This window comes from Runella limosa DSM 17973 (assembly GCF_000482465.1).
GTDB classification, from domain to species: domain Bacteria; phylum Bacteroidota; class Bacteroidia; order Cytophagales; family Spirosomataceae; genus Runella; species Runella limosa.
Window position 1 is genome coordinate 229,472 of the sequence record NZ_KI519420.1, and the last position, 57,671, is coordinate 287,142.

At 45.3% G+C, this 57,671-nt stretch carries 51 protein-coding genes (2 of these 51 running past the window's edge); 31 read left to right on the forward strand and 20 right to left on the reverse strand.

Annotated elements, in window-relative coordinates:
* From K339_RS0110935 to K339_RS0110945, 3 genes are all read left to right on the forward strand, one after another.
* On the forward strand, positions 1-961 hold the 3' portion of the coding sequence (locus tag K339_RS0110935) for a carboxylesterase/lipase family protein (protein ID WP_028523611.1). The gene continues 695 nt to the left of window position 1, outside the view; 961 of the gene's 1,656 nt are visible here — the last part of the coding sequence; its start codon lies off the left edge, out of view; it ends in the stop codon at positions 959-961.
* 82 nt (positions 962-1,043) lie between these two features.
* Positions 1,044-1,964, forward strand: a complete 921-nt coding sequence (locus tag K339_RS0110940) for a bile acid:sodium symporter family protein (RefSeq protein ID WP_028523612.1) — start codon at positions 1,044-1,046, stop codon at positions 1,962-1,964.
* A 25-nt stretch (positions 1,965-1,989) separates the two neighbouring features.
* Positions 1,990-2,763 carry an SDR family NAD(P)-dependent oxidoreductase gene (locus K339_RS0110945; RefSeq protein ID WP_028523613.1) on the forward strand — a complete coding sequence of 258 codons (774 nt, stop codon included), beginning with the start codon at positions 1,990-1,992 and terminating at the stop codon, positions 2,761-2,763.
* Positions 2,764-2,837: 74 nt separating this feature from the next.
* Here the strand turns inward: K339_RS0110945 and K339_RS33370 are convergent, their stop codons facing one another.
* Positions 2,838-3,080 carry a type B 50S ribosomal protein L31 gene (locus tag K339_RS33370; protein WP_037300150.1) on the reverse strand — a complete coding sequence of 81 codons (243 nt, stop codon included), beginning with the start codon at positions 3,078-3,080 and terminating at the stop codon, positions 2,838-2,840.
* Positions 3,081-3,220: 140 nt separating this feature from the next.
* Here K339_RS33370 and K339_RS0110955 point away from each other — a divergent pair, with 140 nt between their 5' ends.
* The 5 genes from K339_RS0110955 (at position 3,221) to mobA (ending at position 13,883) form a co-directional block, all read left to right on the forward strand.
* Positions 3,221-5,329, forward strand: a complete 2,109-nt coding sequence (locus K339_RS0110955; protein ID WP_028523614.1) for a molybdopterin oxidoreductase family protein — start codon at positions 3,221-3,223, stop codon at positions 5,327-5,329.
* A gap of 45 nt (positions 5,330-5,374) precedes the next feature.
* Positions 5,375-9,409, forward strand: coding sequence for a S8 family serine peptidase (locus K339_RS33375; RefSeq protein ID WP_037300153.1), 4,035 nt, complete (start codon positions 5,375-5,377; stop codon positions 9,407-9,409).
* An 86-nt stretch (positions 9,410-9,495) separates the two neighbouring features.
* Positions 9,496-12,246 carry a S8 family serine peptidase gene (locus K339_RS33380; protein WP_051397944.1) on the forward strand — a complete coding sequence of 917 codons (2,751 nt, stop codon included), beginning with the start codon at positions 9,496-9,498 and terminating at the stop codon, positions 12,244-12,246.
* A gap of 60 nt (positions 12,247-12,306) precedes the next feature.
* On the forward strand, positions 12,307-13,296 hold the full coding sequence (locus K339_RS0110970; RefSeq protein WP_028523615.1) for a YheT family hydrolase: 990 nt from the start codon (positions 12,307-12,309) through the stop codon (positions 13,294-13,296).
* On the forward strand, positions 13,293-13,883 hold the full coding sequence (mobA, locus tag K339_RS33385) for a molybdenum cofactor guanylyltransferase (RefSeq protein ID WP_051397945.1): 591 nt from the start codon (positions 13,293-13,295) through the stop codon (positions 13,881-13,883). Before K339_RS0110970 ends, mobA begins: the two co-directional genes overlap by 4 nt.
* Here the strand turns inward: mobA and K339_RS0110980 are convergent.
* Positions 13,834-14,685, reverse strand: coding sequence for an alpha/beta hydrolase (locus K339_RS0110980; protein ID WP_028523616.1), 852 nt, complete (start codon positions 14,683-14,685; stop codon positions 13,834-13,836). The two genes, mobA and K339_RS0110980, sit on opposite strands and share 50 nt — an antisense overlap.
* A gap of 73 nt (positions 14,686-14,758) precedes the next feature.
* Between K339_RS0110980 and K339_RS0110985 the strand changes: the two genes are divergently transcribed.
* Together K339_RS0110985 and K339_RS37095 are read left to right on the forward strand one after the other, a co-directional pair.
* On the forward strand, positions 14,759-16,243 hold the full coding sequence (locus K339_RS0110985; RefSeq protein WP_028523617.1) for a xylulokinase: 1,485 nt from the start codon (positions 14,759-14,761) through the stop codon (positions 16,241-16,243).
* Positions 16,244-16,326: 83 nt separating this feature from the next.
* Complete coding sequence (locus K339_RS37095) at positions 16,327-16,500, forward strand: hypothetical protein (RefSeq protein WP_157607557.1); 174 nt, start codon at positions 16,327-16,329, stop codon at positions 16,498-16,500.
* Positions 16,501-16,570: 70 nt separating this feature from the next.
* On the opposite strand, the gene secDF is transcribed toward K339_RS37095, so the two are convergent.
* Together secDF and K339_RS0111000 are read right to left on the reverse strand one after the other, a co-directional pair.
* Complete coding sequence (gene secDF / locus K339_RS0110995; RefSeq protein WP_028523618.1) at positions 16,571-19,645, reverse strand: protein translocase subunit SecDF; 3,075 nt, start codon at positions 19,643-19,645, stop codon at positions 16,571-16,573.
* Between the two features lie 165 nt (positions 19,646-19,810).
* Positions 19,811-20,179: a hypothetical protein gene (locus K339_RS0111000; protein WP_028523619.1), complete on the reverse strand. Its 369-nt coding sequence runs from the start codon at positions 20,177-20,179 to the stop codon at positions 19,811-19,813.
* Positions 20,180-20,329: 150 nt separating this feature from the next.
* On the opposite strand from K339_RS0111000, the gene K339_RS33390 reads away from it, so the two are divergent.
* The 3 genes from K339_RS33390 to accC all read left to right on the forward strand — a co-directional run bounded on the left by K339_RS33390 (position 20,330) and on the right by accC (position 23,018).
* Positions 20,330-21,010: an acetoacetate decarboxylase family protein gene (locus K339_RS33390; RefSeq protein ID WP_051397946.1), complete on the forward strand. Its 681-nt coding sequence runs from the start codon at positions 20,330-20,332 to the stop codon at positions 21,008-21,010.
* Complete coding sequence (locus K339_RS33395; RefSeq protein WP_051397947.1) at positions 21,007-21,432, forward strand: heavy metal-binding domain-containing protein; 426 nt, start codon at positions 21,007-21,009, stop codon at positions 21,430-21,432. The genes K339_RS33390 and K339_RS33395 overlap by 4 nt, the downstream gene beginning before the upstream one ends.
* Positions 21,433-21,518: 86 nt before the next feature.
* A complete protein-coding gene (gene accC / locus K339_RS0111015) occupies positions 21,519-23,018 on the forward strand; it encodes an acetyl-CoA carboxylase biotin carboxylase subunit (RefSeq protein ID WP_028523620.1) in 1,500 nt (499 codons plus the stop codon).
* 104 nt (positions 23,019-23,122) lie between these two features.
* On the opposite strand, the gene K339_RS0111020 is transcribed toward accC, so the two are convergent.
* Positions 23,123-23,536, reverse strand: a complete 414-nt coding sequence (locus tag K339_RS0111020) for a hypothetical protein (protein WP_037300157.1) — start codon at positions 23,534-23,536, stop codon at positions 23,123-23,125.
* Positions 23,537-23,670: 134 nt separating this feature from the next.
* Here K339_RS0111020 and K339_RS0111025 point away from each other — a divergent pair, with 134 nt between their 5' ends.
* The 5 genes from K339_RS0111025 (at position 23,671) to K339_RS0111045 (ending at position 31,203) form a co-directional block, all read left to right on the forward strand.
* Complete coding sequence (locus tag K339_RS0111025; protein WP_028523622.1) at positions 23,671-24,117, forward strand: hypothetical protein; 447 nt, start codon at positions 23,671-23,673, stop codon at positions 24,115-24,117.
* Positions 24,118-24,200: 83 nt separating this feature from the next.
* Positions 24,201-25,394 (forward strand): TolC family protein, encoded by a 1,194-nt coding sequence (locus K339_RS0111030; RefSeq protein WP_028523623.1) that lies wholly within the window; start codon positions 24,201-24,203, stop codon positions 25,392-25,394.
* A complete protein-coding gene (locus K339_RS0111035) occupies positions 25,391-27,145 on the forward strand; it encodes an efflux RND transporter periplasmic adaptor subunit (protein WP_028523624.1) in 1,755 nt (584 codons plus the stop codon). Before K339_RS0111030 ends, K339_RS0111035 begins: the two co-directional genes overlap by 4 nt.
* 1 nt (position 27,146) lies before the next feature.
* Positions 27,147-30,296 carry an efflux RND transporter permease subunit gene (locus tag K339_RS0111040; protein WP_028523625.1) on the forward strand — a complete coding sequence of 1,050 codons (3,150 nt, stop codon included), beginning with the start codon at positions 27,147-27,149 and terminating at the stop codon, positions 30,294-30,296.
* Between the two features lie 109 nt (positions 30,297-30,405).
* Positions 30,406-31,203, forward strand: a complete 798-nt coding sequence (locus K339_RS0111045; protein ID WP_157607558.1) for a bestrophin-like domain — start codon at positions 30,406-30,408, stop codon at positions 31,201-31,203.
* Here the strand turns inward: K339_RS0111045 and K339_RS0111050 are convergent.
* Together K339_RS0111050 and K339_RS0111055 are read right to left on the reverse strand one after the other, a co-directional pair.
* Positions 31,200-31,871 carry a hypothetical protein gene (locus K339_RS0111050; protein ID WP_028523627.1) on the reverse strand — a complete coding sequence of 224 codons (672 nt, stop codon included), beginning with the start codon at positions 31,869-31,871 and terminating at the stop codon, positions 31,200-31,202. The two genes, K339_RS0111045 and K339_RS0111050, sit on opposite strands and share 4 nt — an antisense overlap.
* Positions 31,872-32,014: 143 nt before the next feature.
* Complete coding sequence (locus tag K339_RS0111055; RefSeq protein ID WP_028523628.1) at positions 32,015-32,410, reverse strand: helix-turn-helix domain-containing protein; 396 nt, start codon at positions 32,408-32,410, stop codon at positions 32,015-32,017.
* Between the two features lie 334 nt (positions 32,411-32,744).
* On the opposite strand from K339_RS0111055, the gene K339_RS35910 reads away from it, so the two are divergent.
* The 4 genes from K339_RS35910 (at position 32,745) to K339_RS0111075 (ending at position 37,326) form a co-directional block, all read left to right on the forward strand.
* Entirely contained in the window at positions 32,745-33,125 is a 381-nt protein-coding gene (locus K339_RS35910; RefSeq protein ID WP_051397948.1) for a DUF8478 family putative metalloprotein, read from the forward strand.
* Positions 33,126-33,432: 307 nt separating this feature from the next.
* Positions 33,433-35,727 (forward strand): TonB-dependent receptor, encoded by a 2,295-nt coding sequence (locus K339_RS0111065; protein ID WP_028523629.1) that lies wholly within the window; start codon positions 33,433-33,435, stop codon positions 35,725-35,727.
* Positions 35,724-36,224, forward strand: a complete 501-nt coding sequence (locus K339_RS33405) for a thioredoxin family protein (protein WP_051397949.1) — start codon at positions 35,724-35,726, stop codon at positions 36,222-36,224. The genes K339_RS0111065 and K339_RS33405 overlap by 4 nt, the downstream gene beginning before the upstream one ends.
* Positions 36,225-36,306: 82 nt before the next feature.
* The gene (locus K339_RS0111075) at positions 36,307-37,326 is read left to right on the forward strand and encodes a zinc-binding alcohol dehydrogenase family protein (RefSeq protein ID WP_028523630.1); all 1,020 of its coding nucleotides are present in this window, start codon (positions 36,307-36,309) and stop codon (positions 37,324-37,326) included.
* Positions 37,327-37,378: 52 nt separating this feature from the next.
* Here K339_RS0111075 and ygiD read toward each other — a convergent pair whose 3' ends face one another.
* On the reverse strand, positions 37,379-38,203 hold the full coding sequence (gene ygiD / locus K339_RS0111080; protein ID WP_028523631.1) for a 4,5-DOPA-extradiol-dioxygenase: 825 nt from the start codon (positions 38,201-38,203) through the stop codon (positions 37,379-37,381).
* A gap of 251 nt (positions 38,204-38,454) precedes the next feature.
* Between ygiD and K339_RS0111085 the strand changes: the two genes are divergently transcribed.
* From K339_RS0111085 to K339_RS33410, 4 genes are all read left to right on the forward strand, one after another.
* Positions 38,455-40,161, forward strand: coding sequence for a GMC oxidoreductase (locus K339_RS0111085; protein ID WP_028523632.1), 1,707 nt, complete (start codon positions 38,455-38,457; stop codon positions 40,159-40,161).
* 11 nt (positions 40,162-40,172) lie between these two features.
* The gene (locus K339_RS0111090; RefSeq protein ID WP_028523633.1) at positions 40,173-40,766 is read left to right on the forward strand and encodes a gluconate 2-dehydrogenase subunit 3 family protein; all 594 of its coding nucleotides are present in this window, start codon (positions 40,173-40,175) and stop codon (positions 40,764-40,766) included.
* Positions 40,767-40,851: 85 nt separating this feature from the next.
* Positions 40,852-41,838 carry an aldo/keto reductase gene (locus K339_RS0111095; protein WP_028523634.1) on the forward strand — a complete coding sequence of 329 codons (987 nt, stop codon included), beginning with the start codon at positions 40,852-40,854 and terminating at the stop codon, positions 41,836-41,838.
* A 240-nt stretch (positions 41,839-42,078) separates the two neighbouring features.
* Positions 42,079-42,777 carry an OmpA family protein gene (locus tag K339_RS33410; RefSeq protein ID WP_051397950.1) on the forward strand — a complete coding sequence of 233 codons (699 nt, stop codon included), beginning with the start codon at positions 42,079-42,081 and terminating at the stop codon, positions 42,775-42,777.
* 208 nt (positions 42,778-42,985) lie between these two features.
* On the opposite strand, the gene K339_RS0111105 is transcribed toward K339_RS33410, so the two are convergent.
* From K339_RS0111105 to K339_RS0111120, 4 genes are all read right to left on the reverse strand, one after another.
* Positions 42,986-43,909: a sugar phosphate isomerase/epimerase family protein gene (locus K339_RS0111105; RefSeq protein ID WP_028523635.1), complete on the reverse strand. Its 924-nt coding sequence runs from the start codon at positions 43,907-43,909 to the stop codon at positions 42,986-42,988.
* A 141-nt stretch (positions 43,910-44,050) separates the two neighbouring features.
* Positions 44,051-45,367, reverse strand: a complete 1,317-nt coding sequence (locus tag K339_RS33415) for a TolC family protein (protein WP_037300161.1) — start codon at positions 45,365-45,367, stop codon at positions 44,051-44,053.
* 15 nt (positions 45,368-45,382) lie between these two features.
* A complete protein-coding gene (locus tag K339_RS0111115) occupies positions 45,383-46,942 on the reverse strand; it encodes a DHA2 family efflux MFS transporter permease subunit (protein WP_028523636.1) in 1,560 nt (519 codons plus the stop codon).
* Positions 46,943-46,973: 31 nt separating this feature from the next.
* On the reverse strand, positions 46,974-48,020 hold the full coding sequence (locus tag K339_RS0111120; RefSeq protein ID WP_028523637.1) for an HlyD family secretion protein: 1,047 nt from the start codon (positions 48,018-48,020) through the stop codon (positions 46,974-46,976).
* A gap of 193 nt (positions 48,021-48,213) precedes the next feature.
* On the opposite strand from K339_RS0111120, the gene K339_RS0111125 reads away from it, so the two are divergent.
* Positions 48,214-48,699: a MarR family winged helix-turn-helix transcriptional regulator gene (locus tag K339_RS0111125; RefSeq protein WP_028523638.1), complete on the forward strand. Its 486-nt coding sequence runs from the start codon at positions 48,214-48,216 to the stop codon at positions 48,697-48,699.
* Here K339_RS0111125 and K339_RS0111130 read toward each other — a convergent pair whose 3' ends face one another.
* Positions 48,700-49,266, reverse strand: coding sequence for a hypothetical protein (locus K339_RS0111130; RefSeq protein WP_028523639.1), 567 nt, complete (start codon positions 49,264-49,266; stop codon positions 48,700-48,702).
* A 108-nt stretch (positions 49,267-49,374) separates the two neighbouring features.
* Here K339_RS0111130 and K339_RS0111135 point away from each other — a divergent pair, with 108 nt between their 5' ends.
* A complete protein-coding gene (locus K339_RS0111135; protein WP_028523640.1) occupies positions 49,375-50,595 on the forward strand; it encodes an NADH-quinone oxidoreductase subunit D in 1,221 nt (406 codons plus the stop codon).
* Positions 50,596-50,601: 6 nt separating this feature from the next.
* Here K339_RS0111135 and K339_RS0111140 read toward each other — a convergent pair whose 3' ends face one another.
* The 3 genes from K339_RS0111140 to rpmH all read right to left on the reverse strand — a co-directional run bounded on the left by K339_RS0111140 (position 50,602) and on the right by rpmH (position 52,025).
* Positions 50,602-51,303 carry a response regulator transcription factor gene (locus K339_RS0111140; RefSeq protein ID WP_028523641.1) on the reverse strand — a complete coding sequence of 234 codons (702 nt, stop codon included), beginning with the start codon at positions 51,301-51,303 and terminating at the stop codon, positions 50,602-50,604.
* A 99-nt stretch (positions 51,304-51,402) separates the two neighbouring features.
* Positions 51,403-51,792, reverse strand: coding sequence for a ribonuclease P protein component (locus tag K339_RS0111145; RefSeq protein ID WP_028523642.1), 390 nt, complete (start codon positions 51,790-51,792; stop codon positions 51,403-51,405).
* Between the two features lie 74 nt (positions 51,793-51,866).
* Complete coding sequence (rpmH, locus tag K339_RS0111150; RefSeq protein WP_028523643.1) at positions 51,867-52,025, reverse strand: 50S ribosomal protein L34; 159 nt, start codon at positions 52,023-52,025, stop codon at positions 51,867-51,869.
* Positions 52,026-52,162: 137 nt separating this feature from the next.
* Here rpmH and K339_RS33420 point away from each other — a divergent pair, with 137 nt between their 5' ends.
* Complete coding sequence (locus tag K339_RS33420) at positions 52,163-53,557, forward strand: MptA/MptB family glycosyltransferase (protein WP_051397951.1); 1,395 nt, start codon at positions 52,163-52,165, stop codon at positions 53,555-53,557.
* A gap of 34 nt (positions 53,558-53,591) precedes the next feature.
* Here the strand turns inward: K339_RS33420 and K339_RS0111165 are convergent, their stop codons facing one another.
* Complete coding sequence (locus K339_RS0111165) at positions 53,592-54,368, reverse strand: hypothetical protein (RefSeq protein ID WP_028523644.1); 777 nt, start codon at positions 54,366-54,368, stop codon at positions 53,592-53,594.
* Between the two features lie 78 nt (positions 54,369-54,446).
* Positions 54,447-55,025, reverse strand: a complete 579-nt coding sequence (locus K339_RS0111170; protein ID WP_028523645.1) for a Maf family protein — start codon at positions 55,023-55,025, stop codon at positions 54,447-54,449.
* Positions 55,026-55,107: 82 nt separating this feature from the next.
* On the opposite strand from K339_RS0111170, the gene K339_RS0111175 reads away from it, so the two are divergent.
* Entirely contained in the window at positions 55,108-55,923 is an 816-nt protein-coding gene (locus K339_RS0111175; protein WP_028523646.1) for a HipA family kinase, read from the forward strand.
* A complete protein-coding gene (locus K339_RS0111180; protein ID WP_028523647.1) occupies positions 55,920-56,765 on the forward strand; it encodes a DUF3037 domain-containing protein in 846 nt (281 codons plus the stop codon). The genes K339_RS0111175 and K339_RS0111180 overlap by 4 nt, the downstream gene beginning before the upstream one ends.
* A 34-nt stretch (positions 56,766-56,799) precedes the next feature.
* Here K339_RS0111180 and K339_RS0111185 read toward each other — a convergent pair whose 3' ends face one another.
* Entirely contained in the window at positions 56,800-57,207 is a 408-nt protein-coding gene (locus K339_RS0111185) for a MaoC family dehydratase (RefSeq protein ID WP_028523648.1), read from the reverse strand.
* 104 nt (positions 57,208-57,311) lie between these two features.
* On the reverse strand, positions 57,312-57,671 hold the 3' portion of the coding sequence (locus tag K339_RS0111190) for an SDR family oxidoreductase (RefSeq protein ID WP_028523649.1). 429 nt of this gene lie beyond the right edge of the window; the window shows 360 of its 789 coding nt (coding positions 430-789); its start codon lies beyond the right edge, outside the window — the gene reads right to left on this strand; it ends in the stop codon at positions 57,312-57,314.

Here is a 57,671-nt window from a genome sequence, read left to right on the forward strand (position 1 = left end):
TTTTGGAGGAGATGCCTCTAACGTTACTATCATTGGTCAATCGGGTGGTGGGGCAAAAGTTTGTACACTGATGGCAATGCCGTCGGCTAAAGGGCTGTTTCATAAAGCGGTAGCATTGAGTGGGTCATCATTAGGAGGTGTAAACAAAGAATACGCCGAAAAATTGGGAGCAATGGTACTCAAAGAAGCAGGGCTAGGCTCGAATGAAATTGATAAATTACAACAAATACCATGGCGGGAGTACATAGATATTGCCAATCGTGCCGTAGCCAAAATGGCAGACGAAGCAAAGCGATTGAACCTAACGCGAGGAGGGTTTAGTCCAGTAGCAGATGGGACGTTTTTGTCGGCGACGCCTTTTTATAGCGATTCGGCGCACTTTTCAGCCGATATTCCGATGATTATCTCCACAACTTTCAACGAGCAGTCGCCGAGTAGGGTTGATTCCGCACTCGAAAAAGTATCGATGAATGATGTCAAAGAAAAATTGAAAGTGCGTTTTGGCGAAAAATCTGGAGAAGTAGCAGATGCTTATTCAAAGACATTCCCTGATAAAAAGCCAGTCGAAATTTGGTCGATGATATTAAGTAATCGTAAGAATGCAATTGCGACTGCCGATGCCAAAGTAAAACAAAAAGCGCCTGTTTACGTAGCTTGGTTTGGGTGGCAACCACCTCTCTTTGATGGAAGAATGCGGGCTTTCCACTGCGACGATATTTGTTTTTGGTTTTATAATACTGATTTGATGCTCACGCACACGGGTGGGGGAGCGCGCCCGAGGCGACTTTCAGAGAAAATGGCCAAATCGTTTGTCAATTTTGCACGGACAGGAAACCCCAACGGAGGTGGGTTGCCCAATTGGCCACAATACACCACTGGAAAAGGGGAAACAATGATTCTTGATGATGCACCAGTGGTGAAAAATGACCCCGATCGTGACGCAAGAAAGTCGTTAGCATAACCTGCTATCGCAGGGTATTTTTGGCCGCACCTACGCTTTTGTGGGTGCGGCTTTTGCCTAATTTTATATTCCTTAACCTCACATGAAAAATTACCTTTATACCTTATCCATCATTGTTGCGGCAACACTTGCCCTATTTTTCCCTCAAACTTTTACCCAAATTGGGGATTTTCAATTAAAAACCCTCATTGTCCCGCTCTTGCAGATCATCATGTTTGGCATGGGAACGACGATGAGCCCAAAAGACTTTGAAGCGGTTGTAAAATCTCCCAAGAGTGTCATCATTGGCCTTGTTTGTCAATTCACCATTATGCCCTTGGTAGGTTATACTTTGGCCGTAAGCTTCGATTTCCCTGCTGAAATTGCAGCGGGAATAATTCTAATTGGTTGTTCTCCGAGCGGTTTAGCCTCCAACGTAATGGCGTACATCGCCAAGGCGAATGTGGCCTTATCGCTGACCATTACTTCTTGTGCAACCCTGATGGCTCCCGTACTGACACCTCTTTTAATGAAATTATTGGGCGGGTCATTTATAGAAATTGATTTTATGAAGATGATGATTGAAATCCTAAAAATTATCATCTTGCCCATTGGTGTTGGGTTGGCCGTGAATAAAATCTTTAGAAACCAAACCGCGTTTCTAAACAAATACATGCCTTTGGTTTCTATGGCAGGAATTGCCGTTATTATTTGTATCATTACGGCTGCGGGGCGGGATAGTTTGTTGAAGGTAGGTGGAATACTCATTGTGTGTACATTGATTCATAATTTGGCTGGCTATGTCTTGGGTTATTGGGGCGCGAGATTATTGAAACTTCCTGAACAAGATTGCCGAACAGTCGCCATTGAAGTGGGGTTGCAAAATGGAGGTTTGGCCTCAGGAATTGCCCTACAAATGGGGAAAGTAGCAACAGTAGGGTTGGCACCAGCATTGTTTGGCCCAATTATGAACATTACAGGGTCATTATTGGCGAGTTGGTGGAGTAAAAAGCCAACCGAATAAGTAGGTAGAACTAAGAAGCGAATACATGAAAGAAAAAGAATTTAGTGGCCAAGTGGCGATTGTAACGGGTGCTGGCCAAGGAATTGGCTTAGAAATAGCCCGTCAGTTGGCAGAACGGGGCGCAGCGGTTGTGCTAAACGACCTCGATAAAACATTGTCGGACGAAGGAGCGCTTTCCATTCAGCAGCAAGGAGGAAACTGTATCAGTTATCCAGGAAATGCCGCTGACGTTGACTTTGTCCAAGCAATGGTATCCGAGGCTGTGAAGGTTTTTGGTAAGCTGACGACAGTCGTGGCAAATGCAGGTATAACTACGTTTGGCGATTTTTTTGAGTATCGCCCAGAATCGCTTCAGCAGCTCTTGGATTTGAACATCAGGGGTAGTTTCTTCCTAACCCAAGCGGCGGCGCGCCAGATGCGCCTACAAGGGCAAGGAGGGCGGGTGTTGTTGATGTCGTCGGTAACAGGCCACCAAGCGCACCAATTTTTGGCCGCTTATGGCATGACCAAAGCAGCCCTCGAAATGCTGGCGAAGAGCTTGGTGGTGGAGCTTTCACCTTACGGAATTACCATTAATGCCGTAGCGCCAGGCGCTACAATGACGGAGCGCACTGCCGAAGATCCAGCATATAACCAAACTTGGAGTAAAATTACGCCCATGGGGCGTCCTGCAACCGTGCAAGATATTGCCAATGCGGCACTGTTTCTTGTCTCGCCAGGGGCAGGCCACGTGACTGGGCAGTCGTTGGTTGTAGATGGAGGCTGGACGTCGGTGAGCCCGTCGCCTTATCATTCGTAGCCTTCACGATGGACACAAAAAAAGGAGCTGTTTTCGCAGCTCCTTTTTTTGTGTGGTAAAAAAACGAAGAAGAATTATCTCTTTCCGTATTTTCTAAGGAATTTGTCAACACGACCAGCCGTGTCAATCAATGTATTTTTACCAGTGTAAAACGGGTGTGACTGAGAAGTTACCTCGGCCTTGAACACAGGGTAAGTTTTTCCTTCAAACTCGATAGTGTCTTTTGTTGGGGCGCAAGAACGTGTTACGAACTTGTCATCAGTTGCTAAATCCCAAAATACGATTTCTCTGTAATCTGGATGAATTCCTTTTTTCATTTCTGTATCAGCGCTTTATGATGTTACGATGCTTTGTTTCAAAACGGGACGCAAAGATAGTAACTTTTTGAAAATCAAAAAAGTATCCTCCCAAAGAAGTTTGGTAAAAATATTTATATTGCATCAAACGAATGTAAAGTATGACAAATTCGAGTGTACATTATCGTGCATGTAATCTTTGCGAGGCCATTTGCGGTCTTGAAATCCACTACACGGGTCATCAAGTGGTTTCGATAGCAGGAGATAAAAGCGATCCATTTAGCCGTGGACACGTTTGCCCCAAGGCCGTGGCATTGAAAGATATTTATGAAGATACCAATCGTTTAAAGAGACCCGTGCGCCGAACCGCTACTGGATGGGAGGAAATAACATGGGAGGAAGCTTTGGAGGAAGTCGCGGCCCGTTTGGGACAAATTCAGGCAAGTGATGGGCCTGATGCAGTGGCCATGTATGCGGGAAATCCATCGGTGCATAATTCTGGAACGTATTTGGCGGGAACGAACTTAATGAGGGCTCTGAAGACAAAAAATATCTTTTCTGCAACTTCAGCCGACCAATTGCCCCACCATTTTGCAGCTTGGCAGCAGTTTGGCCATCCTTTTTTATTACCCATTCCCGACATTGACCGTACTGATTTTTGGTTGATTTTGGGAGCCAATCCCCTTGCTTCCAATGGAAGCTTGATGACTGCGCCTGACGTGGAAAATCGTTTGAAAGCGGTTCAGCAACGGGGTGGAAAAGTGGTGGTCGTTGACCCGCGTTATACCGAAACTGCCGCCAAGGCCGACGCCCATTACTTCATCCGTCCTGCTACTGATGTATTTTTGTTGTTGGCCATCTTGCAGGTAATTTTTGAGGAACAACTCGAAACAGTACCAGTCTATGTCGATGGCTTAGACGAGTTGAAACAGATAGTGGCAGCATTCTCCCCAGAAGAGGTAACTGACCGTACGGGTATCGCAACAGCAGACATTCGACAGTTGGCTAGGGAGTTTGCCAATACCCCATCGGCGGTTGCGTATGGGAGAATTGGGTTGTCAACCCAAGCTTTTGGCGGCGCTTGTCAATGGTTGGTGAATGCCCTCAACTGTGTCACTGGAAACCTTGATAAAGCGGGTGGAGCCATGTTTACCCAGCCTGCCATGGATATTTTAGCGGCCTCCAAAGGTGAGTACAACAAATACAACCGTTACCAAAGTCGGGTACGTGGCTTGCCTGAGTTCATGGGTGAACTTCCCGTTTCGACCTTGGCAGAAGAAATTTTGACGGAAGGTGAGGGACAAATAAAAGCGCTGATTACGAGCTGCGGGAACCCAATTCTTTCGACGCCAAACGGGCAGCAGTTGGATCGGGCCTTTGAGACCTTGGAATTTATGGTTTCCATCGACATCTATATCAACGAAACAACCCGCCACGCCCACCTCATTTTGCCCCCTGCGACAGGCTTAGAAGTGGCTCATTATGACTTGACTTTTAATGCCTTGGCCATCCGAAATGTAGCACGATGGTCGGAGCCGTTATTTGCCAAAGAAACAGGTACGAAATATGATTGGGAGGTTTTTCAGGAACTGACAGCTCGTTTGACGGGTCATTATTCGTCCTCGTTTACTCCCGAAGACCCGCACACAAAAGTTGATTTAGCCCTGCGTTTTGGAAAATATAAATTGAGTTTAGATGCACTTCGGCAACACCCGCACGGTTTGGATTTGGGAGCTTTAGAATCCTGTTTACCCGCACGTTTGCAGACTTCAAATAAAAAAGTTTGGTTGGCGCCACCGTTATTGGTTAAAGACGTAGAAAGAATCAAAAAAGCGTTGGCACAACCTCCGTCTTCAGATTTTGATTTACTGCTTATCAATCGACGCCACGTTCGAGATAACAATTCGTGGATGCACAATTCGGAACGCTTGGTGAAGGGACGTAACCGTTGTACTCTATTGATGCACCCGCAGGATGCCCAACAACGAGGGATTAAAACGGGAAGCGAAGTCGAGGTGGTGTCACGCGTGGGTAAGGTTAAGGTAGAAGTCGAACTTACCGAAAAAATGATGCTGGGAGTGGTGAGTTTGCCGCACGGCTATGGGCATGGGCGCGACGGAGTTAGGCTGAATGTGGCGCAGTCCCACGCAGGAGTTAGTGTAAATGATTTGACAGATGACCAGGTACTAGATGACTTGACGGGGAATTCAGTATTTGGAGGCGTGCCAGTCCGTGTACAAAACTGCTATGATTTGCGGAGTTTTGTATAACTTCAAGCCCCATTTTCACGTTTTAAAAAGAAAAATCGCTTCATCATGCACTTCCGTTTTTACTTGATTTTCTGTGTATTGGCACTGATTGGGTCAACTATGTATGCCCAGCGCTTGCCACTTTACTCGACCGAACAGCAGCAAAAGATTAGGAATGTACGGCAATCAATTGATAATCAATACCGATTAGCGGCGGCTGAGTTGCAGCAACTAGCAAAGAAGAATAATTGGGTAGAACGACAGTCCTTTCCCGATGGGTCGGTGATGATTCTGGCAGGGGTAAGCGAAACGGGGCAACCTTTGTATGATATTACCACCACCAACGTTGGTGCTGCCCTGACAACCCGCACAAATACACTTTATAACGATGGCGGCCTTGGACTAAATTTGACAGGAGGAAGTGCTCCGATGAAAGACCGTTTGGCAATATGGGACGGTGGACAGGTACTGGGAACGCACACCGAACTGGCAGGGCGGGTGACGCAGGTAGATAATGTTACAACGGCGGATGCCCACGCTACGCACGTCAGTGGAACCATGATAGCAACGGGTGTAAATCCTCGGGCGAAGGGGATGTCGAACGCGGCGACGCTTCTAGCGCATGATTTTAGTAATGATACCCCAGAAATGATCAATTTAGCTCCTGAGCTCTTGATTTCTAACCATTCTTATGGAACAGTGGCAGGTTGGCGTTATAATTCAGCGCGCCCTGGAACCGATGTGAACCGTAAATGGGAATGGTACGGCGATTCAACGGTAAATGAGCAAAACGACTATAAAATGGGATTCTACGACACCCGCGCGCGTGAGTGGGATCGTGTTGCTTATAACGCGCCCTATTATTTAATTGTCAATGCCGCAGGAAATTCAAGGGGCTCGAATGGTCCTCCTGCTGGAACGCCGTATTTTTTGGGAGGCTCAACTCGGACAAGTACCATCCAACGCGCCAATCAGGATGGATACGATTTAATTTCGACCTACGGGAATGCTAAAAATATCCTGACAGTGGGTGCCGTGAGTGTATTAAGCAACGGATATAACCAACTTTCAGACCCTCGAATTTCAAGCTTTAGTAGTTGGGGGCCAACTGACGATGGGCGAATCAAACCCGATATTGTAGGTGTAGGAGTGAGTGTTTTCTCGACAACGTCCACGTCCAATAACGCTTATACAGTGCTCAGTGGAACCTCAATGGCATCGCCAAACGTATCAGGGTCGTTGTTTTTGTTACAGGAACTTTATCAGCAGCAAAACAAGAAATTTATGCGTTCGTCAACGCTGAAAGGCTTGGCAATTCATACCGCCGACGATGCGGGTAATCCTGGCCCTGACTATCAATACGGCTGGGGGCTTTTGAATATGAAGCAAGCTGCTGAAGTGATACTGAACCGTGATTTGAACCATTTATTAGCCGAACGTACATTGGCAATCAATGAAACTTATACCACGCAAGTAATTGCATCGGGACGTGGCTCATTGGTAGCTACCATTTGCTGGACGGATCCCGAATCCCTAGCGACCAGTGTATCGGCGGCGAATTTCAACAACCGAACGCCTAAATTGATCAATGACCTAGACATACGTGTGAGTGACGGAACGACGGAGTCGCTGCCGTGGATACTAGACCCTAATCAGCCGTCGGCGAATGCAACGCAGGGAGATAATATTCGGGATAACGTCGAGCAAATACGTATTGTCAATCCCGTTCCTGGGCGTACTTATACAATCACCGTAAAGCACAAAGGAGCCACGTTAACCAATACATCTCAGGCTTATGCCTTGATTGTAAGTGGAATTGGAGGGAAGGTATTTTGCGAATCGAAGGCAGGTTCAAACGCAGATACCAAAATTGCCCAAGTGACATTCGGAAATATGGTTCAAGCAGGAAAAGATGGCTGCCAAGAATACAGCGATTTTACAACGCAAGTGGTCGCTGTGGCGGCAGGACAAACGTTGCCATTGGAAGTGAAACTAACAACCTGTGGAGGCGATTTTGACAAAGTAGTAAAGGCATTTGTGGATTGGAATGGCGACGGTGATTTTGACGATCTCAATGAAAATGTAGCAACATCGGATGTACTAAAAGGCAATGCGACGTTCAAAGCGGATGTAAAAGTGCCTTCTGGGTTAGTTGTAGGGAATTTGGCACGTGTACGGATTGTATGCGTCGAAACCAATGTCCCTTCGTCGGTGGTGGCGTGCGGGGTTTATGCCAAGGGCGAAACGCAAGAATACCTAGTCCGTTATATTCGTCCAACTCGGGATGTATCCTTGGCGTCGTTGGTAACTCCAGAAAATAATTTTTGTGGTAACCAACTGAAAAATATCACCGTACAAGTGAGAAATGTAGGTACCGAAACGCAACAAAATATCCCCGTTTCGGTGCAAGTGCGGGATGCTTCTGGGGCATTGGTTGGAACAATAAACGGAGCTGTTAATCAAGCGGTTGCTCCTTTTTCAACGGCTACGATGACACTCTCCGATGCACTGTTAGGGAAATTGGTGTCTGGTCAAAATTACCAGTTTATTTGTCGTACTAACCTTGAAAATGACCAAGATACGGCCAATAACGTTCTTCGTGAGGTTCGGACTGTTGCCACCGTGCCAACGGTTACTTCGGCTACAGCGACTTACTGCGATGCGGATCCGTTATCCTTGATTTCGCGGGATTCGGGCACGGCTTTTTGGTACGATAGTCCCACGGAAGCAAAGCCATTTGCGATTGGAAATTTTGCGAGTAGTTCGTTGAAAGTCCCCAATGGAATATTTTATGTAGCGTTAAATGACTTCACTGGGAATGTAGGTCCTGCGTCTAAGTCGCTTCACGGAGGAGGGTCTTATGCGGGAAATTTTGGACCTGCGCCGTTGATTAAAACTGAAGTGCCCTTGATTCTTGAAAGTGCCCGATTATACACGGCTACGCCAGGGCGATTGACTTTTACCGTCATGGGGCTGGACGACCGATTTGTGTCGAGTACGACCATAGACGTGACGGCCAGCCGAAATCCCAATGTACCGAATACGGGCGCACCTGCGGGGCAATATGCGGATGACCCTTCGGACGAAGGAAAAGTGTACCCACTCAATCTGTCGATTCCGCAAGCGGGGAATTATAAAATCACCATTGAATACGAAAACGGCGCTACGATTTACCGTAGCAATGTTGGTGTCACGGGTTTTCCGTATAGTATTCCTGGGGTGATTGCGTTGCGCGGAGCGCTGTTTGCCCAAAACAATACCGTGGATACCCTTACCAATGCGTATTATTATTTGTACGATTTGAAAGTTAAATCATTTGGCTGTCCGAGTGAAAGAGTGGCAATTACCGCCAAAACCGCTACTAAGTCCACTCCAAGCATTAGTTTTGACGGGGCCGCGAGTATTTGTGAAGGTAGTTCGCTTACCCTGAAAGCACCAGTAAATGCGGGGATTTATCAGTGGTATTTCAACAGTCAGCCAGTGAGCGGAGCTGTAGGTAACAGTTTGGAAGCAATACAGGCGGGTAATTATGCGGTCAGCACTTCGGTAAATAATTGTTTACCAACGTTATCGACGCCCGTTGCCTTGACTACCCGTAAGCCCGAGAAGCCTACCATCACCGTTGTGGACGGAATTACGCTTCGTTCTAATGCGACGACAAGCAATCAATGGTTGATTAATGGCTTGCCAATCCCTGGAGCAACGTCGGCTACATTTACGGCGTTTCAAACGGGTAGTTATTCCGTAAGGGCTAATGTGAGCGGCTGTGGCGAAGTGGTATCGGATGAAGTTAGAATTACAATTACAGCTTTAGACGATAACGCTGCATCGACCGTTGCAGCCTCTAGGGTGTATCCCAATCCTGCGCACGCGTTTTTGGTATGTGAATACGCGCCGTCGACCAATACCAAACCGATGGCCATTCGAGCAACGCTCTACGACCTAAGCGGCCGAATGGTAGGGCAACAGCAAATGGAAAAATTTGAAAAAACATTTCGGACGCAGTTTAACGTAACTTCTTTGCAAAGCGGTACGTTTTTTGCTATATTCGAAGAGGAGGGTACACCAATGCGCGTTGTGCATACGATACAGAAGCTTTAGAGCGCGCGCTGTACTTGAAAGGAATGGCAATTATTTTACCCCTTACACTATTATTTTTTTTTACTCGGCTGATAAACAGGTGTTTTATGGTACTCTGTTTATCAGCCGCTACTTTCTTCGTTGGCGCCCAAGCGCCAGTTGTACCACTTTTGAAGAACGATTCTGTCTCCCATTTCTTCATCAACAGCCTTCAACAACGCTATACCCAAAATCGTCAATGGGCGCTCAAAAATGCAAAAAAGAAGGGTTGGTTTACTAGCAAAAAATATGCCAACGGACGAATTTTGACTTTACAAGGAGTGGACGCAGTCGGCGAACCTGTCTATTATACCAGCCATAATGTCGTCGCTTCGATGGGAACACATACCACGGGGCTTTACGTTGGTGGAGCGCTTGGTGTGGACTTAAAAGGTGATTTGCCTGAGCTCGACGGACGTCTTTGTATTTGGGATGGCGGCTTGCCGCGATTGTCTCACGTCGAATTTGGAGGTAGAGTTCGCCTGAAAGACCAAAGTACGGTCTTGAGTGATCATGCCACGCATTTGTCAGGAACGATGGCTGCCGCAGGGGTCAATCCGCAGGTGAAAGGAATGGCCTACGGGGCAAAGTTGGACGTTTGGGACTATAACAATGATTTGGTAGAAATGGCGCAAGAAGCGCCCCGAATGCTCATTTCAAATCATGCTTATGGCCCTGTGGTGGGTTGGGTTTTTAACGAAAATCGCCCAGGAACCAACCCCAACCTTAAATGGGAATGGTGGGGAAATACGTCAATTAGTGCAACAGAAGATTATCGTTTTGGGTTTTATGACGACAAAGCCCGCGATTTAGACCAACTGGCCGCAAACAGCCCCTATTATTTAATCGTAAAATCGGCCGATAACAAACATGCCGAAACGGGGCCACCTATTGGATCTCCCTATTTTTTGAGAAATACTAGCCAAACCAGTTTGCTAGAACGCAGCCGCAATGATGGCTATGACGCTATTCCGTCGGAAGCGAATGCTAAAAATATTTTAACGGTGGGTGGAGCAGCTATTCAACTGCAAGGAACGACTATCACTGATTTTAAAGTGGCTGATTTTAGTGGCTGGGGGCCTACGGACGACGGGCGTATTAAACCCGATTTGCTAGGGGTTGGGAGTAATATTATTTCTTCAATTGCCTCCTCAAATAATGCCTATGCGACCCTGTCGGGGACTTCTACCGCCAGCGCCAATGTATCAGGGTCATTGATTTTGTTACAAGAGCTGTTTTATCGTCGTCGAAATTATTTTATGCGTTCGGCTACGTTGAAAGGCTTGGTACTTCACACTGCAAGTACCCCAAAAGGGAAAGTGGGGCCAAGTTATGAGTACGGATGGGGCTTGCTGAACGCCGAAAAAGCCGCGCAGGTAGTGCTTAATACGGTGAATCGACACGTATTGTTGGAAAGTACGTTGAAACAAAATGAAACTTACCAACAAAAAGTCATCGCCGCAGGTACCGAACCGCTGGTAGTAACGCTTTCATGGACTGACCCTGAAGGAACTGCGACGGGTATTACCACCCAAAATGTCGATAGTCCTTCGTTGAAATTAATCAATGATTTGGACGTTCGGCTGACCGACGAAACAGGAACAACCTACTTCCCTTGGGTGCTCGATCCTACCAAGCCCACTCAGGCAGCCACGGGCGGAGACAACATTCGGGACAATGTGGAGCAGGTACTCATTCTGACTCCTCCGACGGGGAAGGTTTATACCGTGACCGTACGGCATAAACGTACCTTGAAAAATAACGGACAACCCTACACCCTGATTATGAGCGGGGTAAAGCCGCAAGACTGTGCGGCAGCAGTGCAAATGCTGAAAGGACAAGACACGACTATTTGTAGTAGCAATAAAGTACAGCTGCAAGTGCAGGGTGACAACGCCATCACTTATCAATGGCTGAAAGATGGAAATGTGATTGGCACCACCACCACGCCTTCGTACGAAATTACGCAAGCAGGAGTGTATAGTGTAAAAGCCATTGGGTACCAGTGTTCGGCACAATCGAAAACAATATCGGTCGCCGTCACCAATGTCAATGCCAAAATAACCCCAGAAGGTACCGCCACTATTTGCGCGGGTACGCCTATTTTACTGACTGCCAGTGCGGGTTCGGGGTATAGATATCAATGGCGTCGGGATGGAGAAAATATTGCTGGCGCAACCAGCTCGACCCTCAACCCTACCGAAGCAGGGAATTACAGTGTGGTGATTACGGCAGGGCGCTGTGTGGTCACAACCCCGTCCACCCAACTTGTTTCTTCGCTACAGCGTCCTGTAATTTCAACCAATAGCGGGACAATTATTCCGCCGAGTGGAAGTATTCGTCTTACAACGAGTACAGGAGAAGGAATGACGTATCGCTGGTTTTTGAATGGTACGGTGATTCCTACCGCAACAGGGCCACGATTGGTTGCAACCCTCGCAGGAAAATATAGCGTAGAAATTACCCAGCGAGGATGTTCGATTGCGTCAAAAATACTTGAACTCACCAACACCCAATACGCGCCCAATAGCCCGATTACGAACAGCCCACCCGAAATTTTAATCTTAAAAGAAAAGCTCTCGCTGTATCCAAATCCCGTGGTCGATGCGTTGACGGTGGCGTACGAATCGGACAATACGTACGATTTAACGGCCGAAATCATCACCAACGATGGCCGAACGCTCGCGCAAAAGCTTCTTTATGACAATGGAAGCGTTTTCTTGAACCAGTTTGATGTATCAGAATTGCCTACTGGGCAGTATTTTATTCGGGTAAGCGACGGGCGACGGGTGATTGCAAAGCCTTTTATTAAGCACTAACAACAACGCTGAACTTTGACAAAGAAAAGTTATGTTTGTCTTTGTAAAGTCGTTTTGTTTATGCCTCTTTTGCGTACGCACACCCACCAGCCTCCTCGGTGGCTTCCCAATGGCCACTATCAGAGCATATTTCCTGCCTTGTTTCGGAAAATTAAGCCGCCGTATCAGCGCGAACGTCTCACGACGCTCGATGATGATTTTCTGGATATTGATTGGAGTTTTGCCCCCGCAACTTCGGCTGACGTTGCTTCAAAGCCGCCCTTGGTGATTCTTTCGCACGGATTGGAGGGGAGCAGTACGCGTCAGTACATCACAGGAATGGTACGTTTATTGAACCATCATGGATACGATTGCTTGGCGTGGAACTACCGCAGTTGTAGCGGAGAAATCAATCGTCAGCTTCGGTTTTATCACAGTGGCGAAACATCGGATTTGGACTTTTTGGTGAAATACGCCATTGCCAAAGGCTATACTGAGATTTCGCTCATGGGCTTTAGTTTGGGAGGAAACGTAACGCTAAAGTACGCTGGCGAACGAGGAAAAACGTTGCCCAAGCAGATTCATAAAGTGGTGGTTTTTAGCGTGCCAATGGATTTGTTGGGCTGTAGCCGAAACATCGAAAAATCAGAAAACAAGGTTTATCTATGGCGTTTTTTGCAAACATTAAAGCCAAAAATTGAAGCCAAAGCTACCCAATATCCCGACCGTTTTGATGTTTCACAATGGGAGAAGGTAAAAACATTTTGGGATTTTGACCATATTTATACAGGGCCGCTTCATGGGTTTGCGGGAGCGGATGACTATTATCAGCGCTGTAGTTCTAAATATTTTGTCGATGGAATTGCGGTGCCAACCCTCATTGTAAATGCTGAAAATGATCCGTTGGTTCCTTACCAAAGTTTACCCATCAAGACGGTTTCGGATATGCCCAACGTATGGCTAGAGCTTACTGCACAAGGTGGGCATTGTGGGTTTCGACCCCGACGATTTGACCAAAAAGGGGCTTATTGGTCGGAAGTAAGGGCACTAGATTTTTTACAAAAACCATGAACGGGCTTATTCTGGTAGGAGGGCGTAGTACGCGCATGGGGGCTGACAAAAGCCAGCTTTCTTATCATGCGAAGCCTCAATGGAAATACCTGTTTGAACTAGTTTCTGATTTTGCCCCGACGTACCTATCATGTCGGAAAGAGCAACAACACTTGTTTGGAGATACACCACTTTTATTAGATTCATTCGAGGTCGGGCCAATGGGGGGGATCGCCAGTGCTTTTTTTGCGCAACCTGCAAATTCGTGGCTGGTGGTGGCCTGCGATATGCCTTTTGTCAACCAAAGAACATTGGAATACTTGGTGGCACATCGGGAGGCGCACTTGCCTGCCACTGTTTTTAGACATCCTTCCACGGGGTTTTTAGAACCTTTGGTGGGGATTTGGGAGCCAACGTCCGAAAAGTGGTTGAGAGAAACAATGGCTGAGGGAGAGTTTTCTCCTACCAAACTGTTGCGAAAGATGGACATCCAAGGGCTTGCTTGTCCCGACGAACGCTGGCTACAAAATATCAATACGCCCGATGATTGTGAGAAAGTCAAAACGGCTTTTCATATTTATCAAAAATCAAATCAAAACGGTCGTTGAGAATGTCATCTAAATGGCGATGATAATCTGGGAAATCAGGGAGATTGTTGTGACCTCCGCCGTAAATCGGAATAAGACGGGCCGATTGGGGAATGAGGTTCATCAGGCGCACGCTCGAACGAAAAGGAATGAGAAGATCTTTTGTACCGTGAATAATGTAAATGGGGCATTTGACGTAACGAATCCAGACATCGGTACGAATTGAAAATTTGAGAATATAAGAGACGGGTAAAAAAGGCAAAAAGCGGGTAGTGAGGCGCGTAAAACTGTAGTAAGGAGCGTCTAAAATAAGCATTTTCGGGTGATTGGCCGAGGCTAGTTTTGTGGCAAAACCCGACCCCAATGAGCGTCCATAAATGATGATTTTCTCTTCGGAATAACCGTATTTGGAGCGCATTTTATTGTAGATGTGCTGCGCATCGTTTTTGAGACCTTCTTCCGTTTGTTTTCCAGTACTTTTTCCAAAGCCACGGTAATCAATCATCAGTACGTCGTAGCCGTGTTGGGTAAAATCTTTGGCGTATTTTGACCAGCCTTTGATGCTTCGGGTATTGCCATGAAAATAGACTACGAGCCCTCGGGAAATGTCGTCTTGGTAAAAGCGAAGTGCGTTAATACGGACGTTGGGTTCAGGTTCAAAAAATAGTTCCTCAAACGAGTCTTCGTAATTATAAATAAAATCTTGCGGGAGTTTTTCGGGTTTAAAGATAAATTTGTGTTGAATAAAGTACGCCAATAAGCACAAAACGAGGTAAATGGCTCCAATCCAAATCAATCGTTCGGTAGTAAAAAAATCAAGCATTTGTTTTGGATAATTTTTTCTACGAAAATAACAACTTTTTCCTTTATCGTAAACATCAAAATCAAACATATCAGTGAAATATCTTTTAGGCTATGACGTAGGCAGCTCGTCGGTAAAAGTTGCTTTATTGGACATTGAAACGGGAAAAGCGGTAGCCACTGCCACGTCTCCTGACCAAGAAATGGGGATGATTGCCCACCGTGCGGGCTGGGCAGAGCAGCATCCCGATAGCTGGTGGCAAGAAGCCGTAAACGCCACGCACAAACTCAAAAACAAATACAGCTTTTCGGCCGATTTGGTCGCAGGAATTGGTATTTCGTACCAAATGCACGGTTTGGTGGTGGTCGATAAAGACCTGCGCCCGTTGCGTCCATCAATCATTTGGTGCGATAGCCGTGCCGTTGAAATTGGAAACAAAGCATTTGCTGATATGGGAAGCGATGCTTGTTTGGGGCATTTGCTAAACTCTCCAGGAAACTTCACGGCGTCGAAACTTAAATGGGTAAAAGACAACGAACCTGATATTTATGCACAAATTCGGCATTTTATGCTGCCAGGCGACTACCTAGCACTTCGGATGTCGGGTACGCCTCAAACGACCGTTTCGGGATTATCAGAAGGAATTTTTTGGGATTTTGCCGAGCAGAAAGTATCGCAAGCATTGCTGGATTATTACGGATTTGACAATTCATTTATTCCCGAAATCGTCGGGACGTTTGCTCCTCAAAGCCAACTTTCGGCATCGGCGGCGGCAGAATTAGGCTTAAAAGCAGGCATCCCGATTGCCTACCGCGCAGGGGATCAACCCAACAACGCTTTTTCACTTAATGTACTCAACCCAGGCGAAGTGGCCACTACGGCAGGAACGTCGGGGGTAGTGTATGGTATCAATGCCCAACCTACGGCTGATCCACTTTCGAGGGTAAATAGCTTTGCCCACGTCAACAGTACACCAGAAGCCCAACGCAACGGGGTATTGTTGTGCGTCAACGGAACGGGAATTTTGAACAGTTGGGTGCGCCGTTTTGCGGGAGGACTTGGGTATGATGAAATGAATCAGCTGGCAGCCCAAACACCTATCGGAGCCGAGGGACTGACGTTTTTGCCATTTGGAAACGGAGCAGAACGCGTGCTAGAAAACCGATTGGTAGGAGGTCATTTGCAAGGGCTAAACTTCAATACCCATTCGTCGGCGCACGTTTTCCGCGCCGCTCAAGAAGGAATCGTCTTTGCTCTTAATTACGGATTACAAGTAATGAGCCAAATGGGCGTAGAAACCCAGACAGTCCGGGCGGGTCATGCCAACTTGTTTTTGAGTCCACTTTTCCGCGAAGCCTTTGCCAATACAACAGGTGCTACCATCGAATTGTACGACACCGACGGAGCGCAAGGAGCGGCGCGTGCGGCAGGAATTGGTGTTGGAGTTTATGACGTAAAATCGGCTTTTGAAGGTTTAAATCAAATCGCAACTTTTGAGCCAAACGAGGCACTTCGCGCAGTCTATGCAGAAAATTATGTCCGTTGGGAGCAAGCGCTGAATAAAGCATTGGGAGAATAAATCGCAAAAGGAGAAGGGCGTCGAACGTTTTTTTGCCTAAATTGCGGCGATATTTTTCTTCAACCACTCAAACATTGATTTCAATGGAAGCACATAAGGAACAACAAGTTGGTCCAGGCGTATTGATTACATTCTATGTTTTGATTGTAGTATTGTTGTTTACTTTTGGTGACGTATTGACGGGTATTGTTGGTACACTCATCCAAAGTGCAGTTTTTGCAGGATACTATAATAGCCTTCACAAAAGCATTGAATAGCTAAAATCAACCAAACAAAAAACGGAAGGCATTTGCCTTCCGTTTTTTGTTTGGGGACGAATGATATCCCTTATTTTTTCAAAGAAGGCTTAATCAAAGGAGCCTTTTTCTCTTTTTTAGGTTTTTCTTGTTGCTCATCGTCTTGCGGAGCTTCCAATTCACCTACGCCATCTGGAAAATCAGAGATAAGGCGAGCTGGGGCTGCTTTTGTTGGATCAGCAGGAAGGCTATCTTCTTTTGCTTGCGCTTGTGTAAGCGAGTCAACCACGATAGGAGTTGCCACAAACAACGAAGAGTAGGTACCTACGATAACCCCAAGAAGCATCGCAAACGAGAATCCACGAATTACCTCACCCCCAAAGAAGAACAATACGATAAGTACAAACATCGTCGAAAGACCCGTTACGGCCGTACGGCTGAGGGTACTATTCAAGGCGTTGTTGATAATCGTCGGAATGCTTTCTTTCTTATTACGGTTGTCGCGGAGGTATTCACGAACGCGGTCAAAGACCACGACCGTATCGTTCATTGAATAACCCATAATCGTCAGTACGGCTCCCACAAACGCTTGGTCAACATCCAATGAGAATGGCAATAAGCCGTTAAACATAGAGAATACCGCCAAGATAATGAGTACGTCGTGGAACAAGGCGACTATCGCCCCCCAAACGAAGGCAATTCGGCGGAATCGTAAATAAATATAAGCCGACACCACCAAAACGGCTAGCAAGAGCGATTTTAACGAAGTCATAATCAGGTCAAACGCAATCGTCGGCCCTACTTTCTGTGAACTTTGAATGGTTGCTTTGTTGTCACCAAGTTTGCTTAATCCCTCGTTCAATTTTGCTTGAGCTTGCTTGTCCGAATCAGGTGTTGTTGCATCTGCCAAGAAGCTAGTCGTAATTTTTACTTGTTGGTTGGCACCGATACCCGCTCCCCCGAATGTTTTCACCTCTGGAGCCGCCTCGAATGGTGCTGTAAGTGCTTCACGAACTTCGGTAGTATTTACTTCTTTTTCAAAACGAACTACGTAGCTACGTCCACCTTTGAAGTCAACACCAAGACCGAAGCCCTTGAAAATTACTGAAATAATACCAAGACCAATGATTGTCGAAGAAATGATATAGTACATACGACGACGAGAAACGAAGTCGAAATCTGCATCTTTGAAAAGGTTTTGTGACCAGCTGGCGTAGAACTCAATCTTACGTCCTTTGGCTGTCCACCACTCCAATAGCAACCGAGATACAAACAAAGCTGCAAACAACGATGTAACGATACCGATAACGAGCGTAGTTGCAAAGCCAAGAATCAAACCAGTTCCTAAGAAGAACAAGATGATACCAGTCAACAAGGTAGTTACGTTTGAGTCAAGGATAGAAGAAAGAGAGTTTTTGAAACCGTCCGAAATGGCAAGTTTCAAATCTTTCCCTGCGGCTAATTCTTCCTTAATACGTTCAAAAACAAGTACGTTGGCATCCACCGCCATACCGATGGTCAATATGATACCCGCAATACCAGGCAAAGTCAATACTGCACCCAATGAAGCCATGATACCCATCAAGAAGAAAAGGTTGATAAACAAGGCTACGTCGGCAATCATACCTGCTTTGTTGTAGTAGATTACCATGAAGATAAGTACCACCAACAAACCAACCAATGAAGAAATAATACCTGCATTGATAGACTCAGAACCAAGGGTCGCACCCACGATAGCTTCTTCAACAATCGTCGTTGGAGCTGGCAATTTACCTGCTTTCAACACGTTGGACATATCCTTGGTTTCTTCTACCGTAAAGCTTCCTGTGATGCTTGAGTTTCCGTTCGGGATTTCGTTTTGTACGTTAGGGGCGGTATAAACAAAACCATCGAGGATGATTGCTACTTGGCGACCTACGTTTGCAGCAGTAAGGTTTTTCCATTTACGGGCACCTTCGGCATTCATACGCATCGTTACTTCTGGGCGGCCACGGTCATCGTAGTCATTTCCTGCGTCCACAATCACATCTCCTTCAAGTGGTGCTTTACCGCCTGATTTTTTGATGAAATAAACACCAATAATTTCGTTACGCTTATCAAGTGTTTCTACACCTTTACGGTTCCACATAACTATTAAGTCCGATGGGAACATGGCCTTTACTTCTGGGCGAGCCAAAATTTCGTTAGCACGAGCAGTATCTTTGGCATATACGCCTAGTTCGCCTTGTGAAATAGGCACAAACAAGCTCGCCAAACCAGTTTGGTTGGCCGTCGTATCTGTTTTGGTCGTATCCGTTTTGGCACCAGTGGCTAACTTAGAAGCAAGGTCAGATGCTTTGCTAGTGTCAGCAGCAGCAGAACCTTTGGTAGCAATCTTTTTCTCCAAATCCAACTGCGTCAAGTAAGCGCCGAGTGAATTAAGGGCAGGAGAAATTTCGTTAAGTGTATATACTTCGCAGAATTCCAATTTGGCAGAACCAGTCAAAAGGCGACGCACACGCTCAGGATCATCTACCCCAGGCAACTCAATCAAGATACGGCCTGTTCCTGGCAAACGCTGAATGTTCGGGTTAGCAACCCCAAATTTGTCCACCCGTTGTTGGATGATTTGGAACGCACGGCTAGTAGCACCATCCACTTCTGTTTTTAAGAAGGCGGTTACCTCTCTGTCAGAAGAAGTACTATTGATTTTACCACGGTTGGTACTGTTCGCAAAAATTTGTGCCAATGAAGTTGAAGGCGCCAAACGCTTAAATTCAGTTACAAACAAATCAACGAAGTTAGATTGGCTTGATTTCTGTGCTTCAACGGCTTTTTTCAAGGCTTCAGTTACTTGGCTGTTGCGGGCATTGCTGCCTGCCAAGCCTTTCATAATATCGGTAGGAGCTACTTCCAATACTACGTGCATACCGCCTTGAAGGTCAAGACCTAAGCCAAGTTCGCGTTGGGTTACATCTTGATACGTAGAACCCAAATAAACAGGTTCGCGGCGAAGAGAATCTAAATAGCGTTCTTTTTTCTTGGTGTCAACAACACCGTCCTTGCCTCTAGCAAACGCTTCTGCATCGCTACGGATGCTGCGCGCTACAAACGTAAATGACAAGTAGTAAATGCTCAAAAGCGCTACTACGACTGTCAAAATCCAAATACCAAGTCTGTTTTGCATTAGTTTATGATTGATAAAATTGGTTTACAATAATTGAATTTGTGTTTCCCGAAAGGATGCTTTCGAGAAGGTGAACAATAAAAAGGAATAAAATACGGAGATACAGTTTTGCCCTACCTGTCTAAATTGGACACCATAGGCACAAAACAGCAACGACAGCGCTCTTTAGGGGGCGTTGCTAGCAATAAAGTGGCCGAAGACGTTTCGGAAAAAGGAGAAAAAATAGTAGAAAACATCAAATCGCTTCGGAAGAAGACTGACCGAAGGAAGTTCGATGTACCAAATACTTGGAAGAAGGTAGAAGGTTTGCTCAAAATCAAACGAAATAGCAGGAGCAACTACGGCCTCCAACGACATTGCCTGAATGACAGGACGCTCGTCGTTGTTTTGTTGTTTTTTAGCAGTTTGTTCGGCAACGGGCTTTTTAGGGCTAACTTTACGAGACGACAACGCTTTTCCCGCTGTTGCCGTAAAAAGCAACAATAAGGCCAGCGCCGCAGAAAAAACACGTGTGTAAAGTTTCCGTTGTTTCATAAAAATAATTTGCTCAGAAAAGCGGTGACAAATTTCGTACCATTTTTTTTGTTAAACAAGTACCTCTATTTTTTATATTGCTTGTTTTGTCTATATCTTTCTTGAAAATGTTACAAAATGGGTATTTGACCCCCTTTTTTATTGAAAAATATGCTTTCTACCGAACACTTATTACCTCCTTCGTTAATCGCTCCTGCGCCTTGGTCGTTGACAGGAAATGGCTATATTTTCTTGTACCGTTTGCCTGAAAAATTTGTTAGAGAAAAGTGCTTTTTGTTTGATTATCAGAGAGATAGCTATAAGGGTTTACTGGCAAGTATGATGCTGGTCGATTACCATACCACACCTGTTGGTCCTTACCGCGAATTGTTGTTTATTCCAGGGGTATTTGAATTGTTGGGAAAAAACACATTTTCGATTTCAAAAATTTACGTTTCTGACGCAAATAGTGTCTGGAACGGCATTGAAAATTGGGGGATTCCCAAAGAATTGTGTGATTTTGACTTTCAAGCCCTTGATGAACGTACCGACAAGTTGGTGGCAAAACAGGGAAATTCCACCTTCTTTGAAGCGACAATACGCCGAGGGAGTTTTTCGTTTCCTTTAACAACGGCCTTTTTGCCATTGCGCATTACGCAGCAACTCCGCGATGAGTGGGTATTGACGCAGCCTAGTGCGAAAGGAAAGGCTTATTTTGGAAAACTGACCGACATCAACGTAAATGCGACCTTGTTTCCTGACATTGCTCCTTTCAAACCGTGGGGAGTGTTGGTGGTTAAAAACTTTACAATGACGTTTCCCGTAGCAACATTTACAAAAATTAAACCATGAGATTTTTTCGACAACTACTTCCTTTTACGTCTTTGGTAGTCATTGTGCTGGGTGCATTTTCGTGTGCGCGACCTGTAACAACTCCTGACGGCGGCCTAGGGATTCCGATTAAGTTGGCCGATGCCACTTATCCGATTGATGTATTTTACGAAAATCAGCCTACAACGCGGGTTTACACACCCATTGGCCCCGTGAAAGTAGAAAAGGAAGTGCCATTGAGCAACCAGCAAACCAAAGGCGGACGAATGCTATACCGTGGCAATGACGAAGAACAAAAAAAGGCTTTGCTTGATCAATTGATTATTCAGGCGACAAGCATGGGCGCTCATGCCATCGTCAACGTCAAATACCAATATTATACAGGAAAAGATTACCAAGGTTTTGTCATGGCAGGAACGGCGGTGAAGTACGGGAATCAGTAGCTATACTGTTTTACCAAGATAATTCTATGACACTAAACGATATGTTGTAACTTTCGGTGCCTTTATAGAAAAATACCTAGCTGTTCATGCGCAAAATCAACAAACTTCTGGTCGCCAACCGTGGAGAAATTGCTCTTCGGGTGATGCGGACTGCCCGCGAAATGGGCATTAAAACGGTAGCGGTTTACAGTGAAGCCGATCGTAACGCTTTGCACGTACGCTATGCCGACGAAGCAGTATGTATAGGACCTGCCGCCTCTTCGGAGTCGTACTTGCGGGGAGATAAAATTATTGACGTATGTAAAAAACTGGGCGTTGATGCCATTCACCCAGGATACGGCTTTTTGTCGGAGAATGCCAAATTCTCGCAGATGGTCAAGGACGCGGGGCTTATTTTTGTGGGACCTTCGGCCGAAAGTATCGAAATAATGGGCGATAAACTATCCGCAAAACGGGCGGCGGCCAAATACAACATCCCAATGGTGCCAGGCACACCCGATGCCGTAACTGACCGCGCGGAGGCAAAGGTCATTGCGGGACAAATCGGGTATCCTGTCTTGATTAAAGCAAGCGCTGGAGGGGGGGGGAAAGGAATGCGTATTGTCGAAAATGAAGTGGAGTTTGACGAACAAATGGAGCGCGCCGTCAGCGAAGCAATTTCGGCTTTTGGCGACGGAGCGGTGTTTGTCGAAAAATACGTTGCTTCACCACGACACATCGAAATTCAGGTGTTGGGCGACCAACACGGAAACACGATTTACCTCTTTGAACGGGAGTGTTCGGTGCAGCGTCGTCACCAAAAAGTAGTGGAAGAAGCGCCATCTTCGTGCCTTACCCCTGAAATTCGGGAAGCAATGGGGAAATGTGCCGTGGACGTAGCCCGTTCGTGCGGGTATTATGGCGCGGGGACGGTCGAGTTTATCGTCGATGATAAGCTGAATTTTTATTTCCTCGAAATGAATACGCGTCTCCAAGTAGAACACCCCGTGACGGAGATGATTACGGGCGTTGACTTGGTACGTCAGATGATTTATATTGCCGAAGGTCAAGAACTTCAACTCAAGCAAGAAGAGCTTGAAATCAACGGGCACGCGATGGAGATTCGGGTGTATGCCGAAGACCCAACGAATAACTTTTTGCCCGATGTTGGAAATCTAAAAACGTACGTGCGTCCGCAAGGAAATGGCGTTCGGGTGGACGACGGTTTTGAGCAAGGCATGGACATCCCGATTTATTATGACCCCATGATTGCTAAGTTGATTACTCATGCGGCTACTCGTCAGGAGTCGATTGATAAAATGGTAAGGGCCATTGACGAATACGAGATTTCGGGTGTACAAACGACCTTGGCATTTTGTCGGTTTGTGATGTTGCACGAAGCTTTTACTTCTGGCAATTTCGATACGCATTTTGTCAAACATTATTTCACCCCCGAAGTACTTAAAAAAGAAGCCGATAAAGATGAAACTGAAATCGCGGCGGCTTTGGTGGCGTACCTGATGGGACAAGCAAAACAACCTACCAGCGCTACTACAATGGCTTCCGTAGCGACAAAGAGCAAGTGGAAAGCCAATAGAGTTAAGTAGGGGAGTTTTGAATTACGAATGAGGAATTACGAGATTGTGTAATAGTGTAGAGGGTTGCTTACAACCCTCTTTTTTCGTGCTTAGGGTTGCTCACAACCCGATTCTTACAAAGTATATAAGACCAATCCTCCCGCCGCCATCAAAAAATAGGGTACAAGGGAAGCAGCCCCTGCGTAGTCTTGCGCTAGGCGTTGTCCAAAAAACAAACACACCAACGAAACTCCCCCCAAACACATGCCCGAAGCGGCTACTACATTGGCCAAGTCACTTCCAATGAGCAAAAGCACTACGCCAACCAAAGATACCAACCCCGCCGATGTCTCAAGCAAGGTAATGGTAGGCATCAGCGCGCCAACGCTGGAAGCCAACGGTGATTTTTTAAAATGGTCTTTAAAATAGTCAAGGTTGCCTTGGTAATGGAAAACCTTATCAAGACCCGATTGGGTAAACAAGATGCCGTTGAAAGCGGCAAACAGGATTTTTGCAAGTACCAATACAGGAAAGCCGAGAAGTGTCATGGTCGTTTAGGAGTTATCTTTTGGTGCAATTATACTAAAACCAAAGAGGTTTTGACAGACTTATTTTACGCTTTTTACTACCTGAAACCCTGTTGCACGCGGTTTTGATTTATTTTTGCTAAAAATCGGTTTTGATGAAAAAGCTTCTGAAACAGTTTTTGGCATTGACAATGGCGTTGTTGGCCCTTTGGGCGGGCAATGGCTATGGCGTGCTGGAACACTCGTGCCAGGAGCATGGAACGCATCGGCACATTCTTTCAAGCTGGGCGGAGACGTCGTGTGAGCACCAACAGCATGAAGACGAACATCATCACCATCATGAGGCCGCTTCGGGTTTTCAGACTCATGCAGAAGAAGGGCAAGTCAACTTTGTGGATTGTTATGCCGAAGTTACGACCAAAGCCTTAGCGTTTTCCTCTACGGTTTTTGTTCCTTTTATTCCCTCTTTTGCTACATTTTTCTACAAGACTCACCTTGTCCAAACGGGTGAGATACGTACTGCTTTTTTTGAACCACCCTACGTTTTTCGACGAACGTACGGGCGTTTTCTTCTCGCGCTGGTGCAGTGCTTTTTGATTTAGAAACAAAGAAAAATGTACAAATGGGCAATTTGCCCACTTGCCTCTTACTTTTTCTCAGTTTTTAAATCAAATCTTCATTTTTGATGAACACTTATTGGCAAAAGTCAACCTTGACGGTTGGGCTTGGGTGGTTGTTGAGTACTTGTGTGTGGTCGCAACGTACTCTGACGCCCGACGAAGCGGTGGAAGCAGCGCTCAAAAACAGCCATGCGTTGAAAGCTTCGAGTTTGGTGATAAAGCAAAACGAGCAACTCATCCGTTCTACCCGAGCGATTCCTAACCCTGAGCTGACGTTCGATAGTCCGACGGGGGTGTTTTATACGTTGGGCGTACAGCAAAGTTTTCGTTTACCTACAGTTTATCATCAGCAGGCACAATTGCAGCAAGCGTACGTAGGATTGGCCCAAAAAGACCAAAAAATTGCTGAAAACGAGTTGAAATTTCGGGTAAAATGGACGTATCTCAATGCGCAATTTGGGCAGTCGTACCTTCGACAACTTCAAAGCCAGGACAGCGCTTACGCCCAAATCGCCATTGCCGCAAAGAGAAGCTTTGAAGTAGGTACCATCGACAAGCTGGCTTTGGTATTTGCAGAAACGCAAGCAGCGGAACTCCGTAACCAAGTTGCGATGGCTATTCAAGAGGTAGTCTTGCAAAAAAATCAACTAGGGGTATTGATGGGGAATGCGCTCGCGCCAGAGGTAGCAGTACTTCCGCTGGATAAAATGCCGCTCCCTACGGATACCTTAGGCGATGTGGGTGCTGCTCCGCTTGTGGAAATGGCAAAGCAAATGGAAGTGATTGGTCAAAAGGTAGTTGGCGTAGAAAAAAGCAGCCGACTGCCCAGTTTTATGGTAGGTTATTACAATCAGGGGACGCCAGAAACTCGGATGGGGCTTCGTCTGCGGGCGGGGGTGAGTATCCCGCTTTGGTGGGGGCAGTACAAAAGCCGAATTGAGGCTGCTCAAACGGCGCAAGAAGTCGCCCATGAACGGACAGAATCGCAAAAACAGCTAGTATCGCTCGACTTGCAAATGGCTCAAAATGAGGCAGCGAAATTTAGAACGTCACTGATGTACTACCAAAGTGTGGCCTTACCACAAGCCAATACGATTATCGAAACAGCCCGTCGTTTTTTTGAAAACGGTCAAACTGACTACATTAACTTTCTGCGGACGACCAACGACGCTTACACCATCAAACTTCGCTACATCGAAACCCAACGTAGCTATTTTCAGTCGATTTTGACCATACAACATTTAACAGGAAATTTATGAAAAAGATAGATAGTCCCCTGACTCATTTAAATAAACGCATTGGTTTGTTGATATGCTTCCTTTGGGGGGTGGGGGGCTTTACTTACGCACAGCACATGCACGTCGATGGCACGCTGCACGATGACCATGACCACGGAGCTCATGAGCCAGCGGCTGAAACCATCAAAGTAAAAAAAGTGGAGGCGGTATCAGACCGCTATGAGTTGGTGCTAAAATACGAACACCTGCACGCCAATGAAGCGGGAAAACTGACGCTCTACGTTGCCGACCCCGCCACTAATCGACCTATTAGCAATGCCAAAATCGCACTTTCGGCCTCGTTAGATTCCAAAGCTACGTTTGATATAAAACCCAAAGAAGCAGGCATCTATGAGGTTACGTCGCGGTTTAGTCGGGAGCGTACCTTTTCCCTTACTGCTAAAATTGAAGGTATCAATGGCTCCGATTTGATGGTGCTGAAAGGGGTACTGGTAGGCCACGACGAGTCGGAACATGCCCACGAAGAAGCCAACGAACAAACGGGTGAATGGCAAATAGGGAATTGGCGAATGTGGGTGATGTTTGGCGGCGGTTTGGTAATTGGTTTAATCGCCATGTTTTTGGCCATGAGAAAAAACCGAACTCTTTTTTCAATTCTTCTCATCGGCGCTTGCCTTTTACCGACTTATCAGCCTAGTCAAGCCCAAGACGACGGACATAACCACGGAGGGAAGCAAAACACCAAAGTACAACAAGCCAATGGGGATGCGTTTGACGTGCCCAAAGAGACACAATTCTTGTTTGAAGTACTGACCAATCCTCTTGAAACGGGCAACTTCCGAGAAACGACCCAGTTGTATGGAACGGTAATCCCTGCCTCAACGGGGATGGCGGTGGTGCAAACGCCGCAAGTGGGGCGTATCGTGTCGCTTACCACCCGAGTTGGGCAGCGTGTAAACAAAGGGCAGACGCTGGCGGTTGTCGAACAGACCATCGACGCCAGCACGCAAGTGAGTTTGCAAGCCGAACGTAACAACTTAGAAGTCGAATTGGCGACGGCTCAAAAGGAGTACGACCGCTTGAAAAAAATCGAGGACATTGCTGCCAAACGTGACATGGTCGAAGCGGAAGCTCGCCTGCGCAAAGCGCAAGAAAACCTCAAAGTGTTTAACAACATTGCTAAAAACGGCAAGGGTAATAGCCGTTTGGTCGCGCTTACGGCACCGATTTCGGGCGTAGTGGCACCGTTTACGGTAGCAATTGGCTCGACAGTGGGAACGGGTGAAACGCTTTTTACGATTACTAATCTCAGTAAAGTGTATGTCGAAGCACAGGTATTTGAACAAGATGCCGACAAAGTCCGCTTAGGAATGGGCTTCGAGGTGGAATGCCAGCGAGATAGTGAAAAGCATAAAACCAACCGAGTGCGGTTATTGTCGGCGGCGCAAGTCGTAAATGCCAACCAATCGCAGAAAATGCTTTTTGAAGTTGAAAACCCCGACGGTGATTTTAAAATTGGCGAGTACGTGACCGTGCGGGCGCAAGCACGCGACGAAAATCGGACGTTGGCGTTGCCCAATAGCGCGTTAAGCCAGCTCAACGGTAAACCTTGTGTGTTTGTAAAAGAGTCGCCCGAGCGTTTCAGGGTGGAATATGTGGCGATTGGAAACAACAACGGAGTATCTACGACTATTTTGAAGGGGGGACATTCGGGAGAAAAAGTAGTGGTTACGTCTTCGTATCAATTGAAAATGATTTTCCTAAACCAGTAATATGCTAAATACGCTCATAAAATTTTCGCTAAACAATCGGATGATTGTATTAGCGTTTGCGGGGATATTGTTGGTAGCAGGAACCTATACGGCGGTTCGACTGCCCATTGATGTATTGCCCGATCTGAACCGTGCCCGCGTGACGATATTCTTAGAATCCAACGGTTTAGCGCCCGAAGAAATTGAAACCCAAGTGGTACTGCCCGTCGAAACAGCCCTCAATGGTGCGCCAGGCGTAGAGTCGGTGCGAAGTAGTTCGGCGATTGGCTTGGGGATGGTCTATGTGGAGTTTGACTGGGATACCGAAATCTACCGTGCGCGGCAGTTGGTGGCCGAAAAGCTCCAAACCGTGACTTTACCCAACGGAATAAAGCCCATTATGGGGCCTATTTCGTCGGTAATGGGGCAGTTTATGTACGTCGGAATGAGCGCAGACAGTACTTCGCCTGCCGAACTTCGAACCCTTGCTGACTTTACCGTTCGGCGTCGATTGCTGACCATCAAAGGAGTGGCACAAGTGATTCCGATTGGAGGCGACCGTTTGCAGTACCAAGTGCAGGTGTCGAGTACTAAGCTCAAACAATTTGGCGTAGGGCTCGACGAATTGGAAAAGGCATTGTCGCTTTCATCGCGCAATACCACGGGAAATTTTTACTACGAATACGGTTCGGAAGTCTTGATCCGAAACGTAGGGCGGGCGGAATCGCTGGGCGATTTGGCCAATACGGTCGTAACCAGCCGACATGGCCAACCTGTGTTACTCAAACAAGTAGCCGACGTAAAGTTTGGAGCGGCCTTTAAGCGAGGCGACGGGAGCATCAACGGAAAGCCTGCGGTGATTATGGCAGTAGAAAAACAACCAGGCGCCAATACCGTGGCTTTGACCGATGAGGTAGAAAAGGCTTGCCAAGAACTTCGGCCTGCGTTGCCGCGTGATGTGTCGTTGAACCCGAAAATTTTTCAGCAAAAATCATTCATCGAAAACTCCATCCACAACGTCACCGAGGCATTGCGGGATGGGTTTATATTGGTGGTGGTGATTTTATTCCTGTTTTTGATGAATCTTCGTACCACGGTTATTACGCTGACGGCCATTCCGCTGTCGTTGGTGATGACGGCCATTATTTTTCAATTGTTTGATATTTCCATCAATACCCTGACGTTGGGCGGGCTGGCCATTGCCATCGGTGAGTTGGTCGATGACGCCATTGTCGATGTTGAGAATGTCTTTCGGCGTTTAAAAGAAAACCAAGCCGCAGGTAATCCAAAATCAACGCTTCGGGTAGTATATGAGGCCAGTTCTGAAGTGCGCAATTCGATTGTCTATGCCACTATCATTGTCGTTCTCGTATTTGTGCCGTTGTTTTTTATGGAAGGCGTCGAAGGACGGATTTTTGCGCCGTTGGGTTTGGCTTACATCACTTCGATTATTGCTTCATTGCTGGTGTCGCTTACCGTTACGCCTGTGTTGTGTAGTGTACTTAGCCCCCTACCAAGCCCCCAAACCCCCAAAGGGGGCTTAAATAATAAAGCCCCCTTTGGGGGTTTGGGGGCCGACACTCCTCTCGTCCGCTGGCTCAAAAAACAAGACAATAAACTGTTGAGTTGGTCGCTCCAACGTCCTAAGGCTATTATTGGGGCGGCTGTTTTGCTGATTGTGGTTTCGGTTGGTACGCTTCCTTTTTTAGGAACGGAGTTTTTGCCACCTTTCAACGAAGGGTCGTTTACCATCAACCTTATTGCTCCTCCTGGAACTTCGTTGGAGGAATCGAATCGGTTGGGGACATTGGCCGAAAAACTCATGTTGGAAGTCCCCGAAGTAGAATATGCCAGTCGTCGCACGGGGCGAGCCGAACTCGACGAGCACGTTGAACCTGTCAGCCGCTCTGAAATTGAAGTAGAATTAAAATCTGATAACAACCGAAGTCGGGATGAAATTATCGCTGATATCCGCGAAAAACTGTCGGTGATGAAAGGCGTGACAATTGCAGTAGGACAGCCTATTTCGCACCGAATAGAGCACCTGCTTTCGGGAGTGCAGGCGCAAATAGCGCTTAAACTCTACGGAAACGATTTAGCCGAACTTCGTACCACCGCAGGACAAATCAAAAATTTGATGCAGGGGATTGAGGGAGTAGTGGACTTGAGTATCGAGCGTCAAGTGATGGTGCCTCAGTTGCAGATTCGTGTTAAACGCGATGCTCTCCAACGTTTTGGATTGCAGGCTGGAAAAGTGGTGGAAGAACTTGAGGTGTTTTACAACGGAAAAGTAACGGGACAAATGTATGACGGACAGAAAACGTTTGATATTCTCATTCGTGCCAACGAACACGAACGTTCTAACCTCGAAGCTATTCGCAGCACTCAAATCAGTACTCCAGACGGTACACTGGTGCCTTTGGAACAGATTGCGGACATTGAGCAAACCGTAACCGTGAACCAGGTCATGCACGAAAATACCCAGCGGCGCATGGTGATTTCGGCCAACGTGCAAGAGCGAGATTTGGGAAGTACCGTCGAAGAAATCAAACAAAAAGTCGGCAAGTTGCAACTGCCCCAAGGTACGTATGTGGTGTATTCGGGGCTGATTGAGAGTCAAGAGTCGGCTACGCAGCTCATAGGTTTGTTAAGCCTTCTTTCAATTGTAAGTATTTTCTTGGTGCTTTTCACCCATTTCAAATCAAGCCGCATTGTGTTGCAAATCATGCTCAATGTCCCGTTGGCGCTCGTGGGGAGTGTCGTGGCGGTGTTGCTTTCGGGGGGGGTATTTTCGGTAGCAACGTTGGTAGGTTTTATTACGCTGACAGGAATCGCAAGCCGCAACGGTATCATGATGATTTCGCATTACATCCACCTTGTCGAACATGAAGGAGAAACCTTTGGTAAAGAGATGATTATCCGTGGTTCGCTCGAACGCCTCGTGCCAGTACTGATGACGGCTCTAGTAGCTGCTTTGGCGCTTATCCCACTTACGCTTGATCCTCAAGCGGCGGGGAAAGAAATTCTTTACCCCGTGGCAACGGTCATTTTGGGAGGATTGATTTCCAGTACGTTACTCGATATGGTCGTCACGCCCGTTGTGTTTTATGTTTTTGGAGAAAAAGCCTTAGACGCCTATTTTAAAGAGAAAAATAAAGTCAAGGAGCTTTGATTTATGAAACACCAACATGGTTTATAGGAATTGATATTTTATATCTTTGCAACTTTTTAAATTTTTACTTAGGTAGCTACTACCTAATAAACACCAATTTTGAATTAAGATGAAGTTAATGTTGAAATGGAAAATCGCCTTCAAGATTTTGCCTATTGTAGTTTTTATTGTGATTTTAAAGTACCTAACTCACCGACTTGATGTTGATTTTATGGAGCTTAATGCCCTGTTTACCAGCTTGGTAGCGGGTACTATTTTTTTGATTGGTTTTCTAATTAGCGGTGTACTTTCTGATTATAAAGAAAGTGAGAAAATACCCAGCGAATTGGCTGCTTCGATGCGTACTTTACTCGACGATACCCTCACAATTTATAAAGGAAAGAACTCTCAGGCAGCCTTGGCATTTGTTGAGTTTCAGAAAAACCTTCCAATGATGCTCATTCAATGGGTGTACAAAAAAGAAAGCACCAAAGCGATGTTGGCTAAAATCAGCTCCATGAATGACTTCTTTGTGGAAATGGAAAACGAAGGCATTCAGGCCAATTACATCATTAAAATGAAAAATGAGCAGAACCAATTACGTAAAATCCTACTAAGAATTGATACCATTCGAGATACAGATTTTATCGGCTCGGCCTATGCCATTGTGGAAGCGATGGCATTTTTAACTGCTTTAGGGCTTATCATTATCAAAATAAACCCGTTTGTTGTGTCGGTATTTCTAACCTCGTTGGTCACATTTTTGGTAACCTATATGCTCTTCCTAATCAAAGACTTAGACAATCCTTTCGATTATTCCGAAAAAGGAGAAACGGGCACCGAAATATCGTTAAAACCGATTCATGATTTTGTATCGGATGTTAATGAATTAAACTACGATGAAAGCTATAAAGTGATGTTGGGTTAATTGAGGTTCAAACCCAACATCAAGCCATACCAAGGTTTATTTTGGTATTGCCAAATCGTCCGATTTTTATCCAACAAATGGTCAGTACCGATACTTAGCCCAATTGTAAGTTTATTGATAGCAAAAATACCCGAAATACCCTTCTGCAAAACGATACCGTCATAATCATACGCAAGTCCATTGGCAGTAGAAGCGTTCATAGCGGTGTTTCCCACACCTAAAAATACCCCCCCGCTAAACCCAATGTGGTTTACCTGTCTTTGAAAGTCAAAAACTGGATTTTCGACGTATTTGATATGGTAAATGTCTTTTCGGTACCCCAAATACAGATTCCCGTTCAAATTGCTATTCATTTGTGTGGGTAAATCGGTGGTTTTGGGGCGAATTTTAAAGACAGATGTCATCACGTCAATATCCAACGAATATTTTATAAGTTGTTGGTTATTAATGAGTTTTGTTGTAGATAATGGAGGAAGAGGGTTTGATATTTTGGTATGTGGCTGATACAACACAATGCTATCGTTTGTGTTTCGGATATAGGCATCAAAACGCTGCCCATTCACTTTTATCTTATACATCCCATCTGCCAGTTCGTATTTGGAGTGATTTTGTAAAGTGGCACAACCACTCAGTCCAATGAGTATTGCCCCTAAAACCAATCGAAGCATATTTAAATAATCTTTTTTCGTTTGAGCCAAAAGCAGATAACTGTATTGCTTTGTTCCTAAAATTATGTCATCCCGACGGGACTAAATTTTGCCTAAATCGTAGTTTCGTATTATTTCAAGGAGAAAAACAAGGCGAAGTAGTTTTAGGCATGTTCTAAAATAAACGCAGGGTCGATAGCTAATTTTTGATAAAGTCGTTTAGCTAAATCCATGTTGACTTTACGCTTGCCCGTCATCACTTCTGAGAGTCGGGTAGGCGTGATGTCAAGTAGTGCTGCTAGGTCTTTTTGTTTCAATTTTAACTGAAACATTTTTAAACTCAGCATGTCAGAAAGCGTTTGGGGTGTCGGGATTTGCAAAGGCATGATTGGGATAGCGTCTTCGTAAGCTTCTGCTTGTAAAGATAAATTTCGGAGACGTTCTGTTTCTTCGGGAGAAAGGCTTGTAAAACCTCCATTATGAGTAGCTTTCTGTAAAAACGTCTCAATTTCAGCCATTACTTGCTTATACTCAGCTTCAGTTTTTAGTAGGGGAGTCATTGTTTAAATAGTGGTTGAGTCAATTTTGTCGTATTCTGCGTGAGTTCCTATAAAACGAATAAATGATGACCAATTGCGTTTTTGCTTTGTGTTATAAAAATACAAAAATCAAAATTAAATAAACAAAATCAAAATTCTCCTTTTTGTCAAAACGTCCCCACACCCCGACTTCAATGTTTATCTGTCCCCCCCCCCTCAGAAACTTGTTTTATAGAACGTTTACAAGAGAATATTGGGGAAAAGTAGAAAAAACCAGAGAAACCGCTAATTATTTGCGAGAGATAAACTTTTTCTCGTAGATACTGGTTAGATTTACGAAATATTCATCCACTTCATGCTTTTTCATCAACGCATACGACAAACTATTGCTCAGGGCTTCTTGGTGTTATTCACCTTGATGCTTCTCAATGGTATTGTGTTTCGTCATGCGCACAAGCTGTCGAGTGGAAAGGTGATTACCCACGCTCACCCTTACAAAGCTTCCAATCCTAATTCGCCTTTTCAGCCCAACGACCACACCAAAAACGAATTGTTTTTGTTGGATTCGTTGACCAACGCCACCTACGCCGCACTTACGCTATCGGTGGCATTGGCAGTCTTGAAGCGATTGGTTACCAATTATTCTCCTCGTACCTCATTTTACTTATTAGCAGCCTATCGAACTCCTTTTTTTGGAGATTTCTCCCTTCGAGGGCCGCCAACTTCTCAAAGCTAATCTTCGTTTGATGGTGGTGCGGTAGAGGTGTGTCTGTAAACGACGGTCATGCGCCTTTTTGTGTCATTATTCAGTAGCATAAACAGATGCTCCTAGCCGCCTTGTATTGGTTTAAGCACCTACACTACTCATACGAAGATAGTTCCTCCTTGATTTCTTATGCGCATTTCGCACGTCTCTACGTGGCGTTGGTGCGTATCCATTCATCTATTTTTTACGCTTGCATCGCCGAATAAGTGGCTTATTTCTGTTGGACAGAAATGCAACTTCGGTCGGTGGAGCATTGATACCTAACGGCATTCTCACAATGAAGCATTTTTTCTTATTACTAGCGTTGTTGCTAGTCTCAACCATTATTTTCGCCCAAACAGGAAGTATTCGAGGAACGGTAACTGTCAAAGGTAAACCCCTAGAATTTGGAACGGCAGCCTTGAAAAATACTCAATACGGTACTACTACCGACGAAAAAGGGGTATTTGAAATCAAAAACGTCAAGTACGGTTCGTATCAGTTGGTGATTTCAGCGATAGGTTACCGTACCATTACCAAAGCAGTAACCATTTCAGAAGCTAAGTTTTTCCAAGAACTGACCTTGCAAACAGACGAACTAGAAAATTCCCTTACCGAAGTGGTGGTAACAGGAACGATGAAAGAAGTCTCGAAATTAGACAGTCCCGTTCCAGTCGAAATTTATACGCCCGTATTTTTTAAGCGAAATCCTGTCCCCAATTTGTTTGAATCCCTGCAAAATATCAACGGGATTCGTCCGCAGCTAAATTGTAATGTTTGTAATACAGGCGACATCCACATCAACGGCTTGGAAGGCCCTTACACCATGATTATGATTGACGGAATGCCTATTGTATCGGGACTTTCGACGGTGTATGGCTTGAGCGGGATTCCAAGTGCCTTAATCGAACGCGTAGAAGTAGTAAAAGGCCCTGCCTCCACCTTGTATGGGTCGGAAGCAGTGGGAGGTTTGATCAATGTCATTACCAAAAAACCGTCGTCAGCTCCCTTGGTATCTGCCGATGTAATGGGGACGTCGTGGGCTGAGTTCAATACCGACTTGGGGTTGAAATATAAACTAGGCGAAAAAATCCAGTCGTTGTTTGGGCTCAACTATTTTAACTTTCAACGCCCTACCGATAAAAACGGCGACGGTTTTACCGATATTACCCTACAAAACCGAATTTCCCTTTTCAACAAGTTTAGCATCGACCGCAAAGACAACCGTGTTTTTACGCTCGGCGGACGGTATGTGTATGAAGACCGTTGGGGAGGACAAACCCAGTGGACGCCCAAATACCGTGGTAGCAACGAAATTTATGCCGAAAGTATCAATACCAAACGTTGGGAGGTAATTGGGGCGTATCAATTGCCTTTGAAAGAAAAGATAACCTTTCAGTTTTCGGCCAATGGACACTTGCAAGACTCGTACTACGGAACAACCCCGTACCAAGCACAGCAATACATTGGTTTTGGACAGTTTACGTGGGATAAAAAACTCAAAGAGCGCCACGATTTGTTGGTTGGAACGGCTTTGCGCTACACCTTTTACGACGATAATACCCCTGCTACCTATGCCGATAGTGAAAATGCACCCTCGAAAGTATTGCTACCAGGGTTGTTTGTTCAAGATGAAATCACGCTTACGGCCAATCATAAGTTGTTGTTAGGAGCACGTTATGATTATAACTCTATCCACGGAAGCATCTTTACACCTCGTTTTAATTACAAATGGACTTCCACCGATAAGAAAAATGTACTTCGTGCAAGTGTCGGTAACGGCTATCGGGTGGCCAATGTATTCACCGAAGACCACGCTGCTTTGACGGGAGCTCGTAAAGTAGAGTTTACCGAAGAATTGAAACCTGAACGCTCTTGGAACGGGAACGTGAATTACGTACGGAAGTTTTTCTTAGGCAACGGTGGATACGTAGGGTTAGACGCGACGGCGTTTTATACGTTTTTCAACAACCGAATTATCCCTGATTATTTAACTGACCCCAACAAAATCATTTACAGTAACCTGAGCGGAAACGCCGTTTCGCGTGGATTATCATTGAATATTGATCTTTCACTTGCCAATGGCCTCAAAATTATGACTGGTGGGACACTCATGGATGTATTCCAACGAGAAGACAACGGTAGTGGGACATTGGTGAAACAAACCCAACTTTTGACCGAAAAATTTACGGGCGTATGGTCTGTCTCATATACCTTCCCGCAAATTGGTCTTTCGGTTGATTACACAGGAAACTTGTACGGCCCGATGAAATTGCCTGTGTTGGGGCCACTTGACCCGCGTCCAGAATATTCGCCTTGGTGGAGTCTCCAAAATATTCAATTGGGTAAGAAGTTTAACAACGGGTTGGAAATTTATGGAGGAGTAAAAAATCTCCTCAATTTTACCCCAACGCCTGATGCCATTGCGCGGGCGTTTGATCCGTTTGATAAACAAGTAACGTTTGATGCAACGGGGCAAGTAGTGCCGACTCCCAATAACCCGTACGCGCTTACGTTTGACCCGTCGTATGTCTATGCGCCCAACCAAGGGATTCGCTTTTTTGCAGGCGTTAGATACAATTTATTCAAATGAAAAAGCGCATTACGATTGCATTGATGGGTTTGTTTGGGCTTTTGGGGGTAGAAATCCAAGCCCAAACAAACCTTTGGACATCGTTTGAAGACTTAACGGACAGCCTCCGCAAAGAACGCCGACCCGTGTTGGTGTTTATTCATACCGATTGGTGTACGTATTGTAAAATGATGGAGTTACGCACGTTTTCAGATGCTACTGTTGCAAGTAAACTCCAAGAAAAATTTTATTGTGTTCGGCTGAATGCCGAGGAAACTCAGTCGATTACGTTTCTACAACGTACGTACAAATTTAAACCGACTGGAGTCAAAACGGGAGTACACGAGTTGGCACAAGTACTAGGTACTGAAAAGGGGAAATTGAGCTATCCAACGACTGTTTTTTTTGACCAAAATCTTCAGTTGCAAGCGCGAATGGTAGGAGCGCTGGAGGCAAAGCGACTTGATAAAGCGCTTGACCTTCTTACGGAGAATGCAATGGAGATTGGGAACAAATGAAAAGCGAAAAGTTTCAGTACGGCACAGTAAAGTTGTATCACAAAGATTCTTTAGGTTTGTGACCCCCTAAATAATACATCTTGTGAAAACCCTCATTTTAAATTCCCCAGGTCAATTTCAACAGTCTGACACAGACGTTGATTCCCAACTTCAAGACAGCGAAGTTCTTTTAAAAATTCATCGCATTGGCATTTGTGGAACCGACTACCATGCTTTCCGTGGGAAGCAACCGTTTTTTTCGTACCCTCGTATCCTTGGCCACGAGCTCGGAGCGGAGGTAGTGGCGATAGGTACAGGTGTTGACAACGTGACGGTAGGCGATAAAGTATCGGTAGAGCCATACATCAATTGCGGCAAATGCCAAGCTTGCCGCAATGGTAAAACCAACTGCTGTGAAAAACTTCAGGTATTGGGGGTACACTCCGACGGAGGAATGCGTGAATACCTGAAAGTCCCCGCCAATAAAGTATATGCGTCAAAAAGCCTAAGTTATGAGCAACTAGCGTTGGTTGAAACGTTGGGTATTGGCTCGCACGCGGTCAATCGAGCACAAGTACAGGCGAATGATTTGGTGTTGGTAATTGGAGCGGGGCCAATTGGTCTGTCCGTGATTCAATTTGCCAAACTCAAAGGTGCCAAAGTAGCCGTGATGGATATGAACGAAGGGCGTTTGGCTTTTTGCAAACAACAACTCAAGGTGGACGAAACCATACTATTGAAAGATACTGACCCAGTTGAGGCTATTCGTGGCGTGTTGGATGGCGATTTGCCAACTGCAGTTTTTGACGCCACAGGAAATCCAGCGTCGATGATGCAAGCCTTCAAATACGTAGCTCACGGCGGTCGATTGACTTTCGTGGGACTTTTTCAGGGTGAAGTGACTTTCAATGACCCTGAGTTTCACCGAAAAGAAGTTACCCTCTTAGCCAGCCGCAATGCGCTTCCTGAGGACTTTCACAGTATCATTGCCGCCATGGAAGATGGCACTCTCGATACGCACCCATGGGTTTCTCATCGCGTGTCGTTTGATTCCCTCATCGACTCATTTGAGACCCTTCTTCTGCCTGAAAGCCGAGTCATCAAAGCAGTAATTGAATTGTAAGTGAAGCTGGTTGTGAGCAATCCGTGAGTGCGGTTGCTCACAACCGCACCCCCTATCCAACCTTCACCGAAGTCATTGAAATAGAGCCTAAAACAGTTTTGTCGTTGAAGAAGCTGGTAGGCTCTTTTTCTTCTTTTAAGCCCAAAATATATAACAAGGGTAAGTAGTGATCAGGGGATGGAACCGACAACAAAGCGGCTTTACCCAATTTCTCGTAATTAATCAGCGGAGCATGGTCATTTTCGACGATTAACTTTTTGAATTTGGTATTCATTTCAATCGCCCAATCGTAACCACGTTCGGTGTATTGCCAGTTGAGAATCCCAAGGTTATGAACCATGTTTCCACTTCCAATAATTAGCACCCCTTTTTTGCGCAAAGCCGCTAATTCTTTCGCCAGTTCATAATGATAACGCGGTGGTTGGGTATAGTCAATACTCAGCTGCAATACTGGAATGTTGGCTTTAGGGTACATGTGACGCACTACGGTCCACGTTCCGTGGTCGAGTCCCCATTCATGGTCAAGTCCGACTTGGGCTTTTTTGACGAAAGAGGCTGCTTCCTTGGCCAAAGTAGGACTTCCTGGGGCAGGGTACTGAACCTCAAAAAGTGCGCGTGGAAAGCCCCCAAAATCGTGAATGGTACGCGGGGCGTTCATGGCCGTTATTTTGGTGCCGCGCGTGTACCAGTGCGCCGATACGACCAAAACGGCCGTTGGGACGGGTATTTCTTTTCCTAAACGTTTCCAGCCGTCGCTAAATTCATTTTCTTCAATACCATTCATTGGCGAACCGTGACCAACGAAGAGCATCGGCATAAGCGCGTCTTTGGTGGCCAACTGTTCGTTCCATTTATACAAATCTTTTAATGAGTCCATGGTTATTGCTCCTCCAATAATGCTTTTGATAAATTCGTTTCTCTTCATGAGTTTATTTCATAAAATGCTGCTAAACAAGATGTTTGTTGTCGTAGAGCGTAGTATGATGTAAATATATGTATATACATACAATTTTTTCAAAAAGTTCTGCTTTAATTTTTCTAGGGTATTAAATTATCTTAATTGTCAGGCCGACAATTAAATAGTTATATTCGCAAACATATTTCACTATTCTAATATCTAATTAACCTATGCCAAGTTTTAATATAAAAGTAAACAAAACCCATACCTACGATGCCATTGTGATTGGGTCAGGAATTAGTGGCGGATGGGCTGCTAAAGAACTGTGTGAGAAAGGGTTGCAGACGCTTGTCTTGGAAAGAGGACGGATGGTACGTCACGTGGAAGACTACCCTACGATGAATAAAGACCACTGGGATTTTGAACACCGTGGTAAGCTGACCGATGAAGATAAAAAGAAATACCATATTCAGGTTCGGAGTGGCTTTATTGATGAATCTAACAAGCATTTTTATAACAACGACCTCGATAGCCCTTACACCGAAGTAAAACGCTTTGACTGGATTCGTGGAAATCAGGTAGGAGGGCGTTCGTTGCTTTGGGGGAAGCAGTGCTACCGTTGGAGCGACCTTGATTTTGAGGCCAATGTAAAACAAAGCATTGGTGTAGATTGGCCTCTTCGCTATAAAGACCTTGAAAGTTGGTACACCTACGTTGAAAAATACGTGGGCATTAGCGGAGAAAAATTAGGGCTATCACACTTACCCGACGGGCATTTTTTGCCTCCCATGGAGCTAAATTGCCTCGAAAAACACGTCAAAGGAAGCATTGAAAAAACGTACAAAGGCCGCCATTTGACGATTGGACGCGTAGCGCACTTGACCGAGCCTATCAACGGGCGTGGCCAATGCCAAAACCGTAACCGTTGCTCAAGAGGGTGTCCTTTTGGAGCGTATTTTAGTAGCAATGCCGTGACACTCCCTGCCGCCGATGCTACAGGCAAGTTAACCTTGCGTCCCAATTCGCAAGTTGCTTCTATTATTTATGATGAGAAATTGGGAAAAGCGAAAGGCGTAAAAGTGATTGACTCCGAAACCAAAGAAGAAATAGAGTTTTACGCGCGCATTATTTTCCTAAATGCTTCTACCCTTGGAACTACGCAAATTTTGCTAAACTCTACGTCAAGTCGCTTCCCCAACGGCCTCGGAAATGACAGTGGCGAATTGGGACATAACCTAATGGACCACCACTATCGAGTGGGGGCAATGGGTAGTTATGATGGGTTTGAAGACCAATACTACAAAGGCCGCCGCCCCAATGGGATTTTTATTCCACGCTACCGCAACCTCGACGAAGCTTCCAAAATGAAAGATTTTATTCGAGGCTATGATTACCAAGGCGCGGGAGGCCGTGGTAATTGGGGCGGTGGAATCAGCGGCGGCGGGGTAGGTGCCGAGTTTAAAGATGGCTTGTTTGCGCCAAGTAGTTGGGGGATGTCGTTGGTAGGTTTTGGAGAATGTTTACCCTACCACGAAAACAAAGTAACCCTCAACCATGACGCAAAAGACAAATGGGGCTTGCCAACGTTGAGCATCGACGCTGAGTTTAAGGCAAACGAAATGGCGATGCGTAAGCAGATGAAAGAAGATGCCGTAGAAATGCTTGAAAATGCAGGTTTGAAAAATGTAACCCCGTTTGACTATTCGGGTGGAATTGGCGTAGGCGTTCACGAAATGGGGACGGCGCGGATGGGCCGCGACCCAAAAACGTCGGTGGTCAATGCGAATAGCCAACTTCATGCGGTTCCAAATGTTTTTGTGACCGATGGTGCTTGCATGACTTCTTCGAGCTGTGTCAACCCATCAATTACGTACATGGCGCTTACGGCGCGTGCCGCCGATTTTGCCGTCAAAGAATTAAATCGTAAAAATCTCTAACTCCCAATCGCATGAACCGCAGAGATATTATAAAATCATCAGCCCTGTTTTTGGGCTATGCTGTTTCCACGGCTACGTTGAGTGAGGTGTTTATGGCCTGCTCCCAAGAGGCAAAACTAGACTGGAAACCCACTTTTTTGACCAATAATCAAGCGGCAAGTATTGCCGAAATTGCAGAAACAATTCTCCCGAAAACCAAAACGCTAGGAGCCAAAGAGCTAGGGGTTCCGCAGTTTATTGACAAAATGTTGAAAGATTTGCTTTCGGAAGAAGAACAAAAGGATTTTGTGGGTGGTTTAGAAAAATTGGAAGAAGATTGTGAAAAAGCCTACGGGAAGTCGTTTGTGGAATGTACGCCTGAACAACGAAAAGAGTTTTTGACCAAACTAGATGCGGAAGCGGAGAAGTTACCGTCATCGGTATGGGGTATTCGTTTGGCACCACCTTCGCCCACGCCGTTTTTTAGAAGAGTGAAAGAATTAACCCTTCTTGGGTATTTTACCTCTCAAAAAATCGGGAAAGAAGTGCTTGGCTATGATCCAATTCCAGGGAAATATATCGCGTGTATGCCGCTTACCCCTGGCATGAATGCGTGGAATGAATGAGGTCAGACGACAGTCAGACCGTAGCTATTTGGTAGTGCAGTCTGACTATCGTCTGACTGCGAGTAACCCAAAAACAAAATTGACAATGAATTACAGAAAATTAGGAAAAACTGGATTTGAGATTTCGGAAATCAGCTTAGGAACGTGGCAGGTAGGCGGAAAATGGGGGGATGATTTTAGCCACGAAAATGCGGAGAAAATTCTCCATGCGGCCGTCGATTCGGGCATCAATTTTATTGATACGGCCGATGTATATGGTGCGGGTGAAAGTGAAAAAGCCGTGGGTAAATTTGTAAAAAGCCGCTCCGAACGTATTTATGTTGCCACCAAATGCGGCCGCCAACTGAGCCCGCACGTAAGTGAAGCCTACCAGCCTGCGGTATTGCGCAAGTTTGTGGAAGATAGTCTCCAAAATATGGGGTTAGAAACACTAGATTTGATTCAACTCCATTGTCCGCCCACGGAGGTGTATTATCGTCCCGAAATTTTTGAGTTGTTTGACCGTCTCAAAGAAGAAGGAAAAATCTTGAACTTGGGGATCAGCGTTGAAAAAGTAGAAGAGGCACTCAAAGGCATTGAGTACGACAACGTGACTACGGTTCAAATTATCTTCAATATGTTTCGCCAGCGTCCGTCGGAATTGTTTTTTGAGCAAGCCCAAAAGAAAAACATCGGGGTCATTGTGCGTGTGCCTTTGGCCAGTGGGTTATTGACGGGTAAATTTTCGAAGTTGTCGAGCTTCACGGCAGGAGACCACCGCTTTTTTAACCGCAACGGAGAACACTTTGACAAAGGGGAAACGTTTTCGGGTATTGATTATGAAACAGGATTAGCTGCGGTAGAAGAACTCAAAGCGGTATTCCCTTCGCACGAAAACCTTGCTCCTGTGGCTTTGCGCTGGATTTTGGGGTATTCGGCAGTGAGCACTATTATCCCAGGAGCTTCTAATCCTACGCAAGCAACTGCCAATTTGGAAGCGCTCACGATTCCTGATTTGACCCAAGCACAATTGCAATCAGTGAATGAAATTTACGCTAAATACATAAAACCACAGGTGCATCATTTGTGGTAAAAGCCAAATTTCGTTTGATATCCTCCCCACTTACCAACTAAGTGGGGATTTTTTTGCTCAAAAATTCCCCAAATTCCCCATATCTCCCTAGTGAAGTTCTAAAACTACCGTGGCATAAGTATTTTACAACTAAGGTCAGATTAACAGCAATGACAATAACACGGAGTTGAGCAATGAGGCTCTTTTGAGCATTGAAAACTCAAAAGCTCCTTTTTCACTAACCAAGTTTTTTTGTCAGCCATGAATACAACAAAAAAAACGGTTAAAAGTCTCTTGTTTGTATCGGTGAGTTTTTCATTGATCATAGGGCTTTCCGACTGTACGTCCACATCCTTTCTATCAAGAACTAAGGGAAAAACGGTTTCACCTGCCAAACATGGGCAAAGTAAATCGAAAGATCCTGCCAATTACGCGATAAGCGCTTCAGTAGTGGGTGGTTTGCCGGGTACTCGTATTGAACAATACATGGAACAGCAAACCATCCAGCTACGCCAACAGCTAGGAAGTATCGCCCAAATTGAACGCTTGGGAGAAGGCATTAAAATCACGTTTCAATCCGCTATTTTATATCCTGAAGGCTCGTATGTGTTATGGAACGACCCACAACCGTTTGTAAAAAAACTTGCGCAGGTATTACAAGATTTCAAAGACACTGAAATATTGGTAGCAGGACACACTGATTCTCAAGGAAGTTTGAAAGTAAACCAAGCGCTTTCTGAGAAACGGGCGGAAGCTTTAGCCGATTTTTTGCAAGCACATGGAGTTCCCCAATTGCGAATCGTAACAGAGGGCTTTGGAGAAACGACGCCTAAAGTGTCAAACAAAACGCTGGATGGGCGTCGCCAAAATCAGCGAGTTGAAGTAGTTGTTGTGGCTAACCAACGATTGAAAGAGGAGGTTCGGAAAGCCGTAGAATCAGGTAGTGTCGTTCAGAACTAATGAGCTGAATGTACTCAAAGTTTTTAATGGCTATAGCCAAAAATCAGAAAATAGCCTGAACCAAACTATTATTTGGTTCACAAATGACAAAGCGTCTCCGACGCAAAGAGTAAATAGTCAAGGAAAAAAGAGTAATTGTTTTTTCATAAGGTAAAGGGTTTAGGAATAGACGGAGAGCCAGAGAAGATATCTTCTCTGGCTCTTTTGTTTATACCCACCCCTTAAAAACTTTTTGAGCGTAAGCAAGGTCTTGTTGATGGGCTTGAATGGCGTTGAGCGTGTTGGGAGATTGGGCTTCTAAACATTGTTCCAAGACGAGTAAAGGCTTGACGTTCATGGTTTTCAATTCACGGACAAGTCGTGGGTAATCAATGTCGCCTTCGCCGAACGTTTCCCCCCAAATTTGCCCCACCGACTGCCGTATGTGAAGTTCCACTACGCGTTTTCCGTACATTTTTACAATATCGAATAGCGCAACTTGGGAGTTGCCAGCCCCGCGGTATATCCAATGTGCGTCCAAGCACAGGCTGACATTTTCTGGATGCGTATTTTGTAGCATGTGATGAAACTCCCGCGCGCCTGCCTTAAACTCCGCGTCGTGGGTATGATAGGCGAGGGTAATGCCTTGTTTTTTTAACTCAGAACCTAGCAAGTCTAGGTTTTTGGCTTGTTTGATTAGCTGCGCGTCACTTTTGATTTCGGCCCCTCCCCAACGGATGGGGTTGGGGCTAGTGACCAAAATCGACAAACCCAACGGCTTGGCTTCTTTGGCAATGGCAATAGCCGTTTCGATGGTTTTTTGGCTTTCGGCGTCTTCGTGTAAAATACTCCCAATGTAAGCCGAGGGAAGAGCCAATTGGTATTTTTTTAAAAGAGGTGCCAGCGTTTTGACGTCGTTGGTGGAATAAAAACTGGGTTCAAAGGCTTTTAAACCTGACTTGACGTATTCGGAAAGTGAAGTGTCGAGGTTTTCGCCCCAACTGCGTTTTTCGCGTTCATAAAAGGTGAACCACGAATATTGATTACACGAAATTAAGGATGCAGCTGAGGTTTTGGCCCAAGAAGATTTGGAAGCTACAACAGCGCTGGTAGCAGCAAGCGTTTGGATGAATCGACGACGAGAGGTAGCCATAAGTGTGTCATTTTCAGTAAAAAGGCACAAACCGCCCTAAAAATACTTTTCAGCATTTTAGGAATGAACGACACAAAAAAGCCCTTCTAGGTGAATTTCCTAAAAGGGCGAAAGGAAGCGCTAATGGTTAGTTGCCTACAATCAATTTTTCGAAAATTCGTCTCCCGTCAAACGTTTTAATTCCAGTTGATTAATGAACCATTGAAACTGATAGGTAAGTTCTGCCAAACGAGCTTCTTCAATGGAAGTTTGGGCATTGTCTAACTCTACGGCTGTAATCGTGCCATTTTGTAAACGATTTTGAGCCAATGCAAGGGCGCGCTCGGCTTGAGTGACCTGAATTCTCACGTTTTCGAGGCGCTGTTCGTTGCTTTTTAGGTCAGTAAGTACCATTTCAACGTCTTTTTGAAGGGTCGCATTCACGGCTTCAAGGTTATATTTCGTCGCTTCCAAATTCACTAAAGCCGCTTTGCGCTGGATGTCATAGCGCTTCCCTACGTACAAGGGTACCGTGACGCTCAAGCCAGCTGCAATATTGAACCGCAGCTGATTAACGTTAGGCATGTAACCGTTTTTTTCGCCTGCACTTCCTGTGAGCATCAACGTTGGTAAGTGGGCTTTGGCCGCAATCGCCACTTCTGTTTCTGCACTTTGAATGCGGTCTTTCGCTAATTGAACGTCTTTATTGTTGGCATTAAATAGCTGCGTCAATGCTTCTTTGGTCGGAAGATGCAGGTCAAGTGTTAATGCTAAGTCGGCAGAAGCAATTTCGCTGACTGGTAAGCCCGTAAGGTAGCTCAACGTGATTTTCTGCTTGTCAATCTGATTTTGGAAATCAACTTTACGGTTTTGAGCGAGTTTCAACTTTACTTGTTGAGAAACGATGTCAAACTCTAACGCATCGCCATTTTGCACCCGTTGACTGATTTGTTTCAGTACGCTTTCGCTGGTTTGGATGACGTCTTGCTGCACCTGCTTACTTTTTTCCAAAAAGGCGATGGTGTAATACAACTGGGCAATTTGATAGGCCAAGTTGTGACGGTTTAACTCTAGCGTATGGCGAGCGCTCAACACATTTTCTTGGGCTTGGCGAATGGTCAAATCAGTTTTCCCAAAGTCATACAAACCATACCCTGCACTGACGCCCACGTTGACGTTGTGGTTGGGCATAAACTGAATCTCACGCGTGCCTTCAGGTAGGGGTAAGGTCGCTTTCATTGTAGGGGCCACGTAACTGTAAGAAGCATTGGCATTGACGTAAGGCAAAAGGGCTGTTTTTGCGACATCAACCCGCAGTTCACCCGCTTTGATGAGTTGCTCGGCCTCCTTGAGTTTGGGAAAATGCTGAAAAGACTGCTGAACCAAGGTGGTCAAAGAGGTGGGAGTTTGTGCGATGCTTGCGTTCTTTAACGCTAGTACAAGTACGCCCACTACGAAGGTTTTAAAATAAGTTTTCATTGGATGTATCGTCAATTAGTGAGAAGCATCAGCCGCAGCTTTGGCGGTTTGAGGCGTCATTTTTTTCTTTTCTAGGAGAAATAATAAAGGAAATGTGACAATAAAAAACATCGTAGCTACCTGAAACACATCCAAATAAGAGAGCATCAAGGCTTGTTTTTGGACGGCCAAATTGAGGTTGCCGTACGAAAGTTGAAGCGCATCTAGCGGATTGATACCCCGAGCCACGAGTGATTGTGACATCGTGGTAAGGCGTTCTTGGGTAAGCATATCGCCAGGCTGTAGGTGCGCCGAAAGGTTCATGGCATTGAGCGGAAGGCGTTGGGCAATATAGGTATTGACAAGTGCCACCCCGACAGCGCCCCCAATCTGCCGAATCATGTTGGTGATGGCGATCCCCATTGGCATTTCTTGGGGCGTCAAGGTCGAAATCGATTGGTTGATGAGCGGAACGTTAGAAAGGGCAAGCCCTACGCCACGAATCATCAAGGCCCCCATCAAAATCGCAGGGGATGCGTTGAGGTCGATGATAGACATTTGGTAACAAAAAAGTGCAAATGCAAGGTAACCCACCGTTGCAATGGAGCGTGGCGGAACTCCTTTGGAAATTAATCGTCCCACAATTGGGAAAATAAAAAGCGTAATTCCTGCGCCAGGGATAAGCAAAAGCCCCGTTTGGGTGGCAGTATAGCCAATAATCCGTTGTACAAACAAAGGGTACATAAATACCGACGTAAAAAGTCCGATACCAATCACAAAGACAAGAATAGAGCCCAGCAAAAGGTTGCGGTTTTTCAGCACCCGCAGGTTTACTACAGGATTGGTGATTTTTAATTCCCACCAAATAAAGGTCGCCAGGGAAACCACCAAAGCAAGGGTACAAATGACAATCGCTGGGTCTTCAAACCAGTCGTTGGCTTCGCCGCGTTCGAGTACGTACTGCAAACATCCGATGCCAATAGAAAGCAAAACAATTCCCAAATAATCAATCTTTATTTTGCTACGGTCGATGTGATGCTCTTCGGGTTTTTTGTCGATGTAGATATAGCTTAATAAGAAGGCAACAATCCCAATCGGAACGTTGATAAAAAACATCCAACTCCAGTGGTAGTTGTCGATAATAAACCCGCCGAGGGTAGGCCCAAAGGTAGGCCCAAGCACAATACCCATCCCAAATACTGCCGAAGCAATGGCGCGTTGGTGAATCGGAAATGAATCATACAGTAACCCTTGCGACACCGAGAGCAATGCTCCTCCGCCTACCCCTTGCAAAAACCGAGCTAAGACCAACAAAGGCAACGTATCAGCAATCCCACACAAGTAGGAGGCGAACGTAAAGAGGGCAATGGAGGCTACAAAGTAGTTTTTACGTCCAAAGTAGTTCTGCAAAAAACCTGTTAGCGGAATAATAATAACGTTGGCGATGGCATACGACGTAATGACCCACGAAATATCTTCAATGGTCACGCCTAAGTTGCCCGCCATCTGATAAATACCTACGTTGACAATCGAGGTGTCTATCAGTTCCATAACGGCCGCTGTGATGACCGTGATGACAACAATCCATCTTTTCATAGTGTGTGTTTTCTAACCTAAACCCTCAAGACTACTTAACCTTTACGGCTACTTCGACGCTCAAACCCGCGCGAAGAAGTTCTTTGAATTGTTCAGGGTGTTGAATCTCAATTTTCACGGGAACGCGTTGCGTAAGTTTTACGAAGTTACCCGAAGCGTTGTCGGGAGGAAGAAGTGAGAATTTTGCGCCTGTAGCGTCAGAAATAGTTTGGATTTTACCACTGATTTTTAACGTTGGATACGCATCAATTTTGAGCTCAACGGCTTGGCCTACGCGCATTTTTTCGAGTTGGGTTTCTTTAAAATTGGCCGTTACCCAGTACGTTGACTCGTTGACAATCGTAAATAAGTTTTGCCCAGGCTGCACATACTGCCCCTTGGCAACGTTGATTTTGCCCGTTTTACCCGATACAGGTGCGTCGATGTGGGTATATGACAAACGTAATTTGGCTTGGTCGAGCACGGTTTGCTTTACTTTGACCACCGACTCCATTTTTCTGATGGCAGCCAAAGCAGCCCCTTCTGCTACTTTCGACTGATTTACTTGGGCTAAAGCGGCATCATACTGGCGAGCTTGCACTTCTAAGTTTGCCTGACTATCGTCTAGTATTTTTTTGGTAGTAGAGCCACCTTCGTACAAGTTTTTGTCGCGCGTCACGTCGGCAGTGGCTTTCGTTTTGCGGCTAGCTTGCACATCGGCGTTGGCTTTGGCTACTTTAGAAGCCTCTTGGGCATTGCGAAGCGTTGCTTTGGCGGTTTCGATGTCGGCTACTGCTTGTTGTAAGTCGGCATCGGCTTGGGCTACGGCCATTTGGTATTCTTGCGGATCAATCTCAATGAGGCGGTCGTTGGCACGTACACTTTTGTAGTCTTCCACGTTCGATTCGAGTACATATCCTGCCACGCGAGCAAGCACAGGAGAGTTTTTAGTCTCTATTTGGGCGTTGTCAGTGGTTTCGTAGGTTTGATTGTAACGATACGATTGAAAACCGTAAAAACTTCCTACGCCCAGCACTGCAATGACGATACCAAGGGGAAGCAATTTTTTGAAGGGACTTTTGGGTGAAGTGTTATCCATGGCGTTTAGTTTTTTATCGAAAGTGAACAATAAGTTGTTTGGCCAAAAAGTTAATATAAGTAAACTTGGTTGACTATATTTGTGACAGCAAAGGTAAACCAAGTTGACTAATAAAGTCAAATAAGTTGACTAAAAATTGGATTAAAATTTGAGTGCTATTTTTTAATAACCTGTATTCCAATAGATTTGTAACATGGAAAAAGTACTTGCTTCGGGACGAACATATAGCTTTGAGAAGTTTGAATCAATGCGTCAGCGCTCCATTGGGCGGCTTCTGTGGCGGCTTAAACGTCACGTTCATCTTCACATCGCCCCACTTTTAGAGAAACGTGGCTACACAGATATTAAGATGAGCTCGATTTCGTTGTTGGTCAACATCGAAGAAGAGGGAGTAACGAGTAGTGAGTTGGCCAAAAAACTAGAGGTGACCAAGCAGGCGATGAGTAAGGCCGTCAAAGAGTTAGAAGAAACGGGTTACGTTTACAGCTGCCCAAGCGAGAAAGATGCCCGAGCGAGCATCATTTTTTTGGGTGATCGTGGCAAAGAGTTTTTGCTAGATTTAAACGAAGAAATGCAAGGAATGCAGGTGCGTTTTGAAAAAGCAGTAAGTGCCAAAAAGTATCATCAAATGGTAGATACCATGTGCGATTTGCTGGCAGTGCTTGATGCCGAGGAATAGTTACATCAATCGCCGTACAATCAAACTTTGAACCAACTCAAAAAAAGGTTGAGGCTGTAACGTGCGCCAGTTTTCGAGGTGGAGAGTACCCCCAAAATTGAGGTAGTAGTCGAGGCGGTAGCGTTTCCATTCGCGCTCGGTATGGTCGCGAGAACCCACCACGGCAATCCAGCCGTCTTCAATTTCATCAAACCACTCGGCGTAGTATTCGTCATCAGAACCGTGAAAGTTGAGAATATTTTCGGCGATGAGGATGTATTTGTTGATTCCTTGGGATAATAAATGGTCGATGACATTGCGTTTGAAGTGCATGATGTCGTTGTGGAGGGTGTCGTTCCATTCCCCAAACAACTCAATGACGGCAAACTTCTTCTTGTAGTCAGCGAATAAAATCTTGACATAGAGCGTCTCGGAGTCTATTTCGTCCCACAAAGGGTGAATGTAATACCCGTAAATATCGTGTTCGTACTGATTTAAGTTATAGTCGCGACCATAAAAAGGAGATTTTCGGTCGTTGGCCGCCACATAATGTTTTTCCCAATTATAAAAAGGTTCTATCTCGTGCATAGCGCTTTCGTCTCTTCGTCCGTGACAAATATACAAAGGCAATGGCTCAATAAGGGAGAGGTGGAAGGATTTTCTTGCTAACTTGCATCCTCAATTCGACCCATTGTTATGGCTACTTCAACGGTACAATACGATTACCAACCTGAGCATTTGAACATTTCGGAACCGAGTAAATACACCGCCGACCAGCTAAAGTCGGAAGAAATGGTGATTAACTTAGGCCCGCAGCACCCTTCAACCCACGGGGTATTGCGGCTGGAAGTGGTGTCGGATGGTGAAATTATCGTGGATGTAGTGCCTCACTTGGGCTATTTACACCGCTGTTTTGAGAAACACGCCGAGTCGCTGCCTTTCAACCAAATCATTCCGTACGTGGATCGGATGGACTACGTGGCGGCCATCAACTCCGAACATGCCTACGTGATGGGTGTCGAACGAATGTTGGGGATTGAGAAAGATATTCCAAAGCGTATTGAATACATTCGGGTGTTGGTCGCAGAGCTAAACCGCTTGGCTTCGCACTTCGTAGCCATCGGAACGTACGCCATGGACATTGGAGCTTACACGCCTTTTTTGTGGCTGATGCGCGATCGTGAGCATATTTTACGGATGTTGGAGTGGCTTTCAGGTGCTCGAATGCTCTATAATTATGTGTGGATAGGAGGTCTATTTTACGATGTGCCAGTGGGTTTTGAGGAGCGTTGTCAAGAATTTGTAAGCTACCTCAAACCTAAATTGAAGGAACTCCAGCAGTTGGTCATTGATAATAAAATTTTTGTGGAGCGTACGGCCAATGTAGGCGTTTTGCCGCTCCCCGTGGCCATCAATTATGGCTGCTCAGGGCCAGTATTGCGCGGTTCGGGCTTGCGTTGGGATTTGCGTAAAGTGGATGGTTATTCGGTCTATCCTGAGTTGGAATTTAACGTACCCATTGGTGAAGGACTTGTGGGTACTGTTGGCGATTGTTGGGATAGAAACTACGTTCGGGTGCAGGAGTGTTGGGAATCTCTTAGTCTTATCGAACAGTGTGTAGAAAAACTGTTGGGAGAGCACCGCCGCACGCCTGACTTTGACCCGCAGGCTGTAGTACCGAAGAAAATTCGCCCTCAGGCGATGGATTTTTATATAAGAGCCGAAAATCCCAAGGGAGAACTGGGCTTTTTCTTCCGTACTGATGGGAAGTCGGATATTCCTGTGCGATGCAAAGCACGAGCGTGTTCGTTCAACAACTTATCGGTCATTGCCGAAATCTCACGCGGTGCTATGCTCGCTGATTTGGTGGCTATTATCGGTTCTATCGACGTCGTAATGGGCGAAGTGGATCGCTAGGAATTTCTATTCGTCGGTAAACATGTACCCGACGCCTTTGAGGGTTTTGATGTAATTTTCACCGACTTTTTCGCGGACTTTACGAATGTGTACATCGACGGTTCGTTCGAGTACATAAATGTCGGCTCCCCAAATTTTTTGAAGTAACTCTTCGCGGTTGAATACCTTGTTGGGGTGATTGGCTAAAAAGAACAACAATTCAAACTCTTTCTTGGGCAAAACAACCGCTTTATCGCCCTTCGTAACCGTATAGTTTTTACGGTTGATGTGCAAGCCCGCAATCTCAATTTGGGACTCGGGCTCAGATTTTTGGGCTTCTCTTCTAAAAAGCGCATTGATACGGCTCATCAGCGCACGCGGCTTGATGGGCTTGGTCAGGTAGTCGTCGGCCCCAATCTCGAAAGCGGCTACTTCCGAATATTCTTCCGAGCGGGCGGTCAAAAATAAGATGTAGGTATTTCTAAAATCGGGGATTGCTCGCAGTTGGCGGGCTGTTTCGATGCCGTCCATTTGAGGCATCATAATATCGAGAACGACCAGTTCAGGGATGAACGAGCGAGCCGTTTCAATGGCCATTTTTCCGTTGGCAGCGGTGGCTACTTCGTAACCTTCTTTTTCTAAATTGTATTCAAGTAGCTCAACAATATCTGGGTCGTCATCGACGACTAAAACTTTGTGTGCGATTTGAGCCGATTTGGCAGCGCTCATAGCATGGATTTTTATTACGGCGACGAAATTACGAGTCGTGTAAACAATTTTAACACGCTAAAGGTATTCTTAACACAAATTTAACAGTAGAAACCACATTTACAAATCCTGACTGAGACGCACAATGAGCTTTTGTAAGCCGCGTTCGATGGTGTCGTATTCCACTTTTGTTTTGGCAATAAGAATAAACGCAATGTAGCTTGGTGGGCGCTGCTCAGGAGAAGAAAAGAAAAGATGTTTATTCTTTCGATACGCCTCTCTACAACGACGGCGTAGGAGGTTTCGATCAACCGCTTTTTTGAAATTGCGCTTTGAAATCGAAAACAAGACTTGAGGAGGTTGATTCGAGGGGACATCCGAATCAACTAGATAAAATACCTTAAATGGAAAAAGGTAGGACGTTTTTGCTTCCGTACTACCTTTTTCGAACAAGCGCCCTATGGTTTTTTGGCTACAGAGGCGCTCTGCTTTTGGGAAAGTTTGCTTCATTTTAGCATCGAGCATCAAGCTAAAGCATTGACCTTAAAAAGACAAGCCTAAACTTCAAACTCTAAACCAATGAATTATTGCTTGTGACGCTTTTCGTCAGAAACTGTCAATTTCCAACGGCCTTTTTTGCGACGAGCTGCTAATACTTTGCGGCCATTAGCAGAAGACATACGCTCACGGAATCCGTGCTTGTTACGTCTTTTGCGGTTTGAAGGTTGATATGTACGTTTCATTTCTTATGCCTTTTATTACCTGTAAATCCTTGATTTCAAAACGAGTCCGCAAAGGTACGGAAACTTTCAAAAGTTTACAAACTAATTTTGAAGAAAAAACCGACCTTTGTTGCTGATCACTTGTATTCAACGACTTTATGCCCCTCTTTCAGCGTCATCAAACCCCCAAATTACCCCTTCACACATTGCCTGCCAAACAGCCAATAGGGTGGATGCTGCTAGTTTTGTTGAGTGGTGGGATTGGTTATTGGTGGATTGGCTATGAAATAGACCGTACACAGTCAAAAACGTTGATTTTGGTGTATGGAAGCCTATTTTTGGTGTATGGACTTGTCGCAACTCGCTCGTGGGATGCGGCGCAAACGCGTTGGTGGATGGGAATTGCCGTGCTTTTACGGCTTGTTTTTCTGTTTTCAACGCCTGTTTTATCCGATGATTTTTTTCGTTTTGTGTGGGACGGACGCCTGTTGGTGGCGGGTGTTAATCCCTACCTCTATCTTCCTTCCAACTTGCTTCATTCACCCATTTTTTTATCAGCAAATCTAAATACAACTTTGTACGAAGGGCTTAATTCCCCTAATTACTTTACAGTTTACCCCTCTCTTAACCAGTTGTTTTTTGGCATAGCAGCCTGGATTGGAGGGGATAATGTCCAACTTTCGGTGGTTGTGATGCGCGTTATCATTCTCATGGCTGAGGTGGGGAATTGCTGGTTGTTATCATCACCCCAAAATCTTGGCATTCAACCATCGGCGAAGCGGAAAATCAACGGTTTGGCCTATGCCTTGAACCCGCTGGTGATTGTAGAACTGACTGGCAACTTACATTTCGAAGCCGTGACGTTGTTTTTTGTGTTGCTGGCTTTGCGTTGGCTCAATCGCCCTTGGTTCAAGGATTCTTATTTGACAGCATCCGCCATGGCGTTGGGGCTGGGGGCATCGGTAAAGCTGCTGCCGCTGATTTTTCTACCGTTGCTGGTACGGCGGATAGGTTGGCAAAAAGGAATAATCTACGGTGGAGTAGTGGGGGCAACAATGGTTGGTTTATTTCTGCCTTTTTTGAGTAAAAGCCTTTTTACCAACGTCGGAGCAAGCCTTGATTTATATTTTCAAAAGTTCGAATTCAATGCCAGTGTGTATTACCTCTTACGGGAAGTGGGCTATTGGATAACGGGCTATAACCTTATTCAATCGTTGGGGCCTATTTTGTCCTTGATCACTTTAGGAACGGTGAGTTGGTTAGCATTTCAAAAACGCAGCCTCGCCGAAAAAATGCTCCTTTCGCTGACCGTATATTTCTTTTTAGCCACGACCGTACACCCGTGGTACATCACGACCCTTGTGGCGTTGGGGGCAGTTACAAGACATTGGTATCCTGTGATTTGGTCGCTGATGTTGCCTTTGACGTACGTGGCCTATGCTTCGTCTCCCTACCATGAAAACCTCCGAGTGGTAGGGTTAGAATACATTCTTGTTTTCGGACTTTTTGCGTACGAAGTATTGCTAAAAGGGATTGATTGGGAAACTAACTAACCCCCTTTGCCAACTTGGCCTTTTACCTCTTGACTCAGTTCCTTTTTATTTTTTCTTGCAAGAACTTTAACTGCATTTGGGTGGAATCGCTGCGGGAAGTGTAGGTCAGCCAAGCTGAAGATGCGCGTTCGTCTTTGGGCAAAAACACCAAACCGCGTATAGATTCGTTGGGTGGAAGGGTAGTTTTTCGCAGGGACATTTCTTGCCAATTGGCGCGTTCGTGTTGTAGTTGTTCCGTGCGGATTCGTTGGAGATTGACGTCAGCAATTTGTTTCTGAATGATAAAATTATAGGCTTGAGCGTGGGCATATTGCGAGTTGGCGCGTTGCGTCCACGATTTATCGCGTCGGTTAGACGAGTTGATGTCGCTGGCAACAGTTGCCACCAACAAAACGCCATTCAGAATAGAAGCTGCGGCAAGACGGCGTTTTTCGCGTTGGATGTCCAACGTTGCTTGTTGAATTTTTTCTTCGGGATTGAGGGCGCGGTAGAAAGCCGTGTAGGAGGCGTTGATAGCACTGCGCAGGGTGTCGTTTTTAGTGTCGAAAGGAATGTAATGAAAATCATTGGGATCAACCAAGAGCGAAGCCTGCGTGCGATTTTTGACTTCGACGTCCAAAACAACGTTGTGGGCATCTTCAAACTCGTATGAGGCGACCAAAACAACGCCGTTTTGTTCGGCGCGCGTCACTTCTCTTCCGTCTATCCAAGCGATGTCGCCCGAAGCGGGTTTCCATTGATAAAAATACGTGCTGCAACCCGACATGAGCGAAGCGGTAACTAAAAACAAAACGAGTCGTAGGTGTTTCATGGCAAAAGCGAATTTTCTGTGCTGTACAACAAAAATACGCACAGAAAACTCGCTTTCAAATAATTTTTTGACGAACGGTTATAGTACCATAAAGGGCCGCAAAAGTTCGTAAATTTTATGAAGCGGCAAGCCCATGATGGTATAAAATGAACCCTCGATGCGGGGAATCCCTATCATGCCAATCCATTCTTGTACGCCATAAGCTCCCGCCTTGTCGAACGGGCGGTAGTGGGTGATGTAGTACTCAATTTCGGTCTCAGTGAGCGGTTTAAAAGTAACTTCTGCCACATCGCTGATGGTTTGGTAGCCTTCGGCACTAAGCAGACACACGCCCGTAATTACCTGATGCGAACGACCCGAGAGTTTTTCAAGCATGGCGCGTGCTTCTAGGGCATCGGCAGGTTTGTTTAAGATTTGATTATCAACGACTACCACCGTATCGGCACAGAGGACCAGTTTGCCGCCCAAGTCATGCGCAAACTGTTCGGCTTTGTGTTGGGCCAAATACCCAGCCACTTCCGAAGCGGGCATATCTGCGGGAAAAAGCTCGTCCGTAGGGCGTACTTCTACCGTAAATTCAAACCCCAGCTCACGAAGCAGTTGCTGGCGACGTGGGGAGTTGGAGGCAAGAACGAGAGAACGGGATAAAGGAATCATAGATAATATCTTAGTGACTATTTGGTGACAAAAATGTAATTTTAAGCATTGGATTCAATCGAATATAAAGAAAGTTTTGCCCTTGAAAATTTTTGACGCCGTTTCGTTCCAAAAAATTATAACCTTGGGAGGGTCAACGAACCCTTGGCGAGTAATGGTATGTGATGAAAAGGGCGTTTTGAGAGAGTTTGTGGTGAAGCTATTTACAGAGCGACAAATGGAGCAACAGCATCCGATTGCAAAAGAGATGTTTGGCAACGTATTGGCACGCGAATTTGATTTACCTGTATCAGAAGTGGGCTTGGTTCATTTTTCAAATAAGTTTATTGAATTGTTGCCTAGTGAGGCAAAAAAGCAGCTTGATGGGAAAGATTCTGGCCTTAAATTTGGCTGTGAATGGAAGGCTATGAGTATTGTTGACCCAAGTAATTTAAAGTCAATCCTTAAGGACTATGATTTGGCCACCGTGTTTGCTTTTGATAATTTTGTTTTCAATTTAGACCGAGGTGGTTATCGAAAAAAGCCTAATTTGCTTATTGATGATGAGGACTTCTTATTGATTGACCATGAACAGATATTCCCTTTTGCGGATGATGTGGATAACGATAATTCAAAAATAATCCAAGATTTTCAAGAGGGTATTTGGCACTATCCGGCGGATAAACATTTGTTTCACCCCCATCTGTACAAAATGCGAAAGAATGCCAAAAGCGAGATTTTTGACACTTTTTGGAGTTATTTACAAAGTCTAAATGTTGTAGCGTTAAGAGAGATGGCCTATTTTTTGGCTTCCCAAAATATATCAATCGGTAATTTTGCACTCGTAGAGCAATATGTTCAGAAAATAAAAGCGAATCCAGATAAATTCTGTAACTTGTTGACTCAGAAAATTATATGAACTCAGTTTATCAATATAGCCCCTTACAGTATCATTTCAATTCCGCTTTGGGCGAAGTATTGAATGTGGGATTGTTAGTAATTTTCCCTGAGCAGCAAAAAGTCGAATTCGTTTATCCTGAACGCCTTGCACGTCTTAAGGCTGCTTATCCGAATAGTATTCCTGAAAAAACCTTAAAAGCGTTCTTTAACGGAATTTTACAAAAAGTAGCTTTACTGAATAGACAGCCTGAAATTTTTAATGATTATCAAAATCGCCCTCTTGATTTTATTGATAATGAATTATTGATCAGAGATGAATCAGCATTGCAGTTTGGGGAAGTAAGAACAGGTGTTCTTTATACAGATGACTTGGCAAATATAGTTCAACAACTTCGTCACCTGTATTTGTCAATTTACGATTTAGACGAGGCAGAATTTAAGAAACGTAACGAAGATTATTTAATAAAAGAATACCGCAATCGTTTGAAAGGCCGCAATGAAACTATTTTTGAAGGGAAAAAAATAGAGGAAAATGTAAAGATAGGAGATTACAGTTTCCCTTTTGCTTGGCAGAATGGGACATATAATGTAGTTAACCCTGTTAGTTTTGATTTGCGTCGGCCCGAATCAATCATACGTAAAGCTACACTCAATTTTGGTAAGGTAACTTTATTGCAAGACTTCGCCCTCGAAAAGCATGCACGCTTTGATATGTTGCTGGCGAAGCCCAAGAAAAAAACACTCTTCAAATCCTATGATGAAGCCATTGATATTCTGAGTCGGCCAAGCTTTGTTAAAATCTGGGAAGAAGAACGAATTGACGAGTATGCCAATAAAACCTTAGAAGCGTTTGTTTTTTAGACTCCTTCGTTCTTCTAATCCCAATAGTAAATTCTTAAATCTTCTCTTTGTGCATAAGCGTTGCCACGCCTTTGGTGGTGATTTTGCCCGTCGTAACGTCAAAAACTTCGCCCAATATTTCACCCGTGTGCTTTTCGGGGTTAAGGCTTTGTACGGTAAACTTCACTTTGTAGTCGGTATCGACAAACATAGGGCGTAAAAACTGAAACGTTTGTCCTACGTAAATCGAACCGTAACCAGGAAAGCGAGTACCAATGATTTTGGTGAAAACACTAGCGCCGAGCATCCCGTGGATAATGGGGCGTTTGAAAGGCGTTGTAGCCGCGTAATCGGGGTCTAAGTGCAAAGGGTTGTCGTCGCCCGTAAGCTGTGCAAACGCAATTACTTCTTCTTGCGAAAATCGGAATTCGTACTCGTACGTATCGCCAATAGATAATTTCATTTTTTATAACAATTAGGTTAAATATCAATTTTAGTGTCGAGTGTCGAATGCAAAGTGTCGAATAGTCGGCATTTTATTCGACATTCTGCACTCTGCCCTCGACATTATAGACTAGAGGTTTTTCCGCCATCTACGGGCAGGTTGATGCCGCTGATGGCAGCGGCGGCGGGGCTGCACAAAAAGGCCACGGCGGCGGCTACTTCTTCGGCTTCGGCAAAACGACCAATGGGAATTTCGGTTTCGAGTTGAGTGGCAATTTCTTCGACCGTTTTACCCGTTGCTTGGGCACGCATCTTGTTCACCGATTCCAACCGACCTGTTTTAGTATAGCCAGGCAAAACGTTGTTGACCGTAATGCCAAATTTACCTATTTCGAGCGAAAGCGTTTTTGCCCAACTTGCCACCGCCCAACGAATGGTATTTGAAACTCCCAAGCCAACGATAGGCTGCTTCACGGAAGTGGA

Coding starts and splice junctions, on each gene's coding strand:
- K339_RS0111025 (WP_028523622.1), top strand. CDS start 23,671: ATGAAAAAGCTTCTGAAACAGTTTTTGGCATTGACAATGGCGTTGTTG.
- K339_RS33380 (WP_051397944.1), top strand. CDS start 9,496: ATGGTACTCTGTTTATCAGCCGCTACTTTCTTCGTTGGCGCCCAAGCG.
- K339_RS0111170 (WP_028523645.1), bottom strand. CDS start 55,025: ATGATTCCTTTATCCCGTTCTCTCGTTCTTGCCTCCAACTCCCCACGT.
- K339_RS35910 (WP_051397948.1), top strand. CDS start 32,745: ATGCTTTTTCATCAACGCATACGACAAACTATTGCTCAGGGCTTCTTG.
- K339_RS33410 (WP_051397950.1), top strand. CDS start 42,079: ATGAATACAACAAAAAAAACGGTTAAAAGTCTCTTGTTTGTATCGGTG.
- K339_RS0111135 (WP_028523640.1), top strand. CDS start 49,375: ATGGCTACTTCAACGGTACAATACGATTACCAACCTGAGCATTTGAAC.
- K339_RS0111045 (WP_157607558.1), top strand. CDS start 30,406: ATGAAGTTAATGTTGAAATGGAAAATCGCCTTCAAGATTTTGCCTATT.
- K339_RS33415 (WP_037300161.1), bottom strand. CDS start 45,367: ATGAAAACTTATTTTAAAACCTTCGTAGTGGGCGTACTTGTACTAGCG.
- K339_RS0111065 (WP_028523629.1), top strand. CDS start 33,433: ATGAAGCATTTTTTCTTATTACTAGCGTTGTTGCTAGTCTCAACCATT.
- K339_RS0111165 (WP_028523644.1), bottom strand. CDS start 54,368: ATGAAACACCTACGACTCGTTTTGTTTTTAGTTACCGCTTCGCTCATG.
- K339_RS33390 (WP_051397946.1), top strand. CDS start 20,330: ATGCTTTCTACCGAACACTTATTACCTCCTTCGTTAATCGCTCCTGCG.
- K339_RS0111085 (WP_028523632.1), top strand. CDS start 38,455: ATGCCAAGTTTTAATATAAAAGTAAACAAAACCCATACCTACGATGCC.
- accC (WP_028523620.1), top strand. CDS start 21,519: ATGCGCAAAATCAACAAACTTCTGGTCGCCAACCGTGGAGAAATTGCT.
- K339_RS33395 (WP_051397947.1), top strand. CDS start 21,007: ATGAGATTTTTTCGACAACTACTTCCTTTTACGTCTTTGGTAGTCATT.
- K339_RS0111030 (WP_028523623.1), top strand. CDS start 24,201: ATGAACACTTATTGGCAAAAGTCAACCTTGACGGTTGGGCTTGGGTGG.
- K339_RS0111090 (WP_028523633.1), top strand. CDS start 40,173: ATGAACCGCAGAGATATTATAAAATCATCAGCCCTGTTTTTGGGCTAT.
- rpmH (WP_028523643.1), bottom strand. CDS start 52,025: ATGAAACGTACATATCAACCTTCAAACCGCAAAAGACGTAACAAGCAC.
- K339_RS0110940 (WP_028523612.1), top strand. CDS start 1,044: ATGAAAAATTACCTTTATACCTTATCCATCATTGTTGCGGCAACACTT.
- mobA (WP_051397945.1), top strand. CDS start 13,293: ATGAACGGGCTTATTCTGGTAGGAGGGCGTAGTACGCGCATGGGGGCT.
- K339_RS33375 (WP_037300153.1), top strand. CDS start 5,375: ATGCACTTCCGTTTTTACTTGATTTTCTGTGTATTGGCACTGATTGGG.
- K339_RS0111140 (WP_028523641.1), bottom strand. CDS start 51,303: ATGAGCGCTGCCAAATCGGCTCAAATCGCACACAAAGTTTTAGTCGTC.
- K339_RS0111095 (WP_028523634.1), top strand. CDS start 40,852: ATGAATTACAGAAAATTAGGAAAAACTGGATTTGAGATTTCGGAAATC.
- K339_RS0111185 (WP_028523648.1), bottom strand. CDS start 57,207: ATGAAATTATCTATTGGCGATACGTACGAGTACGAATTCCGATTTTCG.
- K339_RS0110980 (WP_028523616.1), bottom strand. CDS start 14,685: ATGCTTGATTTTTTTACTACCGAACGATTGATTTGGATTGGAGCCATT.
- K339_RS0111180 (WP_028523647.1), top strand. CDS start 55,920: ATGAACTCAGTTTATCAATATAGCCCCTTACAGTATCATTTCAATTCC.
- K339_RS0110955 (WP_028523614.1), top strand. CDS start 3,221: ATGACAAATTCGAGTGTACATTATCGTGCATGTAATCTTTGCGAGGCC.
- K339_RS0110970 (WP_028523615.1), top strand. CDS start 12,307: ATGCCTCTTTTGCGTACGCACACCCACCAGCCTCCTCGGTGGCTTCCC.
- K339_RS0111035 (WP_028523624.1), top strand. CDS start 25,391: ATGAAAAAGATAGATAGTCCCCTGACTCATTTAAATAAACGCATTGGT.
- K339_RS0111120 (WP_028523637.1), bottom strand. CDS start 48,020: ATGGATAACACTTCACCCAAAAGTCCCTTCAAAAAATTGCTTCCCCTT.
- K339_RS0111125 (WP_028523638.1), top strand. CDS start 48,214: ATGGAAAAAGTACTTGCTTCGGGACGAACATATAGCTTTGAGAAGTTT.
- K339_RS0111145 (WP_028523642.1), bottom strand. CDS start 51,792: ATGAAGCAAACTTTCCCAAAAGCAGAGCGCCTCTGTAGCCAAAAAACC.
- ygiD (WP_028523631.1), bottom strand. CDS start 38,203: ATGGACTCATTAAAAGATTTGTATAAATGGAACGAACAGTTGGCCACC.
- K339_RS33370 (WP_037300150.1), bottom strand. CDS start 3,080: ATGAAAAAAGGAATTCATCCAGATTACAGAGAAATCGTATTTTGGGAT.
- K339_RS33405 (WP_051397949.1), top strand. CDS start 35,724: ATGAAAAAGCGCATTACGATTGCATTGATGGGTTTGTTTGGGCTTTTG.
- K339_RS0110945 (WP_028523613.1), top strand. CDS start 1,990: ATGAAAGAAAAAGAATTTAGTGGCCAAGTGGCGATTGTAACGGGTGCT.
- K339_RS0111115 (WP_028523636.1), bottom strand. CDS start 46,942: ATGAAAAGATGGATTGTTGTCATCACGGTCATCACAGCGGCCGTTATG.
- K339_RS0111040 (WP_028523625.1), top strand. CDS start 27,147: ATGCTAAATACGCTCATAAAATTTTCGCTAAACAATCGGATGATTGTA.
- K339_RS37095 (WP_157607557.1), top strand. CDS start 16,327: ATGGAAGCACATAAGGAACAACAAGTTGGTCCAGGCGTATTGATTACA.
- K339_RS0111000 (WP_028523619.1), bottom strand. CDS start 20,179: ATGAAACAACGGAAACTTTACACACGTGTTTTTTCTGCGGCGCTGGCC.
- K339_RS0111055 (WP_028523628.1), bottom strand. CDS start 32,410: ATGACTCCCCTACTAAAAACTGAAGCTGAGTATAAGCAAGTAATGGCT.
- K339_RS0111130 (WP_028523639.1), bottom strand. CDS start 49,266: ATGCACGAGATAGAACCTTTTTATAATTGGGAAAAACATTATGTGGCG.
- K339_RS0111020 (WP_037300157.1), bottom strand. CDS start 23,536: ATGACACTTCTCGGCTTTCCTGTATTGGTACTTGCAAAAATCCTGTTT.
- K339_RS33420 (WP_051397951.1), top strand. CDS start 52,163: ATGCCCCTCTTTCAGCGTCATCAAACCCCCAAATTACCCCTTCACACA.
- secDF (WP_028523618.1), bottom strand. CDS start 19,645: ATGCAAAACAGACTTGGTATTTGGATTTTGACAGTCGTAGTAGCGCTT.
- K339_RS0111105 (WP_028523635.1), bottom strand. CDS start 43,909: ATGGCTACCTCTCGTCGTCGATTCATCCAAACGCTTGCTGCTACCAGC.
- K339_RS0111050 (WP_028523627.1), bottom strand. CDS start 31,871: ATGCTTCGATTGGTTTTAGGGGCAATACTCATTGGACTGAGTGGTTGT.